The following is a 57671-nucleotide window of genomic DNA, read 5'->3' on the forward strand; positions in this document are numbered from 1 at the left end:
TTACACCTTTCGCGAGAAGAAACCCTCACTTAATATCAGGCTCCCTCAAGCTCTTCCAGTCGTGATTTGATGATTCTTATGTCGAACTCACGTTATTTAAGTAAATTTCTAAATAAGTACCAGCTCCACATTACCTCTTTGCTGAATTACCCAGATTAAAGTTAAAGGGTGCTTCTAAAAATTCAGAGTTCTCAACAAGACAAGGCGAGAACAAAAAATGTTGACGCCGCCTATCACTGATAGGTAAGGAAACATTTTTTTGTGAACAATGAAATACTGTGACGAGACGGGGTAAGCAGGCAACCCGCGAAGAGGATGCTCGCAAATATCAATTTTTAGAGGTGCTCTTAATAAGGATTGATTGTTTTTTATAGTATAGCAACGTATCTGAATTACTATTATGTCAGATACCGTTAAATGCCACAGATATCGTAGTACCATAAACCATAACGCTCAATCAAAAGATAAGTCATGATCATTCACCCTTCAGCCTTTGTTGCGCCATTTGTAAATAGTAAAATGCAGGGTAATCAAATCATGCGCGGCAAGGATAACTTATTTAGGTCAATTCATTAGGTCCTTTTGGATGCCGCTCGGCAATATGGTTTAAGCAGAAATCAAACTAAACGCATTCTCAATAATATGAAGCGTCCAGGCAATCACAAGTTTTATCAAGATAAGTTAAGGTATTGCCATAAAATATTTTGTTTCCCCATATACTATGACAGCGTCGATATATCAAACGGACTTATATTGTATACACCAGACGTCAAACCTTAGTCCGAGTGGAATGCGCTAGAACATGGCATGAATACTAATCGCTTAAAAATAAAGCCAGCAATACCAAGCAAAAAGATATGTTTAAGCACCTACTATGAATTTATAAAATGCTTATGGAATAATTTTTCAAAACAACACTAAAGTTCCACCAATTACTACCGTTAAGATAATTGTCGCTTAATAACGACAATTACAACTCTTTGATAAGTAAAATAAGTAAAATAATGAAATTCCCACGGAATACCCCCTTATTCAGTGGGAATTTCTTATTGGTATTAAATTAGAGTACAAATAAGAATAACCAATCCGTTCTTTGAAATTTTCATGTTAATACCACGCCTTGCCGTAATTTTGCACAAGCAATCTAGAAAAACAGTTTTTTATGCCTAATTTACATGCTATGCCATTGAAATGGACGATTTAATCCTCTATGACTCTCACTCAGAATAACGATCGTCTCATTTTCTTAATAATTACGGAAGCTAGGATATGAGCATTTTCAATCTTATGTTTTTATTCTGTTCAGAGTGTTCAGCTTGTATTCATGATCTCCAGGATAAAGTTAACACTAACAGAAGAAATTGTGATCAACAGAAAAAATCAGGGAGGTATAGCATGAGAACAAGAACAAAAATGAACACGCCAGTAGGATTATTATCTGTAATATTATTGAGTACTGCGTTACTAGCGCCCACGATGGTTGAAGCCAGACGAGGCCATCATCATCATCACCATCATACCCAACATCATCACCATAAACATCATCACCATCATCATAAACATCAGCATCATTACAACACACAAAATATTTATTACAGTCAACCTTACTACCGAACCGCACCTGTATATGGCGTAACACCAGGCAGGTATTTTCTGGGTGTAAATACAGGTAATGTTGGCTTTGTGTTGTCGGGCTATTAAGACGAATATTTCTCCAGGCTGGCGTCTACATGAAGAATACATGAATCATTAGCGGTACTTTTCTAGGTTTCAAAGGCTAGCTTCTACTTTAATATGGGAAGTTTTATAAATTAAAAGTTTTTCAAGATATATAAAGATGTAAAAGAGTGTGAAATTTTGCTCATCAACGATTAAGTAAGTAGCATGAATTTTGTAATGATTAACAAAAACAAGCTGGAGCATAATTTTTATGACAATTTTAACAAGCAACATCTCGATGACATTATCAAGCTTATTATTTGCAAAAAAACCTCAATGGGTTGACGATTGGGATGATTGCGATGAGTGGGATGAGTACTGACCAGGCTGTTAAAAATAAATCAAGCATTCTGGCACCAGTAGGCTTGCTTTGCTTTCTGGAGAACCAGAGCTGTTCTCTTAGAAAAATTAACGGATAGGTACAGGACAATGTTTCCTTTAAAGAAATTCTAAAAATTTAATCGGTGCTCCCTACCTTTCTTTCCCTAAATATCCTCAGAAAAGGAATAAAATACTCTTTACTTATTGATACCTAGCAAGAAAAATTGATGACCCATTTAAAGCCCGAAAAATAAAAATCATTATGTTAGAATGTTTTTGTGATATTTTGCGGTTATGATTCCGACATCAGCTTAACATTCAAAGAGATTAGAAATATTCCATAATTCCTGAATACTCAAGGATCGATTGGTTATCTTATATCCATGATAATACATAAGCTAATAATATCAGTCTGCAAATGGTTGGTATATTTATCAGTATTTGCTAATATCAAAATTCAGATATCAATAAATTACTAAGTACCAGTAATATTTGGTGCTTATTTATTTTAAACCAGCAAATATTTACTAACTTGCGTCTAATTTGAGAACGCTATTTTAATGAGAAGAGCATTTACCATGAAAAAATTACTTTTTGCCATTTTAGTTTCTATGATATTTGCAAATAACCTTTATGCAAAAAAAAGCAAGGGGAGCGTATCAAAAGGATCATTTAGTTCCAAGCAAAGTAGTTCTCAACCTGCTACCACCCAACAAAAGAGCGCTACCACATCAAATCCCTCGACATCAACCCAAGCACAAACACCTAATACGCCAGCTCAGAATCCATCATCAGCGACCAGCTCAAGTGCATCAACAGCTGCACCAACACCTAGCGCACCAGCTCAAAATCCATCAATGCTTCAATCAGTCATGCCAGCTTTAGTAGGTGGCGCAGTAGGAAGTTATGTCGGCAGCAAATTAGCCGATGGCGGAGAAAATGAAAAATCAGAAGAAAAAGAAGCAAAGAACGAAGGCGAGCTTTTAAAGCCATAAGCATATCATTCCATCTCTTATTTAAATCCGAAGAAACCACCAAGAGGATAGGTTTTCTTAGTGGTTTCCAATGTGAATTCATAATACCTAGCACTCGACATCTTTTCAACTGTTACCCTTACTCACGCAAATAACTGCTGAAGTAATGGATTTGCTTGCAAAAATGCTGATCAAAAGCAAGCCAAGCGACATCCTCATTCTAAATCAAAAATGACGCGAAGGTGAGCCGCAGACAGTATCTATAATACGGCAAGTGAAGCCGACAAAGTCAGTTTTGATTTAGAAATGGAATCCCGGACAGCATCAATCTCCTCAACGCTTAATAGCCGATGAGTTTTTGGAAGAAAAAGCAGCCTTAAGTCGCTGGCTGACTTTACCGTTTTCCTGTTCTGCGCGCAGCCAGGTATTCACCTTTGCGATCAACTTTGGATCGCGTGCTAGTAAAAGCGCCTTATCATTCTGGGCAAAGACTTCAGCGGTCGCCCGGCACAGCCTGGAATCGCGCTGTGTCTGCAAATCCACCTCCACATCATCGGTTACCATCACATCTGCACGGCCGGTAGCGATTTCTTCAAATATCGTCCGATTATCAGTGTGTAGAATGGGCTGCACATTGTGTAAGCGTTCTCGAATAAAGCGCTCGTTTGTCCCACCGGGATTCACGATCACACGCACACCCGCTTGGTTGATCTCATTTAGTGAATCAAATCGTGCCTCAGTTCCACATCGTACAATCGGCGTCTTGCCACCTCGATAATACGGAACGGAGAACGCCCCGATTGCAGCCCGTTCAGCGGTAATGCTAATCCCGCCAATCGCCAGATCGAAGCGGTTGCCGTGATAATCAGTCATTAACGTAGGCCAGGTCGTTCGAACGAACTGAGGCTCGGCATCGAGGAAGGCCGCAAGCGAGATGACCGCAGCGATATCAGCGCCGGTGAGCATGCCCTTCGACTCCAGTGTGAAAGGCGCATAATCGCCTGTCGTGCCAATGCGCAATATCCTGCTCGCTGCAATTCGCTGCAGTGTCGGAGCTGGCGTCAGTCGCATTCGCACGAGCGCATCGAACAGCGCGCTGATATCCTGTTCTTCCACCCCCCGCCGTGCAATGCTGTACGCTGATCCAGCGTAATAACCATGGAAATCCTGGCGCTCAAACTCGGGCATCGCAAGATAAATAGCCTGCATCAGCTGAACGCCGAGTTTATCCAATTGCGGACGCAGCTCGGCGCTCAGATCACGTGGCGCTGCTGGCACAACTTCCGCAGCGGTCCACTGGTCGATGAATCGCTGTTGCATTTCGCGCGCTAGTCGCATCTGCAACGCAAACAGCTCACGTACTGGTTCGGCAGAAATGCTGAATGTCTGTGCTTGTGCCACCATCGCATCGAGCACAGAGCGTTCCCTAACATCATCAAGAACTGGGCGATGATGCACATACTTCCATGCAGCAACCGCTTGCATCAATTCAAGACGTTTATCGATCAGAGCAAAAATTTGCCGAACCTGATCTTCCTGATCAAGAAAGCTGACTTGGGCAACTGCGGTATTTGTAAACAACACAAGCAAGGCACATAGGATGCAGGAGAGTTTTTGAACTGCAATGCACCAGCTGGCGAGGGCACCTTGATACATGCCTCTGAGTATAGGTGATAGGAATCCCTTTTCCATCCAACGGTATGTATTAAAAGTCATCTATATTGTCTTTAGAGTCAAGCAACCACGTCGCAGCAGGAGATTTAATTTCAGATCAAAAATATCCAACAGCGCTTACTCGTCCAGCACAGGCTATGCCACAAGCCATTTTCAAACTCACCTCGGCAACTTCTGCTGATGTTCAATGACGGCGATTTTCTCGTCGGTACGCGCAAATGCATCGATAACCGCCAAGGTTTTCTCAGTCAGGTTAGTGACCGCCATAGCAAAGTTCTTTTGAAACTCGCTCGGTGCGTCGGGGTGAGTGTCGATCAAATCAGTGATCGACTTGATGGCAAACATCGGCGTGCCGGTGATATAACCTACCCAGGCGACAGCAGTAGCTTCCATTTCCTTCACAATCGCGCCATGAGACACGATCGCAGCCAGATCCTGTTCAGTAAAATCAAGCGAGTTGCCGCTGGAAATATTGCCGAGTGGCAGGCTAAGCTCACGTGCCAAATGGCTAACATCCAGCGACGGATAAGCGCCTTTCCCGAACTTGTCCCAGCCTGGAAGCGGAATACGATGATCATGAAAGTAAAAAGTTGAGTCGCTTAAATAAACCCTTCCAATGGAGGCCCCATGTTTAGCAAAACTACCGGCAGTGCCCGCACTCACTAATACAGTGGGCTGAAATTCTGTCACGGTTGCAAATGCAGCAACCGCTGCCGGCTCCGTGCCGATGCTATCCACTTGATAGCGAGGATCCTTTCCTGGAATGGTAATAGTCAGCTCAAGAGGTTCTGCCAGGTGCTCTCGATAGCTGCCTCGATAAAACTTCAGCGGCAGACGTTCATAAAACGGGCGTGGAACAAAAGGTTTCAATTCCAGGGCATCGATCAAGCCCTGTGCCTCGGATTCCATCGCCATAATAAAGGAAAGCTTAGGCATACACGCAATTAATATTCGAAATTTGATATAAAGAAAGGAGGAAAATGTGTACGACGCGAGGCAGCGAACATCTGAAGGGAGGGTAAAAATTATTAATTATTCTACTCAAAAATATACGCAAAGACTGATGTTTAGTCAAACTCACTGCCAAATGAAAAGGCATCAATTATTTGGTAGATACTATGTATTTTCCAGTCTTCCACATCAACAGTAACGCTATAAAACAAGGGATGAAGTTCAATTTCTGTGGTGTTTTTAAATTTTTCGTATAAATTTTGATCTTTGTTTTTTAATTTTATGCAGTAAATGCTTGAACTTGTATTGGATCTGCCTGTTCGTAACAAGAATATACTCTTTAAAGACCAAGTCAATGATCTTAGTTTTTTGAAATGATAATTTCTTCGATCGGCCTCTTCGGCGTTTTTTTAAATAACAAGCAATTGCCGCAAATGAATTATGCGTAATTTTGAACTGCATCAACTGCGGGTGATTTCTATAGCCTTTGGCTTTCCAAGCAAAACATTTTAAGCCTGCAGACCTTCTCTCCAAAGCGCTAGCAGGCCTTTTGCATCCAGATATTTGGGATGGATTGACCAAAGCCGCATACAAAAACGCCCTTACTCTGCTAAATTTTGCTCAGTAAATATGAGCGCATTGGTATCAAAGCCGAGTTCTTTTGATTTTTTGACAAATCGTTCTTTCACGTCTTCACTGACTGTTGGCGTTCTCGATAGAAGCCACAGATAAGACGTGTTATAGCCTGATACAAAGGCGTATTGATAATTTTCATGATCCAGATCAAATATAATGTAAGACCCATAAAACGGACCAAAGAATGAAACTTTCAGACGCCCCTCATCACGGCTTCCAACAAAATAGGCTTTTCCTTCCGCCACTTTCCACTTGTTTTCTTCAGCCAAAAATCCGCGGTTGATAACGTTGATACCGTCTTCACTGCGTAATACATATTCAGCTGTTACGTTACTCAAACCCCGTTCAAAGGAATGATCCAGCCGGGCAATTTCATACCACTTGCCAAGATATCTGCTTACATTAAAATCCTTAACAGGCACAACACCTTCCGGCATGCCTGTGCAGCTGATTAACGAGAAAAAGAAAAGAACCAATAATATACGCATGCGTTTCACTTTATTAGAATTGATAATCGTAATATCCAACGATTCGAAGTATATGCCTTGTAATACTAAATACTGAATGACCATTGTTGGTCATCACTCAGGAAAAAATGTTTTGAGTCAGTAAAAGGTATCAGTCATTGTATCTTGGAAGATGAACGAATTGACCGACTAACAGTACTGTAATGAACATTAAAATACGCGGCAATTTTAAGCATTATGTAATGTCACGTTTTGTCTATTGCATTCATTGCCTCTCCTCTATCAGTAATGCCGGCAACAATTTCATCCGTTGGTTTCTTGGGTGATTTCTTCGAGCACTTGGTAATATGAATACACCTATGATGAATACACCTATGGCTAGGTATCATAAATGTACTTCATTCACTTCTTGCACTATACAACGACTGACACTGAGGCATTCTGAAATATCCATAAGCATTGTGTTACAAATACTATAGGTTGAAATGCTTAAAAATCCTTTAATAGCTCAAGGCGAATGATCTCGTTCATGGGCAGGATATCCGTGGCGAGTCAGGCGTAAATTGTTCTTGATACCAATAAATTTATAATTGGAATGAATGTTTGAATTGATGGAGTTGATTATGCCCATTCAAAAAAATACCAGCGTCACACTGGGCAAGCATTTTGAGAAGTTGCTGGCGCACCAGATAGAAACCGGACACTATGGGTCGGTGAGCGAAGCGATACGCGCCGGGCTTCGTTTGCTTAAAGAGCGTGAGGCGAAGCTGGAAGTGCTGCGCCGTGCTCTGACCGAAGGCGAACAAAGCGGCTCGTCTGATTATTCCTTGCAAAATGTTCTGGATGAGCTGGAAAGTAAAGATTAGATGGGATCATTCATGCTCACGCAGAAAGCCAGAGACGATCTGCTTGCTATTGGCCGTTACACGCGCAGGCAATGGGGGAAAGCGCAGCAAATTGGCTATCTGACGCAGCTTGACGGCGCATTCCACGATCTAGCGGATAAGCCCGACCTTGGTCTCGCGTGCGATGACATCCGGGAAGGCTATTTCAAATACGGTGTCGGCAAGCATGTGATTTTTCACCGTAGCACCGGAAAAAGCCGGATCGAAATTGTCCGCATTCTGCATGGCCGCAGGGATATCGAACAGCATTTATGATGTTGTTTTTCACTGGCGCGTCTGATTCCAGACCTGCAACCGCCAATTAAACAAGATGGAACTATGCCCAGCGTTCTTCTACCAAGCTGAAAGAATCATATACATTGAACGGTATAACCGAGAGGACTAACAATGGCGATTACATTCAGAGGCATTGAGCTTGAAGAGGAAGGAAAATTCATTCACCTTACCATTACCGGCAAGTGAGAAAAGGAAGACTATGACATTTTCGTACCGGAAATTGACCATAAGATTAAGCTATATGGCAAGGTTAATATGCTTGTGGAGTTGGTCCATTTTCATGGATCGACGGCAGGGGCCGCCTGGGAAGATACAAAGTTTGCTGTACGGCAGTTCAATGATATCGAACGTTTGGCTATTGTTGGCGATAAAGCCTGGGAAAAAGCATAGCCTATTTCTGCAAAGTCTTTATTTTAGCCAAAGTCTGCTACTTTGATTTAAGTGAACGCGATAAAGCGGAAGCCTGGACTAGGTGCGTTGAATAATATTTAGTGCATTAATAATAATTGAGTAAACAGGGTTGCCTGGCACATTATTGACAGTCGCTGAAAGACGACGGGTTCCGGCAGCGCGGCACAAAGGCATCAAATTTTGCAATGCAAAAATGCAAAAAGAGAGTATTGCATTGCAAGACTTGGCACCTTTGTTTTACATCAACATAGTGCGGGAGCAGCGAGTCAAGAATCGCAAGCAATTGGCAAAAGCCGTGCAGGCAATACCACCAGGATCCATTTAGTGGTCGATGGTTATGGCTGGCCAGTTGAGTTTGAAATCACCGGTGGAGAAGTCAATGACTGTTCTGCCGCACCTGATTTGATTGCCAGGTTGCCTGACGCAAAAGCAATAGTTGCGGACAAGAGCTATGACAGCGAATGGCTACGGGAACAGATAGCGAAGAAGGAAACTCGGGCTGTGATACCGGGAAAGCGCAATTCGTTGAAGGGCAATGCAGATATGGATTGGGGTTTATATAGATACCGGCATTTGGTTGAGAATGCTTTTGCCCGGCTAAAGCAGTATCGGGCAATAGCAACACGATACGATAAACTGAAGCGAAATTACGAGAGTATGGTAGCTATAGCATGTGTATATCTATGGTTACCTATGTAAAATGTCAATAGACCCTAGCTGTTTTGAGGCTTTTATTTCTTTTTCTACGATGTCTTTTAATATTTCCCACTCATAATCATTGGGTTCGTAATCTTTCCAAGAAAGCATAAAGTCAAAATGAGCGCCATGCCTGAATAATCGACCTGGTAAAGGATAATCCCCTCTATTACCTAGAAATATGCCATACCTCAAATAAGGATGAACATATTTATGGGTTGCTACTTTTTAACTGTATGTTATCGAATCATGAGTAGTGGCACTCTCAAGCTTTGTTTCAATGACCACTCTAGGCTTCCAAATCTTATTATTGTTCTTTTCATAAATCAGAATGTCAGTTTCATATGCCATTTCGTGGTAACAAGTCTCATTTTCACCATATTCTACAATTTCATTTGCATATATAAGGTTCTTCCCTGCCTCAACGTTAAATCCTGACAGTTCTCTACCGAGCTTCTCGGCCATCAACTTTGCCCATTCTGTTTCTTTCATGATTTTGTAGCTCTAACGCTAAGCGCAGCCGAGGCAGATCACATAGCGGCCTGCCTCGGCTGGATCTACGAATTATATTTTCGTCTAACCTATAATAGGTACTAAAGTGATATTTGCAGCTTCTAGCCTCGCAAGAGTTTCCCCAGACTCAAAGCACCAACCTGGGGGCATTGTTGATTTATAACCCAAAACAAAGTCAATTTGCTTTGCTTGTTCTTTTGTTATTCTTGCGATCTTCCAATGTTTCTGAAGTAATTTAGCAATTTCCGTATTGCTCAGTACGTTTCCTTCAATGAGCCTACATGTTTCGCTTATTAGAACAGCACATGGAACAACATGCTCTGGATGAAAACCAGATTCAATTGTCACCTCGACAGATTGACCTATTCCAACAAAATCAATTTCCCAATGGAGCATGTGCTGAAATATTCTTGAGTTAAAGCCGCCGACACCTGCTTCCATAAGATTTCTAAAATGTTGCACTAAAAGTACGCATGTTCGGTAAATAAGCTCTTCCTTTGAATTGTGCGACATTACTCTTTCTCAAATATAATGCAGAAGTAACCGGCAACTAAAAAGGTGTCAAGTCTTGCAATGCAACACTCCCTTTTTGCATTTGTTGCAATGCGAGATTTAATACCTTTGTATGTACTAGCAAGCATTAGCCATCATTAACGACAAGGCCCGAACACCTCGATGATGGGTTTATCCTGATTCCTTCACGGCCTTTACAGGATCCGCATCCGCGTTTGTACGCGGCTTGCCCCCTGCAGATCAGAGCTTGCAAATACTGTTTTTTCATTCTCGCTCAAGCTTACCTTATATTTGATGATGGGTATGGTTCGGCCACTTTAAGCAAAACTCATCCCACACACTAATAACTGACTCGATCACTTTCCTTTAGGCTGACTGGCTACTTGGCGCCATTAAGATTAACCATAAAATTACAAGGCTGAGCTATTTATCGCTTTCTTGCTGGATAACAGCTAGATGGAAATAATTTTTTGATGAAACCTGATTGTCTTACGGTACTAACAAATAGATTGAATATTTTTTTCTAAAGAATGGCGCGCCCGGCAGGATTCGAACCCACGACCACTTGGTTCGAAGCCAAGTACTCTATCCAACTGAGCTACGGGCGCTATTTGTTTCCTCAATTTTATGTGGGTATTATAGCAAGTATCTTGCCTGGCAAAAATTAAAGTTTTTCTGAGACTGAAAGATTATCGAGCAGCAGCTGTCTAGTATCAATACTTCCATTTCTAAATCAAGACTGACTTTGTCGGCTTCACCTTGCCGTATTATTTACCCTGTCTGCGGTTTGCCTTCGCGCCATGTTTGATGTGAAATGGAATAGCTGGCGACATAGGCTGCATTCCAGATGCTGTACTGCTGTACTGCCATCCCTGCCTTGAACGTGGCGGCTGATTGCACTCATCTTGAGCAATTGGACAATTCATAAACATTCAGCGTGACAAAGAGCATCCTTCAACACTGAATTTCCAGGAAAATAACTTTTGTGGCTAAGCCTGCGCTCAGCCATGATCCGAAAGTGTGCTCAATTCATTCATTGACTCGCTTTAATTGCATTATAAGCCGTGAAAAGATTACGGTAATCGGGAATATGATTGGAAAACAACATTCCAAGACCTTCCACATCATTGCGCCAGTCACGATGCAGTTCACACGCCACCGCAAACCAACTCATCAGTTGTGCGCCCGCTGCGGCCATGCGGCTCCACGCCGCCTCGCGTGTCACTTTATTAAAAGTACCTGAGGCATCCGTCACCACAAATACCTCAAACCCCTCTTTCAAAGCAGAAAGAACAGGAAATGCTACACAGACCTCGGTAACAACGCCTGCGATAATCAACTGTTTTCTGCCGGTTTGCTTGACCGCTTTAACAAAATCTTCATTATCCCATGCATTAATTTGTCCTGGACGTGCGATGTAGGGCGCATCAGGAAAAGTTTGTTTTAATTCCGGCACCAGCGGGCCATTCGGGCTCTCCTCAAAACTGGTGGTTAAAATAGTCGGTAATTTAAAATACTTGGCTAAATCTGCTAAAGCCAGCACATTATTCTTAAACGTATCCGGTTCAAAATCACGTACCAGCGACAGCAAGCCGGCCTGATGATCCACCAAAGTAACGAGCGCATTGTTTTTATCGAGGCGATAATCAGTTTTACTCATTTGATTCCTCCTTATGCTGAATAAAAGAAGACCGTATCAACCCTAAGAATCCGTTAATTTATCCAGTTACCAAAGACAACGGTTACCATAAAACGCTCTGTATTCATCATTAACCGAGAGTAACCTAATGTGATAATTGTCCAAAATGTCCGCTATTAAAATCGGCAATTGCCTGATCGATTTCAGCCTGGCTATTCATGACGAAAGGGCCTTGCCCAACAACCGGTTCATCAATCGGTTCGCCACTCAGCAGAAGCGCCACCACATTCTCCTGGGCGTTGATCGACAGCGTTTCACTACTGCGATCAAGCAATATCATTTGTGCTGCTTTCACTGGTGTTTCTCCATTGACCATTACGGATCCATGCAAAACGATAAGGGTTGCATTCCAGCCTTCAGGTAATGATAACTCGGCTGACTTATTGTGGTGCAAGCGTAAATCCCAAACATTCATGGGGGTAAACGTGCGCGCAGGTCCTGCATGACCTTGGTAGTTGCCGGCAATCACGCGCACGATACCTGCTTCATCAGGCAGCATGACCACTGGGATGTCTGTTTTGGGGAGCGTCTGATAGTGTGGTGCCGTCATTTTCTCCCTGGCAGGCAGATTGACCCAGAGCTGCACTATCTCCAGCCGACCACCCTCACGCGTAAACGATTCGGAGTGAAATTCTTCATGCAAGATACCCGAGCCCGCAGTCATCCATTGCACGTCACCGGGACCAATCGTCCCACCCTGACCGGTTGAGTCGCGATGCGCTACTTCACCATGGTAAACAATAGTAACTGTTTCAAAACCACGGTGTGGGTGTTGCCCTACCCCACGTGGCCGCTCAGCTGGTGCAAAATCGATTGGACCGGCATAATCCAGCAGCAGAAACGGACTCAGCAATTTTCCATGGTTACGATAAGAAAACAGCGATCGCACTGGGAAACCGTCGCCTACCCAATGGAGAGGCGGCGCATCATAAATACCTAAAATCGTTTTCATCATCATCTCCTTACATGATTTATCCGATATTTGGATAAGACCCACCCAGTGTACAGCCAGTATAGTCATCTGAATAGCCTGCATTATCAGCTATAGCCAAATCAGTTAATAATGATTTAAAGAATATTCTCATTGTCTTACCGAACACAAATGGAAGCAGACCAAAGCACTGTGTAAACAACAAAACAAAAAAACCATCGATATATTCTTTAAATTCTAAGCCTTATGAATCATTATTAAATGGTTAGGCTATATCATCGTTTTCTATCGCTTTATATCGTTCAATTTAGAGAAAATAAGCAATCAATGCCTGAGCCCCATCAAATAACTTGGTTTCCTTTCATCAATCATGATGGGTTTTAGGAATTGCTTGTAAATGATTGCCTACAGACGGCGTAACCGCATGCGTCACGCGCGGTGGCGTTACACCACGATGCAAAGCAGCAATTTTGTCTTGCAGGATTTTATCAGCAGCAGAGACACGGGCATGCTGGCGCAGATGCGCCAGCCAGGATTCGACCATGAATATCTCGATAAACCGCCCATGATCCTCGACATCCTCAAAAAATCCCCACTGAATAGCACCATCACGACGGCGAATAACTCCCAGCTCCTGCATCAGCGAATAAAACGCACCGCGATCCGCATCGGCAATACGGTACTCCAACGTCACAAGAACAGGTCCATGGCTATGTGAAATAAACGCGCTCACGGCGGGTTCGCTCCAATGGCCAGACGGAGTATAGTCGTGATGTTCACCCAGATTAAGTTTAAAGCGCGCTGTAACAGGAATCAGCAAAAGTGCCAGCAATCCTGACGCAGCTAACGCCAGCGGCAAGCCAATAACTCCAGCCACTTGCCCCCACCCAAGTGATCCCACCGTCATCGCGCCAAAAAGCACCATCTGAAAAATGGCGAGACCGCGGGCGCGCACCCAATCCGGTAACGCTACCTGTGTGGAAAAATTGAGCGATGCGACCGCGCTAAGCCATGATATACCGCCGATCAATCCGGCAGCGATACCCATGCCGGTGTGTTCACCATAGGCAAACATCAGCGAGCACAGTGCGGCTCCTGCCGTTGCCAGCATCAGAATCTTGTCCGCGCTCATATGTTGTTTCATCACCGGCAGCAGAAGCGCCCCTGCCACAGCACCGACCCCCAGTGCGGCCAGCAAAATACCATAAAGGCTGGGATCGCCTTGTAATATTTCCTTGGCCACTAAGGGCAGCAATGCCCAGTAAGCAGAAGCACAGATGAAAAAGGCAAATGCACGAAACAGGGTATGACGCAACGGCGTGCTGTGCAGCGCAAAGCGCACCCCTGCGCGCATGGCACCCGGCAGGCGCTCTCGCGGCAGCGTATCAGCTTGCGTCGTGGCAGTACGCCACCATACCAATGCAGCCACTACGGCGAGATAAGAAACGGCATTCAGCAGCACTGTCGCTACCGCCCCTGCCACTGCCAGAATAAAACCACCCAATGCAGGGCCGATAGCACGGGCGATATTGATGCTCACCCCGTTCAAAATGATGGCAAATCCCAGTATATTGCGTGGCACGAGACGCGGGATAATTGCCTGCCACGCGGGCGCAGCAAAAGCCGTTCCCACACCGGTCAGGAAAGTGAAGAGCAATAAAACCCAGGCATTAATCCCGTCTTGCGATAGTAGCCCAGCAAACAGAAAAAGCACCGCCGCCAACAGCATCTGTGTCCATAACAACAGCCTGCGGCGGTCAAACAGATCCCCTAGCGCCCCTGCGGGAAGCGCAAACAGGAAGATCGGCAACGCTGTCGCCGCCTGCACCATCGACACCATCAAAGGCGATGGTGATAGTTCTGTCATTACCCAACCGGAAGTGACATTGAACATCCAAGTGCCGATATTCGAGATCAGCGTCGCTATCCACAGCACCGTAAAAACACGATATTTAAATGGAGAAAAAGCCGACCCACTCATTCCACCTGGCATGCTCAATAAGCAAAGCAGCCGCAGCCAAGAGCCCACGGATGATTAAAGCCGGGTCTCTCCTGTTGCCCCTGCTGCCCGCTAAGACCCAGCCAGCAGGATAACTTGCCGTCATGTCCCTGCACGTGATTATGATGGCATGCTACCGCCATGGAGGCACTGGCGACGGGAAGTGCAGAGCCAGTAGCATCAGCCTGCTGATAACCACCAAAATGACGCACTGGCGACCAGTCTGGGCTGATCGGCGGTAAAGGCATGTCATGCGACTTGAATTCCGCATCGGCATAAACAATTTTACCGGCCACCACGGTCATGACAGCCGTGATGTCCTTGATCGCTTCCTCCGGTACCGTCATAAAGTCATGAGACAGCACTGCGAGATCGGCGTATCTGCCAGGCATCAAAGCACCCTTGACTTTTTCCTCATTGGATTTATAGGCACTGCCCAGCGTCCAAAGACGCAGTGCTTCTTCGCGTTCCAATCGGTTGGCATCGCCATAAAGTGGCAGACCACCCACCGTCTTGCCAGCCACCAACCAGTAAAGTGATATCCAGGGGTTATAGCTGGCCACACGCGTCGCATCGGTGCCACCACCGACCGGGATACCCATCGCGAGCATTTTGCGGATGGGTGGGCTGTGTTCTGCGGTATGCTTGCCGTAACGGTCAATAAAATATTCACCCTGAAAAGCCATGCGGTGCTGTACAGCAACCCCGCCATTCAAACGTTGAATACGTTCCAGATTTTTTTCACTAACAGTTTCGGCATGATCGAAGAACCAGCGTACCTCACCAAATGGGGTAGCGCGGTTGATCATTTCGAAAACATCCAGAGCGCGGCCGATGGTTTCGTCATAGGTCGCATGCAGACGAAACGGCCAGCGATTTTCTACCAGGAAACGCACGACCTCGCCCAGTTCTTTTTCCATATTGGCTGCCATCTCGGGGCGCGGTTGCAAGAAATCTTCAAAGTCAGCAGCTGAAAACACCAGCATTTCACCCGCGCCATTATGACGCAGATACTCATCGCCGCTGTAAGGTTTGACCATGCCCACCCATTTCTTGAAGTCAGCCAGTTCGCCGCCCTTATTCTGGGTGAATAAATTATAGGCAATCCGAACCGTCATCTGGCCATCTTCATGCAGTTTCTCAATGACTTTGTAATCTTCCGGGTAGTTCTGATAGCCACCACCCGCATCAATGCAGCTCGTCACCCCCAGGCGGTTCAATTCACGCATGAAATGGCGTGTTGAATTGACTTGGTCGCTCATTGACAGCTTGGGTCCCTTGGCCAGGGTCGCATACAGAATTAGTGCATTCGGCTCGGCGATCAACATACCAGTCGGATTGCCTTTCGCGTCGCGCTCCATCCGACCGCCGGTAAAGTCCGGCGTATCCTTCGTGATCCCTGCTGCTCGTAGCGCCGCCCTGTTGAGTAGCGCACGATCATACAGATGCAGGATAAAAACGGGTGTATCAGGTGCAACCGCATTAATTTCTGCCAGTGTCGGCATACGGCGCTCTTTGAACTGGAATTCGCTCCATCCACCGACTACACGCACCCACTGCGGCGCGGGCGTACGATCAGCCTGGGCTTTCAGCATGGCCAGGGCATCCGCCAGGCTGCGTACTCCATCCCAGCGCAGCTCCATATTGTAATTCAGCCCACCGCGGATCAGGTGCAGGTGGGAATCATTGAGGCCGGGAATAATGCGCTTGCGTCCCAGGTTGATCATTTTCGTATCTGGCTTTGCCAGCGCACGGATTTCCTTATCCGAGCCAATAGCGGTCACAAATCCGTCTGTCAGCGCAATCGCCGCCACCTCGGGATTACGCTCATCCAGCGTGGTAATTTTACCGTTGTAGAAAATCACATCAGGTACATTATTTACCATGGCACGACCCTCCTTTGGAAACAGATTGAGATAGCGTTCGGCTAATAACCCTGTACCCAGCAGCACACTGCGCTGCATGAAAGTCCGGCGTTTCAGGTTCTCGATAACAGAATTTCTTTTCATAAGCTCTTCCTCCTAAAACCAAGAGACAGATGCAGATAAATGATATCAGCGATGGTCTGGACGCCAGGATAACTGAATAAGATTATCCCCGAACTTACAGCTCGTTGCGCCAGGTCTGATCGTCGTTATCAAACAAGCGGTTGGCTTCTGTCGGCCCCCAGCTTCCAGCCGGATAAGTTGGAATAAATTCACGCTCGACCAGCCAATGTTTTAAAATCGGGTCGACAATCCGCCACGCCCATTCCACCTCGTCAAAACGGATAAATAACGAGCGATCACCCTCGATCACGTCGAGTAAGAGTGTTTCATAAGCATCGAGTGCCTGTTCGTCAGTTTTAAGGAAACTCGCGTTCATCTGCATCACGCGAGTGTCCATGTCAAGGCCGGGCTGCTTGACATGAATTTCCAAGCGCATCGATTGTTCGGGCTGGATCGACAGCAACACCCAGTTCGGCGCGATGAATTCCAGCGGCGTCTCGCGGAAAAGCTGTTGTGGTGGATGCTTGAAGCGGATTGCGATCAGTGAAGTCTGCTTCGTCAGTCGTTTGCCGGTACGCAGATAGAACGGCACGCCACGCCAACGCCAGTTATCGATATAAAACTTTGCAGCAACAAAAGTCTCAGTGAGGGAGTTGATCTCGACATTTTCCTCCTGCTGGTAACCTGCCACTGCCTGTCCATCGATGTTGCCAAAGGTATATTGTGCGCGCACGGCGTGCGCATGGACTGCGCGCTTGGCAATCGGTCGGATCGAGCGCAATACCTTGACCTTTTCGTCGCGCAGTGCATCTGCCTCAAGCGCGACCGGGGGCTCCATCGCTACCACAGTCATCAGTTGCATGAGATGATTCTGCAGCATATCGCGCAAAGCACCGGCACGATCGTAGTAGCCGGCGCGCTTTTCGATGCCGATCGACTCCGCTACCGTAATCTGCACATGATCGATGAAATTACGATTCCACAGTGGTTCAATCAGTGTGTTGGCAAAGCGAAACACAAGCAGGTTCTGCACTGTTTCCTTGCCGAGAAAATGGTCGATGCGATAGACCTGCTCCTCATCTAAATACTGATGCAATAGACGATTCAGCACCTCCGCTGATTCGAGATCTTCGCCGAAGGGTTTCTCGATCACCACCCGGTTCATACCACGCGGCTGGTTGAGCCCAACTGCTTCAAGATTCTTGATTACCACCGCGAAATCAGCAGGTCTGATTGCGAGGTAAAACACGGTACGCGAACAAGCGGGTTCCGGCGGCAAATTGGCTGCTAGCGCGCGGTATGATTCCGCATCATTGATATCGCCCCGGTGGTAGCAAAAGCGGGCGAGGAAGCGCTCAAATACCGGGCCTTCCAGCTTGGCTTTGACTTTGTTAGCCAGTACGCTGCTCAGGTATTCACGCCAGCTGTCAAGTGTCCAGTCGCGACGGGAAAAAGCAACGATAGTGAGCCCTTCCTCCAGCCGTGAGGCTAATTCCAGATGAAACAGTGCAGGCAAAAGCTTGTTTGATGCGAGATCACCTGTTGCACCGAAAATCACAAATGAACACGGCAAATTCTCTGATTGACGCACCTTTGAGCTATTCATCTCCCTTCTCCTTGATCGTATGACCGCCGAAGCCATGCCGCATTTTAGCGAGCAGCGTTATAGTGTAGTCGTTCTTATCCCATTTCCAAATCAAACATGACGCGAAGGCGAGCCGCAGACAGTAAGAAGAATACGGCGAGGTGAAACCGACAAAGCTAGTTTTGATTTAGAAATGGAATTACCTTGCGTAGCGAAACGGATCGCAACGCTTACTCATAACTCTATTTTATATCCCAGCACTACAGAAACATCCAGCACTTATTCTCTAGCTTAATCTGCTTCACGCTCTAAATTACAACAATGCGGTGCTGTTTGTTCTTGTTCTATCTTGCTGAGAATAGTGCCCGTCACCGGATTAGGACGAAAAGCCGTGCAGCCTTTCAGACCAAGCTCATAGGCCTGTTGATAAAGATTACGAAATGCTACAAAATCATAATCTGTCGGCACATTGATCGTTTTGGAAATGGCCTGGTCCACATAGGGCTGAATAGCTGCCTGCATTTGCAGGTGATCAGTGGGTGAAAGCTGGTAGGCATTGATAAATGCCGGAGGTAAGGATTTACTTACTTCCCTGCTGCGCCAAAAAGCCACGGCATAATCGACCACCTGATATTCTGAATAGTTCCCATCCAGCCCCAATACGCGTCGCGTGTAGTCACTATCAAAAACAGGCTCCAGACCACTGGAAATATTATTGGCAAGAAGACTGATCGTGCCGGTCGGCGCAATCGCTGTCAGGTGGCTGTTACGTATGCCATATCGCGCAATATCCTGCCGAACAGTTTCGGGTAACGAGCGTACAAAAGTACCGGCAAGATATTTTTCCTGGTCGAAGGAGGGAAACGGCCCTTTCTCCCGAGCGATATCAATCGACGCTTGGTAGGCAGTATGACAAATTGTCTGCATGACTGATTGCGCCATCTGCAGGGACGCTTTGCTGCCATAAGGTATATTCAGCATTATGAGCACATCGGCCAGACCAGTAATCCCTAACCCGACCCGTCGCGAAGAATGCACTTGCATAGCCTGACTGGGTAATGGGAAATTCGAAACATCTATGACATTATCCAGCAAGCGCACTGCAATTCTTATCGCTGCGCTAATCCCTTTCATATCCAGATGCGCTTGCTCTGAAAAGGGCGCACAAATGAATTGCGTGAGATTAACAGAACCAAGATTGCACGCACCACACGGAGGCAACGGCACTTCACCGCAAGGGTTGGTTGCATGAATCCTCTCACAATAATAGAGATTATTAAGTTGGTTGATACGATCAATAAACAATACCCCTGGTTCAGCATAATCAAAGGTAGCACGCATGATCTTTTCCCATAGCTCACGTGCACGAACACGCTTGTATACCTTGCACGGAACAGGTTGTCCGCAACCCGACCAATCTCGCATCACCACTTCACCATTCATTACCTGCTCACCCACTGGAAAAACCAGCAACCAGTTTTCATCCTTATTGACTGCGGTCATAAGCTCATCGCTGACCAATACCGAAATATTGAAGTGCCTTAACTGAGTTCGATCCTGTTTAGCAGCTATGAATTCCTCGATATCAGGATGGTCGCAGCGTAATGCCCCCATCATGGCGCCGCGCCGTGCCCCGGTTGAAAGAATAGTGGCACACATACTGTCCCAGATATGCATGAAAGAAACGGGGCCAGATGCAATGGAGCCAACGCCATACGCCCGCGTGCCCCGCGGGCGTAGTGTGGAAAAATCATAACCGACGCCGCCCCCTTGCTGCATCGTTAACGCACCCTCCTTGAGCGCATCGAAGATTCCTTCCATTGCATCGGGAATGGTACCCATCACAAAACAGTTAAAGAGTGTGACCTTGTGTGCAGTCCCTACACCCGCCTGGATACGACCTCCTGGTAAGAATTTAAAATTGTGTAGAATGTCGTAAAAGCGCGCTTGCCAATGCTCCCGATTATTTTCTCCTGCAGCCAAGGTAGAGGCAATGCGCCGCCAGCTATCGCTAATCGTGGCATCATAAACCACCCCATCTTTACGATAGCGGTATTTAGTTTCCCAAACATGCTGGGCAATCGGTGTGGTGAAATAGAGATCGTTCATGGTTTTGGGTTAACATCTACTTGGTTTATCAGATAGGTAAAGAGATGAACAGCACGATCAAAATCAATGCGTACAGCATAAAATAATTTAATTCGCATTGACACACACTCGCACATACAAAAATGCCACTACCGAACCATAAAACCTTAACTATAATTTGACAACATTACTGAAATTTGGTTGAATCAATATTGCTCTAGGCTATGATAATGTTCACGGGCTCAGGCAAGGTCACAAAAATGGCCAGGATGGTGAAGCAACCGGGCTGCTAAAAAAACTCAATGCAGCAGATCCCGCTTTAAAGTTGAATATTGAGAAAAAAATGCAGAAAAATCCACGCTCGATTTGATCTAAAAGAAATCGACCAACTGCAATAAGAGGCGTGAGTCCGACATAACTATTAGGCTCACTCAGGCTCTTCCCGCCGTGGTGTGACAATGCTTACGTTGAACTCACATTAATGAATAACTGATTTTCATGAAATCGCTGCAGGCACTTAAGCCAGGATAAAATTATTGATTTGGCTACAAATGAGTCACCATTTCTGCATCAAGCTGTTTTGCCAAATTCTGCAAGGCGGTCGAAATCGTGACCGGATAGACGGAAACTGTCTCTAAGGTTGTCATAACTTTTGGTAAATGAGTGTAGCCTGCCAATGTGTGCTGACGTATGTCATATAACGGTATTTTCGGTTGAATGCGCTGTCCTGCCAACATAACCGGCTCAAGCAATGGTTGACCTTCATAAGGATCATTTTCTGCTAGCGCCACAATGTCATGACTCATTTCATCCTCAGCAGTGTAATAACGGTACACCTGCTTTCTTCCCGGCCAGGTTGCCTTACCTTCTGAGCGTTTACGGCGTGGCTTGCCGGCATATTCCTGCAACTTATAAACACAATCAAAGGCAGGCGCATCGATGGAAATAGCCAGTGCGGTGCCAATGCCAAAACCATCTATCGGTGCCTTGGCTGACAGCAAGGTTTGAAGTTTGTATTCGTCCAGGTTACCGCTGGCAAATATGGTCGTGCTTTGCAGACCTCCCTGATCAAGAATCTGGCGTACATTGAAGGCATGAGCCGCTAAATCGCCGCTATCCAGCCGAACACCCTGGATATTGATACGATCTGCAGCAAGTATCGGCGCTAAGATGACTACTTTTCTGGCCGCGGCTTCGGTATCATAGGTATCAATCAGCAACACAACGTTATCCGGGCTGGAGTAAGCAAAGTGCGCAAAAGCTGTCAACTCATCTGCATGCGCCTGAATATAGGAATGCGCCATCGTGCCAAATAAAGGAATGCCGTACAATGCTCCAGCCAGCACAGTTGCTGTGCCGGAAAATCCTGCCAGATAACTTGCGCGCGCTGCCAGTAAAGCAGCTTCGGCGCCATGCGCCCGACGCATACCAAAATCGACCAATAACTTATCCGGTGCGAGCAGCACTGAGCGTGCAGCCTTCGAGGCGATCAATGTTTCGAAATGAAAAAGATTGATAAGGCGCGATTCGATCAATTGTGCTTGGGGCAGCGGCGCAGTGACGCGCAAGACAGGTTCGTTAGGAAAAAACAAGGTCCCTTCAGGCATAGCATGCACATCTCCGCTGAAATGGAACTGTTCAAAATAATCGATGAGCGAGGGGTGGAAGCGTGCAGCAAGCCATTCGAGCTCCTCAGATGAAAATTTTAAATTCTCAAGAAAATTCAGCACCTGTTCTAACCCAGCCGCAACCATGAAATTTCGACCAGGCGACAGCTTACGGATAAACAATTCAAAGACAGCCGTTTCTTGCATGTCTTGCTCAAGATAACTTTGCAACATCGTAAACTGATATAGATCAGAAAGCAGCGGGCTGGAAAGTGGATTCATGCTCATGCAGTAACAGCCTCAAATTGGGTAAGCGTTGCGCCGAGATGCTCCATTTCTTCGCATGCACGTAAGCCATCATCTGGTTGCAGATTGATGGCCCCAATCGCGTCCTCAAGAATAAATGTAGCGTAACGATGTTGTAAGGCATCCTTCACAGTATTGAACACGCAGTATTCAGTCGCAACACCCCCGATAAACAGGCGGCGAATACCTAATTTCTGCAGTAGCGCATGGAGCTGAGTATCGGTAAAAGCTGAGTAAGCCTCTCTCTCTACCGTTGTCGCTTTGGAAATAACCTGAGTATTGATAGGAAATTCTATCTCCGGGTGAAATGCTGCCCCTGCTGTCGTGGCGATGCAGTGCGGCGGCCATCGACCGCCTTGTTGCCGGAAAGAACAGTGATCAGGAGGATGCCAATCGCGAGTGGCAAAAATCAGCAGGCCATCCTCATGAAAAAGCTTGAGATAGCGATTGATCACAGGAATAAGGGTATCAGCCATCGGCACAGCGAGGCTGCCGCCAGGCAGAAAATCATTCTGCATATCAATGATCACGAGCGCATCTCCGCTATTTAGTTTCACTTCCATGTGAATGACCTCGTATCAATAAAACGGGTATAGCTGCCGTACGCACTACGCCTTCAGCCACACTTCCCAATAGCAGGCGGCTGAAGCCAGTTCGACCATGGGTGCCGATCACAATCAAATCGGCTTGCCAGCGTTCAGCCTCTGCCACAATAACATTGGCAATGCGTTGGCCTTTTGCCTCGAGTAATTTTATTCCAGTGGCCAATCCTCCTTGCTGCACTAACGCTTGTGCATCAATCAGTGTTTTTTCACTACTTTCTCTGACAGTTTCTTGCAGTTCGGCGTAATTGATATAATTTTCATCTACCCAATAAAGAATATCTTCAAACACATGCACAAGCTCCAGCTGCGCATGATGCTGCTGTGCTAGTTTAATCGCTTCCTGCAGCGCACAATTTGATGTAGTACTACCGTCAACCGGAACCAGGATTCTTCGATACATGGCATCTCCCGTGTAAAATCATCCTTTTATACATGCCAGAGGTTTAAGAAAGGCAACTCTCCGAGCAAGCCTGGCCTGCTCTGTCGTTTCCGCGACCAAATCAATATCTTTATAGGCACCCGGTGCTTCCTCAGCTACTCCGCGCATTGAGCGGGAACGGATCAAGATACCCTGCTGGGCTAGCTCGCCGATTACCTGTTTTCCATGCCAACGGGCTAACGCCTGATGACGACTCAATGCTCGACCTGCCCCATGACTGGCTGAGGCGAATGCGGGATTATCCCGATTACCCGCAAGGATGTAAGAGCCTGTCCCCATACTCCCACCGACAATCACCGGCTGACCTACTGCACGGTAACGTTCAGGCAAGGAGGCATGCCCTGCACCAAATGCACGGGTAGCCCCTTTGCGGTGCACATGCAGCACTCGAGATTTGCCCTCGACGTCATGTTTTTCTAGCTTGCATGTATTGTGCGAAACATCAAACAGCGTCTCCAGCTCACTATTTGGGAAAACTTCCATAAATGTTTCACGGGTCAGATGAGTCAAAATTTGTCGATTAGCTAAGGCGCAATTGATACCCGCATTCATTGCGCCAATATATTGCTGTCCTTCTGGAGATTTAATCGGGGCACAAGCCAGTTCACGGTCGGGTAAATGAATGCCGCAGCGCGCTGCCGCCTTGGCCATTGAGACAAGATACTCTGTACCAATTTGATGTCCCAGGCCACGCGAACCACAGTGTATCGAAATGATAATTTGCCCTTCCTGCAACCCGAAAGCCTGCGCCGTCACAGTGTCAAAAATACGATCAACTACTTGGACTTCGAGATAATGATTGCCTGAGCCAAGGGTGCCCATTTCACCGCGTTGACGCTTCTTGGCTAATTCGGAAACGTTTGCTGGAACCGCGCCTGCCATACAGCCTAGCTCTTCGATAAACTCCAAATCTGCCTCGCTGCCATAACCTTGCTGGACTGCCCAGCGTGCTCCACCGAGCAGTACTTGATCAAGCTGTTTCGTATCCAGCTTTAGAAAACCCTCCTCACCTACACCAGCCGGAATGACCCTGAATAACCTTTCAGCAAGGGTCGAAAGGTGTGGTTTCACATCCTGCAAATTCAAGTTGCTACGCAAGCAGCGAATGCCACAGGAGATATCAAAGCCAACGCCACCAGCAGAAATAACACCCCCTTGCTCAGCATCAAATGCTGCAACTCCACCAATCGGAAACCCATAACCCCAATGCGCATCTGGCATCGTCATGGCAGCACCGACCAAACCGGGTAGTGATGCGACATGAGTGATTTGCTCGAGCACTTTATCGTCCATGCTCTCCAGTAAAGCCCTCCCACCATATAGCAATACTTCCTTCCGACTCTCGCCTGATTTGAGCGGGAATGTCCATAGATAAGGCTGAATTTGATGTAATTGCTGTAAATCCATCTGATACCCTCTCTTTCTTATTCCATTTCCAAATCAAAAAATAAAGCGAAGGTGAGCCGCAGACAGTATCAATCATAAAGAGTATCAATCATAAAGCAAGGTAAAGCCGACCAAGTCAGTTTTGATTTAGAAATGGAATTATACGTCCACTATACAACGCGCTTCCCATATTGTGCCGATTTGCTTTACTGACAGCATCGTTAAAGTTGCGCCTTTAACCTCGATACCGTGTTCTAAATCCGCATGCCATTTTCCACCTAGCGCTTCAGCCTGCCATAGATTGCCCTGCCGGTGAATGCGAAAACGGCAAAAAACCATGCCTAGCTCACGTGCTTTTCCCAGCAGCAAATTTAACCAGGTTACCAGTGCAAATTCGAGATCTTCTTCTGCAAACTCAAAAGCGACAGAAATATCAGGCTGGACCGCTTCAAGATTGGTTACAATAGCAAATACTGCCTCAGCAGCTGACTCAAATGCTTGTTCGACCGTTGATCCACGTCCAATAATGCCGACATCGGCATCATGTTCAAAATAGTGTGACATCATTTTTGTGTTTTTGAACCAGACGCATTCATTCATCTAAATAATGCAGCCTGAAAAAGATACGTCATAAATTAATAATCGTGTCTAATTCCATTTCTAAATCAAAACTGACTTGGCTGGCTTCACCTTGCCGTATGATTGATACTGCCTGCGGCTCGCCTTTGCTACATTTTTGATTTAGAAATGGAATGTCAAAAAATATTTTAATACGAGCTATATAACCGAATTGTGTGGAAGAATATAGCCAACCTGGTGGATAAAATACAATATTTACAATATTTTGATGCACGTCAAGTCGCATCAATAAATTACTAAAAATAAATGGGAATAAAAAATCCCACAAGATTCGAGAACAGAGCCTTAACATTAGATAATCTAGCTAGACGTATAGTTGCATAAGCAATGACAATCCGTTCCGATTTCAGTTAGAATCGGTATCGAATCACTGTTATTTCATCTTGTAGAACTATATCAGGCATTTTTATGATTCTTATTCTGAAACCAGGCACTCTTCCCGAGAGCCATGAATATAAGCAGTTATTTGCACACTTGGCTAATCTTGCTGGCATCACCGTTCGCGTACATACGGAAGTCGGCATTGAGCAAACGTTAACTGAAGTCTATTTGATCGGTAATACGAAAGCATTATCGGTTGAAGACATGCAGAGCCTGTCGTGTGTTGACCGAGTCGTACGTATCTCAGAGGAATATCGGGTTCTCGGTCGACATCAAAATGATGATCGCCCGACTTATTTTGACTACAACGGTGTACGTTTTGGTCAAGATACATTAAATATCTTTGCTGGGTTATGCGCTGTCGATACGCTAGAGCATGTGGAATTAATGCTAAAAGCATTGCGTGATCATGGTCAGGTTTGTACACGCATGGGCGCCTATAAGCCTCGCACGAGCCCATATTCATTCCAAGGGCATGGTAAAGCCTGCTTGCCCTATGTATTCGATCTTGCTGGTAAGTATGAGATCAAAGTGATTGCGATGGAAGTAACTCACGAGTCCCATGTGGAAGAGATTCGGGAAGCGCTCTACCAAACCGGCACTTCAACGGGTGTGATGCTGCAGATTGGCACGCGTAATACCCAGAATTTTGAGTTATTGAAGATCGTTGGCCGCCAGCAGGATTTCCCCGTACTCATTAAGCGTGGTTTTGGCATTACCCTGGATGAATCTCTTAATGCAGCAGAATATCTGGCCTCTGAAGGCAATCGAAAAGTAATTTTTGGCTTGCGTGGAATGAAAACCAATATGGCGGATCCTCATCGCAATTTTGTAGATTTTGCACATGTGCCTGTGGTCAAGCGTCTGACACGTATGCCGGTTTGTATTGATCCTTCACACTCGATTGGTACTCGATCAAGCTCACCGGATGGCATCCCTGATATCATGCATGCCACTGCCCAGGGAATTATCGCAGGTGCCAATATGGTGCTGGTTGATTTTCATCCTGTACCTAGTAAGGCGCTGGTTGATGGCCCTCAAGCATTATTACTCAAAGAATTACCCCTCTTTCTAGAAGATGTTCGTATCGCGCGCGAGGCTTATGAAAAGCGGGCAGATCTAGCCAAGCGATATCAGGAAGCCAGCTAGGGTGGTTGTGTGCATATCAATAACTCATTTGAACGCTCATAATTAAGCGTGCATGTATTTATGACTGAAACGCGTACGCAATGATTGCCGAATTATTTTACATAAATATCTTATAATCTCACCCTAAAGTATGTCAGGCCAAATTATTATAGATAGACGAAGGTATATTATCGGTGATACCAAGTATCGTCTTCATGGAGAATAACCAATGATCAAAGTTTTGCTTGCAAACCCAAGAGGCTTTTGTGCGGGTGTCGATCGTGCCATCGAAATTGTTGAGCGGGCATTAGCCATGCATGGCGCCCCCATTTATGTGCGACATGAAGTAGTGCACAATCGTTTTGTCGTGGAGGATCTGGAAAAAAAGGGAGCTGTATTTGTTGAGAACCTGGAAGAGGTTCCGCAAGAAAGTATTCTGATTTTCAGCGCCCATGGTGTTTCGCATGCGGTGCGACGAGAAGCCGCAGCACGCAAACTCAAGATATTCGATGCAACCTGCCCACTGGTAACGAAAGTGCATGTCGAAGTCGCAAAAATGCGCAAAGAAGGAAAAGAGATCATCATGATTGGCCATCAGGGCCATCCTGAAGTTGAAGGAACGATGGGTCAAGTAGAAGGACATGATAGCGGTATGTATTTGGTAGAAACAGAAGAAGATGCTGCGAATTTACAAGTTAAGAATGAGCATAATCTGACTTATGTCACCCAAACGACCTTATCTGTCGATGATGCTGCACGCGTAATCGATGCATTAAAACGGCGTTTTCCCAAAATCATAGGTCCAAAAAAGGACGATATCTGTTACGCCACACAAAACCGTCAGGATGCGGTTAAAAAGATGGTTAAACACTGCGATTTGGTCATAGTGGTGGGTTCTCCCAATAGCTCAAATTCCAATCGCTTATGTGAAGTAGCCCGTAATGCCAATGTTGAAGCTTATATGGTTGACCGTGCTGAACAATTACGGGAACAGTGGTTAACTGGAAAAAGTTGCATTGGGATCACTGCCGGTGCCTCAGCGCCAGAAATATTAGTACAGCAGGTTTTAGACAGACTTAAGCAGATTGGCGCTGCACAAACCGGGCACGATGTCGTCATTGAGGAATTAAGTGGAGTTGTTGAGTCTGTCGTATTTCCCCTTCCTAAAGCAGAAGCGATTTCCATGGATAAATATGTGCGCGAAGCAAACTAATCGACTCCCCATCCTTTCTGATAAGGACTGATATCAAAAGGTTGTGCTCTGCCCATAATTTCATTTAATAACATTTTGGCGCTACCTGGCGCCATGGTTACTCCATAGCGAAACTGCCCGCTATTGATGAATAGATTATTCAATAATGGATGACGTCCGATTGCGGGAATATTATGCGGCGACCCTGGTCTGAGACCCGCCCAATGCTTTGTCAGGGGTCTCCCCTTTAACTGGGGCAACAATTTTTGTGCGCGTCCAGATAAATGCTCGTGTGCGGCCAGTGTCGTTTGCTTGTTAAAGCCAACATCTTCCAGGGTGCTACCGACCAGTAAATGTCCATCGCGTCGCGGAATCAAATACACATCTCCCTGCAGCAAAATCGACCTGAGCGGTGGTTCTTCAAACTTGTATAACAACATTTGCCCACGGATCGGCTTTATTTCGAGGCTGAGCGCATGCTTCCCTAACACTTGTTTGCTCCATGCCCCTGCAGTGATGACAAAGTCAGCAGCACAATATTTGCCACAAGAGGTCCTAAGCGAGTGGACCCGATGATGCTGCGCTATGATTTCTTGTACTTCACAATGCTCAATGATGCGTCCACCGAGTTGTCCTACTTGGTAATATAACGCTCTTAATAAGCGAGGGTTACGCACTTGCGCGATATGGGGCAGAAACAGTGAATGCTCCATGGTTAAATGAAGAGGGTCGATTTGCTCGCTCAATGGAACAGATTGGGTGAGCGCATCCGCTTCCGCCTTTACCCGATGTGATCTCTCCCATCTTTGTGCAGCCTCGATATGATAGGGTGGCAGTACCAGCATCCCACTTACCACATATTCAGCATCAATACCGGTTGATGCGTACAGCTCTGCTACCCATGCTGAAAACATGGCCGCACTATATTCCGTTAGCTGTGTCACGCTATCGGGATAGTCCCAGGGGCAGAGCGCCGACAAAATACCGCCCCCTGCCCAAGATGATTCCTGCCCGACCTGAGCACGCTCTAGGATAGTGACCGTTGCACCTTCTTTCAGCAACTGAACTGCAGTAGCAAGCCCCATCACGCCAGCACCAATAACAATAAAATCTGGAGTCACTTCATTCATATCTTACTCGTGGCATCGCATGCAATCTATTCCATTTTTAAATCTAATTCCAAATCAAAACTGACGAGAAGGTAAGCCAGGAACAGTATCAATAATACGGCAAAGAGAGTTGACAAAACCAATTTTGATTTAGAAATCGAATAGCCCATGCTTATCTATACTAGACACGGCTCGTCTCGGACTGACCGCTAAAATTACTCTCACACGCTTAATGGCCCATCAATGCAGGCTAAAGTTGATTAAAAATCATCCGTTACTTCTAGAGGAGAAAATAGGGAATAAAAATTTTATATGCCTGTTAATAGCGGTTTTACAATGTTAGAGCTTATGATTGCGCTGAGCATTGGCGCTATTTTAGCTACCATTGCAGTGCCGAGTTACCAATCGATGATGGTGCAATCACGCCTTGCTACACAGACGAATGAGTTTCTCACAGCACTTCATTTCAGCCGTTCTGAAGCAGTGAAACGCGGTATGCGAATAACCATGTGTAAAAGCAGCAGTGGCACAACCTGTACAGCTGGTAGTAACTGGCAAGATGGCTGGATAGTATACAGCGATAGCGGGACAGCAGGGACAATGGATGGCAACGATCAAATTTTAAGAGTTTTTCCTGCATTGAAAGGTAGCACAATGGATGGTGGCACAAAGTTTGCGGACTGGATTGCTTACTTACCTAATGGAAGTAGTCGAGGTGCGGGTGGCTTAGTAGGCACAGGCACTTTCACACTATGCAATAGCACAAAAGGACGCAAGATTACTATAAACGGTACAGGTCGACCCTATACTGAGACGATGTCATCATGTTAATCCTCAAAAGAAATTTTCAATTGCCACATCAGAAGGGTGTCACCATGATTGAAGTGTTAGTGGCAATCATTGTGCTATCCATTGGTTTGCTTGGCTTGGCAGGTCTGCAATCTGCCGGGCTTACTTATAACCAGAGTGCAAGTTTCCGCTCTACTGCCACGATGATGACTTACAGTATTCTCGACAGCATGCGCGCTAACCGTACTGGAGCAATGAACGGTAGTTATAACATTGCCATAGGTGCCTCCAACCCTTCCGGTAGCACCATCCCAGAGCAGGATCTGAACAATTGGTTAAATGAATTGGCTTTGCGCTTACCGGCTGGCGCAGGAGCCATCAATGTGGCCGGTAACGTGGTTACCGTCATCGTCCAATGGGATGACAGCCGTGGTACTTTAGCTGCTCAGCAATTTATTCTGACTACCCAGCTATAGCATGAAGAGAATAGCTATAACACAGCATGGCTTCACGTTGATTGAGGTAATGGTTGCCATGACCATCGGGCTTTTGCTGATGGGTGGCGTCATCACTATTCTAACCTCCAGTCATCAGACCTATCGAGTCAACGATGCTCTGGCCAGAATACAGGAAAATGCGCGCTATGCCTTCCACATACTTTCAAAAGATATCCGTATGGCTGGCTATTCGGGTTGCGCAGGGAATGGTGTACCGACAGTGAATACCCTGAATAACTCGGCAGATTTTTTATGGCGAATCGGGCAAGCTGTGGAAGGGTTCGAGGCAACCAGTACAACGGAATGGACTCCTATCCTGCCTCTTTCAGGGACTATTCCCAGTCCGCTAGGAGGACGCGATATTATCGTAGTGCGCGGAGTCGAGGGCAATGGTACCAAGGTCATCCAACACCCCGGCGGCAATCCTCCTGGCTCTGCCGACCTTAAAATAATGGCAGGAAGCGGCGTTAAAGAAGGTGATATTGTGTTAGTCACCGATTGCCTGGCGGCCGCCATTTTTCAAATTACCCATATCAATACTTCGTCCAATCAGGACAATATTGTTCATAACACGGGCAATACCGGTACACCGGGAAATTATACACAACGATTAGGTAAGGAATTTACTGGCGGCGAACTCATCAAGATCTCTACCCGCTCCTATTTTATTCGCACGGCTGATAATATATGGCCGGCACTCTATCGCAAGGTTGGAGCAAGTGATGCCGAAGAACTGGTAAGAGGCATAGAAAACATGCAGATAGAATATGGCGAAGATCTCGATGAAAACTGGACAGTGGATAGCTATCGCACTGCCGATGCGGTGACCAATTGGGGTAAAATCGTCAGCGTCCGAATTAGTTTATTGATGCAATCGATAGAAGATAACATCACCAGCCAACCCCAACCCTACACTTTTAACGGCACCACAACGACCCCCACAGATCGGCGGCTACGCCAGGCTTTTTCCAGCGTGATAACATTGCGCAACCGGGTATCTTAATAAGTTCCATTAAAAATGATGAGACATGATTTATCAGGAAGCTAAGCTTGGATCAAGACAACAGGGGGTCGTTCTCGCGACCGGATTAATCTTTCTCGTCATGATGACGCTGCTGGGGGTAACAGCTATGCAAACTACTCTATTAGAAGAAAAAATGGCAGGTAATTTGCGCGACGAGATACTGGCTTTCCAAGCGGCTGAAGCAGCGCTCAGAGAGGGAGAAATGTTTCTGCAGCAGATTACCTTACCCGAATTTGACGGTTCAAATGGGCTGTATGATTATGCTCAGGTTGAAACTCAAGCACCAGACCCTATGACCTGGTCTGGATGGGCTACCTCTGGCAGAACAATGGCTACCACAATGTCAGGTGTAGCAAGCCAACCACGCTATATCATTGAACAGCTCATCACTGTTCCTGCAGAAAAAGGGGGCAGCGTGCAGCAATCAGCCACAACGATGACATCCAATATGTACAGGGTCACTGCCAGAGGGGTAGGCGGCACTGAGTCAGCAGTAGTGATATTACAAAGCGATTACCGAAGATGAAGGGAGATAACATTGAAAAAACCGGGTATGGCCAGGATATGGATAATCGCTGCTCTCATCACTAGCATTCCCACTCACACGCAAGCAACGCTTGCCCTATCAGATGTTCCTCTCTATCTGACTACCGCCGTTGATCCTAATGTGATGTTCACTCTGGATGACTCAGGTTCCATGCAGTTTGAAATCTTGCCGGAGGATTGGATTTTTCATGAGGTTTACTACGTGTTTCCTCGGGCGAACAATGTTTATGGTGGGGGCGACTACGAAAACCGGGTCATCGATTTCGACCCGGATAACCCTTACACCGCAGCTTTACGTTCCAGCTACGTTAACAACATTTATTACAACCCTACTGTAAGATACCAGCCCTGGAGCAATGCGGATGGCTCTCTGATGAACAATGCTTCACCTACCTGTGCATCTCATAACCCCATGAATGCAAGTGCTGGCTGCCGGAATCTTACTGTCGATACCACCCAAAAAGCTTTTTGGTTAAATCACGATGGTGGTTTATCGAATGCTGAATCAAGAACATTCTATCCTGCTGTTTATTTCACTTACCACGGCGGTGAGATTTTGTCCATAAGCAGTTATTCCAGGATTGAGATTAAACCCACGATCTCTTCCTATATTGGCGGAGCAGATCGGACTGATTGTGCTGCAGTCCCTGTTTGCACTTATAATGAAGAAATTCAGAATTTTGCCAACTGGTACACTTATTATCGTTCACGTATCTTGTTATCCCGTGCCGGCGTAGGTAGGGCGTTTGCTGCTCCAGGAAGTAGCGTACGAGTCGGATTTGGCGCCATTAACCAGGGAAATACTAACATCGATGGTGTTGCAACCGCTACCATTATCAGTGGGGTGAGGCAATTTAGCGGGACAAATAGAACAGTTTTTTTTGATAAGCTTTATAATCATCCTATCCCGGCAGCAGGCACCCCCCTTCGCATGGCAATAGACAACGTAGGTCGCTATTTTATGCGTACCGATGATCAAGGTCCTTGGGGCCAAACGCCGGGTTCAACGGGGGGTACTCAATATGCATGTCGACAAAACTATCATATACTGGTGACAGATGGTTATTGGAGTGATGCTTACTCTGGAGTAGGAAATTCAGATAATACAGCGGGGAATACCATTAGCAACCACCTCCCTTATGCCATTCCTGCTGCTTATAAATATACGCCCACACTTCCTTATTCTGACAACTACAGCAATACACTTGCCGATGTAGCAATGCAATATTGGAAGAGTGATTTGCGCACCGATCTTGACAACAAAGTACCCACAAATCCGGAAAATCCCGCTTTCTGGCAACATATGGTGAATTTCACGGTGGGTCTAGGTGTGCAGGGCACACTATCCTCATTACCGGCTGGATCAGAATCATGGCCAGATCCAACGTCCAGTAATGCTGCCAAAATTGATGATTTATGGCATGCCGCCGTGAACAGCAGAGGTAAGTTCTTCAGTGTACAAGACTCGACCACTATTGCCAGCAATTTGAGCAACCTCTTCAGCACTATTACCTCAAGGGTAAGCTCCTCAGCGTCGATGACCTCGAATACCAGCAGAATGAGTACCGGCACTCATATTTATCAGGCAAAGTTTAATAGCAATGACTGGAGTGGGCAGTTGTTTGCATACCAATTGAGCTCGGATGGATCGTTGGGTACGATGCTATGGGAAGCCTCCTCCGTGCTGCCATCACATGACAGTCGTGCCATTTTTACCCATAATGGAACGAGCGGACTTGCGTTTACTTCCGCAAATTTTTCAATTTTATCGAGCGCACAAAAAACTGCCCTCAACACCAATATGGGAGGTATTAACGATGGGCTGGGTACCAATAGAATTTCCTGGCTGCGAGGTGACAAAACCACTGAATTGTCACAAGGCGGTAAATTTCGTAATCGCAACAATGGCTTGCTGGGTGACATTGTCAATTCAGATCTTTTATTCGTCCAGGCGCTAGATTTTGGCTATGATGCACTACCTAGCGGGACAGCAGGACAAAACTCTTATTCTAGTTATGCTCAATCCAATGCGAGCAGAACACCGGTTATTTATACCGGAGCAAACGATGGTATGCTTCATGCTTTTAATGCTGAAACAGGTATTGAACTATTCGGTTATATCCCTGGTGCTGCTTATCCAAAACTAAGCTGGCTGACTTCACCCGATTACACGCATCGTTATTTTGTAGATGGGAATGCTTATGCCGGTGATGCCTATATCGGTGCGACTCCCAGCTGGAGAACTATTTTGCTGGGTTCGTTGGGCAGTGGCGGGAAAGGTATTTTTGCGCTTGATATCACCGATCCAACTAATTTTTCTGCCTCAAGTGTCCTGTGGGAATTTTCTGATGCTGACTTGGGTTTTGTACCGGGTCAGGCAAAAATTGCGCTATTGAACAACAATGTCTGGACTGCCATTGTCAGCAACGGGTACAACAGTAGCAATGATCGTGCCTACCTTTACCTCATTGATCTGCAAACAGGTACGCTGATAAAGAAAATCGCAACCAATAGCAGTACCAGCAATGGCCTTTCCAGCCCGGCCTTGGTCGATACGAATGGCGACAGAATCATCGATATCGTTTATGCAGGCGATCTGCAAGGCAATATCTGGAAATTTGATTTATCACACAGCAATCCAAATCAATGGGATGTTGCTTACAAGGCAGACCCACTCTTTACAGCCAGGAATGCCAGCAATCAGATACAGCCCATTACTTCCCCCCTGGAAATCGGGCTTCATCCAAGTGGTGGGTATCTCGTTTATTTTGGCACGGGTCAGTATATTACATCAGGGGATAATGCCGACACTCACATACAATCTCTTTATGCCATCAGGGATAATGGCAGCAGAACATCGGCGTTGGGCCGAAGCACGCTTCAACAGCAGACAATTCTGACTGAAACAGTGCTGCCTCCTTTTGAACGAACGGTATCAAACAATCCAGTAAACTGGTCGATTAAACAAGGATGGTATCTCGATCTTCTGCCACCGGCAGGCGGGCATCCCCAAGGGGAACGCTCCGTCGTTATGCCCCAGCTCAGTTTTGGACGGATTGTCTTTACTACGCTCGTTCCTTCCACTGATCCCTGTGTTTCTGGCGGCCAAAACTGGCTAATGCTGTTAAACTCGGAAACAGGGGGAATGCTGACAACCTTGCAATTTGATACTGATAATAATGGCATGCTCAATAATGAAGATCGGCTAATCGCGGCTATTGGCTCCGACGGAGTACGCAGCGAATCAGTCACTATCAGTGCAGGTAATCTCACCCACCTGATTGCTGGTTCAACCTCTGGTTTAATTGAAGCCAATACGATTAAAGGAAGCTCACTTAATCCACGCCGCTCCTGGAGGCAAATACAATAACAATAGAAGAATTTAAACAATTAAAGAGGCACTCCTGTTTATTCTTAGAATCTAATATTATTTAATTCCATTTCCAAATCAAAACTGACGCGAAGGCAAGCCGCAGAAGTATCAATCATACGGCAAGGTGAAGCCGATCAAGTCAGTTTTGATTTAGAAACGGAATAACATCTGAGTAGGATACAGGAATGGGACAAATGACTAATACAATCCAGCCGAGAAAAAGATTATTGGGTTTTACCCTGATCGAAATAATGATCGTTATAGCAGTGATTGGTATTCTGGCGGCAATTGCACTGCCATCCTATCAAGAGCATGTTCGTCGTACCAATCGTGCAGAAGCCAAAGGTATCCTGCTGGAGATGGCACAGTTACTGGAACGTAATTTTACTGAGGCGAATCGGTATGACCTGAAAAGCAACGCAACTAATTTTAATTTACCCGTTACCCAGTCTCCCAAGACTGGTACCGCAAAATATACCATCCGCTTTTCACCAGATACCTTGACACAAAATAGCTATACACTGGAAGCCGTGCCAATAGGTTCGATGACCAATGATGCCTGTGCCACGCTGACATTAACGCATACGGGCATCAAAGGCGTCAGCGGTAACCCATCATTAACCGCATCAGATTGTTGGCAACGTTAATTGTGCTCAGCATCCTCTCTAAAAAACTCAAACAAAGTCCTCCTTTGTAGAAGTGCCTTGAATACAGAAATTAATTTTCAGCGCTGCCCAAGCATCAATTTCTGCATTGAGTAAAGTTTCAGTTAACGGATTGCGCTCTAACCATGCTTGCGAAATAAATAGCTTACAGGTTCCACTGCTTGCTTGTATTCTCATGGGAGGTAATTCAATATTCATGCGGCTGCGGTAAAAAATGGTCGCTAAGCGCAGCGCTATCGATTGAGCCAGACTAATAAAATTGCTCAGAAATTCACTGACTTTGGTCAGAGATCCCTGATGGGCGAGCACAAGCTGACTGAGCTGCATCTGCTCCATTTTGGAGAAACCTGGTATATCTGCATTCACGAGGATATAGGCAGAATGTTTATGATAGCCAGAATGAGCGACCGAAATGCCGACCTCATGCAGGCGTGCTGCCCAGGACAATAAATGCAAGGCATCTTCTACTGTTTCCTCATCAGGATAATTAGCCAGGAGTTGCTTCCCCAGCGCTAAAGACAGCGATTCTATGCGTGCGGCCTGGACAGAATCAATACGGTAACGTTGCATAAATTGCCGCACGGATACTTCTCGCATATCTTCATTATGAACGCGGCCAAGCATATCGTAGAGCACGCCCTGCCGCAGTGCGCCTGTCGCAAGCAGCATACGGGGAATGCCCAGTTCCTTGAAGGCAGCAAACATGATGGCAAAGCCACCTGCAATCACAGGTGCACGATCGGGATGTAAACCGGCAATGGCAATCTTTCTGATATCACCCACTTTTAGGAGGTATTCACGAAATGCTTCCAGACCTGCCAGTGTAATCCCTTCCCTTTTATCACCATTAAAGTTATTCAATCTAAGAATACGGTCTAATGCACGCGCTGTTCCAGAAGAACCGTACACTTCTTGCCATTGATCAGCTGAGAATTCTGTTGTAATACTCTGTATCTCAGTTTGCGCTGCAAGCTCAGCTCTTTTCATGATACCCTTGCTAATCTTCCCATCTGGGAAAAAGCGCAAACTATGACTGACACAGCCCATATAAAGGCTTTCCAGTTTATTGGGTTCCAGGCGCGTGCCAATAATAAATTCGGTGGAGCCACCGCCGATATCGATGATCAGCCGGTTATTATCGGAAGCTGGCAGGCTGTGTGCGACCCCCAGATAAATAAGACGTGCTTCTTCATGACCGCCAATGATCTCGATGGGAAATCCCAATACAGCCTCTGCTCTTACCAGGAATTCGGCAGCATTTTTGGCAACACGAAGTGAGTTTGTACCCACCACACGCACAGCATGGGTTGGAAAACCTCTTAAACGCTCACTAAAGCGTTTTAAGCAATCCAAGGCACGCAGCTGACATGCTTCATCCAGCTTTCTGTCATGCGCCAGTCCGGCAGCCAGCCGAACCATTTCCTTTAAGCTATCTAATGGATAAAGCTGTTTGCCCACCACACGCGCCACTTGAAGGTGGAAGCTATTGGAACCAAGATCAACTGCAGCCAGCGTTGGATATTCGCGCATAACCCTCTGCCTAAATGTTAGGCATGGCTAAATTACACACATGATTTACCCTCTTACTTCGCGTTCAATTTCCTCAACAGTAACATGGCGAACATCCTTGCCTTTGACCATATAAACCACATACTCAGACATGTTTTTTGCATGATCACCAATACGTTCGATCGCTTTTGCCACAAAAAGAATTTCCAGTGAGGTAGAAATTTTACGCGGATCTTCCATCATAAATGTGATGAGCTGCCGAAGAATAGCACGAAATTCTTCATCAACCAGCTCGTCCTGGCGTACTATGCGTGCAGCAGCGTTCAGGTCCAAGCGGGCAAAAGCATCCAACGCTTGGTGCAACATACCCGAAGCAATTTGAGCAACGTGTTTAACTTCCACAAAACGTGGCGCATGTAAGCGATCAGTTGAATAAATGAGACGCGCCATGCGAGCGATTTTTGCAGCTTCATCACCGATTCGTTCCAAGTCAGTGATGGTCTTGATTACCGTCATAATCATACGTAAATCACTCGCTGTAGGTTGTCTAAGGGCAATAATCTGACTACATATCTCATCAATGGATACTTCCATGGCATTGACACGGTGGTCATTGTCAATGACCTGGTCAATGACAGTTTCATTGCCTTCTGTTAAGGCATCTATTGCCCGCTCAATTTGTTCTTCAACAAATCCACCCATTTGTAACACACGGGTTCGCACTTCTTCCAGATCTGCATCAAACCTTTTTGAAATGTGTTCTTTAATAGCCATATTGCACCCTCAGCCAAGTCAGATGAAACTATTATTTATGTCATCAATGATAATTTTTATTATAGGTCTCAACTAGCCAACAGTCATTGTTTCAACACCAGCATCTGTGCCTAGCAACAAAATATCGGCACCTTTTCTGGCAAACAATCCGTTAGTGACCACTCCTGTTATTTGGTTAAGCGTCGTTTCCAGCTCAACCGGGTTCAGAATTTGTAGACCATGTATATCCAGAATAACGTTACCATTATCGGTAGTAAACCCCTGACGCAGCGCTGGATGACCACCCAGCAAGGTAATTTCACGAGCCACATAACTGCGTGCCATTGGAATAACTTCTACTGGAAGTGGAAAACTACCCAAGAGATTGACTAATTTACTCTGGTCAGTGATGCATATGAATTTTCTGGCTACCGCTGCAACAATTTTTTCTCTGGTCAAAGCGCCGCCACCACCTTTGATCATATGCAAATGCTTGGTAATTTCGTCTGCACCATCGACATAAACAGGCAAATCTGTAACTGTGTTAAGATCTAATACATCTATTCCATGCTTGTGCAAGCGTTGCGCAGTTGCCTCGGAGCTGGCAACTGCACCCTCAATCTTATGTTTGATTTTAGCAAGCTCATCGATAAAATAATTTGCAGTAGAACCGGTTCCAACCCCGATTACAGCCCCAATCGGGATATATTGAATGGCGGCTTGTGCAGCCGCACACTTTTGCTCATCTTGTGTCATGGTGCTCCTATGTCGATATCAAGTAATAGTCAACCATCAGAATAGTATTAACTGAATATTTAGACAATAACTACATTGTTTCCTGAGTAGCACTTAACAGTTCTGGCTATAACTCCTATTTCTCAATAGAAGATTGCACGATTTCAACCTAGAACCAGAAATTTTTGCCTTTTCGATTTCAGTAAAATTAGTATGTGATACCCCCGCAAGAGTATCATAACTTTAAGGCAAAATAATGGCTATGAATACTCATTTTATTTTATATGAATGTAATCAAGTTGCTTCCGGATGTGCTCATCAATCAGATCGCTGCAGGAGAAGTCATCGAGCGGCCCGCCTCGGTACTGAAAGAAATACTGGAAAACAGTATAGATGCTGGTGCAACAGAAATTACTGTCCAAATTATGCAAGGCGGCCTTAACCTGATCCGCGTAGCTGATAATGGAAAAGGAATTTCCGGAATGGACCTGCCTCTTGCGTTAGCACGCCATGCCACCAGCAAAATCAGCGCCCAGGAAGACTTACACAAAATAGCCAGTCTAGGTTTTCGTGGCGAAGCACTCGCAAGTATCGGAGCCGTCTCTCGATTATTGTTAATGAGTTATCAATCAGGCGACAAACATGCCTGGCATATTCAGGCTGAAGGAGGGCAAGTTACCCGTCCAGAACCGACAGCGCGTGACATTGGCACTACTCTGGAAGTGCGTGATCTTTTTTTTAATTTGCCAGCACGTCGTAAATTTCTGAAAACAGAAGCGACTGAATTTGCACATTGTGAAGAAGTATTCCGGCGTATCGCTCTTTCCCATGCCCATATTGCATTCAATTTGCAACACAACAATAAGACACGACATCACTTATATGCGGTCGATATCCTTCAGCGTATTACAGCTGTTTTAGGAAAAGAATTTAGGCAAAGTGCCGTACTGGTTTCTGAGCAGGCAAATGATATCAGCTTGCAAGGCATGGTCGCATTGCCAACTTATTCTCGTTCAGCTCGTGACTTGCAATATTTTTATGTCAACGGCCGCTACGTGAGAGACAAGCTGATTTCCCATGCTTTACGTGAAGCCTATCGCGATGTGCTCCATCTGGATCGGCACCCCGCTTTTGTGCTTTATCTTCAAATCAATCCTCAAAATGTAGATGTTAACGTGCATCCAACCAAAGCAGAAGTGCGTTTCCGTGATGCGCGCGCTATCCATCAATTTGTTTTCCACAGTATCAACAAAGTATTGGCCTCACCTCACCATCAAGCGGATTCTCAAATATCCCCTGCTATCGTTACCCAGGTACCCGAAAAGCCTGAACGTCTTCCAGTAACCTATTCACGACAAATAAATTTACCGCTTACAAGCGTTGCACAACCCTTAGCTTTTTATCCAACCTTATATGGTGACAAACCGGATTTGCTGAAAATAGATCCTGGTAATCCACCTATTCAGCCCACGCAGCCAATTCCACCGTTAGGCTTTGCATTAGGACAATTGCTCGGGGTTTATATTCTGGCACAAAATGAGCAAGGTCTCATCATTGTAGATATGCATGCTGCTCACGAGCGCGTGGTTTATGAAAAACTCAAATCAGCGCTTGATCAACGATCATTATCCATGCAACCGCTGCTAATTCCAGTTACCTTTCAGGCTGATCGATTAGATGTCGCTACAGTTGAAGACAACTATACTGTTTTAAATGAGCTAGGTTTTGAAATAGCTATTCTTTCTCCCACCTCGTTAATTATACGAGCAGTATCAGCAGTGCTGAAAGATGCCGATATAGTCAAGCTTACACGCGATGTGTTAGCTGAAATTCGTGAGTTTGGAGGTAGTCAGATATTAACCAGTAAACGTAACGAACTCTTGGCTACCATGGCTTGCCATGGCTCTGTCCGTGCCAATCGACAATTAACAATCCCTGAAATGAATGCACTACTGCGCGAAATGGAAGCAACCGAACGCTCAGATCAATGCAATCATGGCAGACCCACCTGGTTCGCACTTAGTCTGGCAGAGCTTGACAAGATGTTCATGCGAGGGAATTAACTGCAATAGCCAAGCAAACAACAACTGTATTCTATAGCTTCAGTTTCGCACAAAACCTGAAACTATAGAACACTCATGAATCTTTAGTAATTTGATTTCTCTTCTGTGGATCTGGCTTTACCTTCACCTTCCTGAGCATCTGCTGGTATTTGATGGAAAGGCTGAATAGTTTTCCCATAGGCCGAAGGATCAGGTGTCTCTGGTGCTGATGGCTTGCCGCAACCAACTAACATTAGTACCGTTATCATTGCAGCTACGTATTGAATTCTCATGTAAAATTCCTTTAACATAAGCAAATAATTAAAATTGTTTTTTTAAACTACGATTAGGATCGTACCCGCTATAGCTATGCAAAACATTGATCTTGATCAAACATTAAAAACAAAGGACACTTGCATACCTTTCCCGTTAACTAAATAAATAGTTAAAGCAGTGATATGTGAATGACAGTTAGGGTAGAGGAGGATGTAATGGAAACAGACAAAAATGCCCGGCCAATAAGCAGCAATGGTATTAAAGAATGAGCAATTACGCGGATTGAAGCCTTAATGACAATAAGTCATTACTCTCTACCTGTTCGGTGTGATAGACAAGCATACGAGGATCAAAGGCTGTCTCTGTAGTGGCTTCTCACGTTCGGCTCTGGAATTTTTTAAAAGCTAGCTCTTGATTGACATTATATGGAAGCAGATCCTGCCGTAAAAGCGACAGTTTTTCTCAGCTAGCAATAATTGCAAACGGCTCATCATGTCTGTGTAGCCGGATCAATTAGGGCGACGATTCTTTAGTTTAGCTTTGGCAATCACTTTCAGCCGAACTGACCACGATGAATTTTGCATAGCTGGCGGGTAGTAATGTGTCCCAGGCATAAATTGTCTTTCTTCAAACTAAGATCAGCTTCAGGTTCAAACAAGTTTGAATTCTGGCACAGTGGAATAGTTCGGCTGACATAATGCTGCCTGAACCGCGTCATCAACTGTTTCTAAATAAATATACTGCATAGCTGATTTCGCTGTTTCTGGCACATCATGCAAATCTTTCTGATTACGTACCGGCAGCAGTACCGTTTGCAAACCTGCTCTTTGTGCAGCCAGCACCTTCTCCTTAATGCCTCCAACGGGCAACACCAGCCCACGCAAGCTAATTTCACCTGTCATCGCCACTTCATGATGTACCGGTCGATTGGTAAACAATGAGGCAAGCGCAATAAACATGGCTACTCCCGCACTCGGCCCATCCTTTGGAATAGCTCCTGCCGGAACGTGTAGGTGTACATCGATCCCTTCAAACATGGATACGGGAATATCCAGTTCATTAGCGCGCGCTTTTACGAGCGTTAGTGCTGCTTGGGCACTTTCCTTCATGACATCACCCAGCTGCCCTGTCAGAATTAGCCGCCCGCTGCCACTTACTCGGGTAGCTTCAATAAACAGGATATCACCCCCTACTGGTGTCCATGCCAGCCCAGTAGACACGCCCGGTAAACTGGTACGTGCCGCAGTTTCATGTTCATATTTAGCCGGCCCGAGTATGGTATCCAAATCAGATGCATCGACACGCACTTGAAGTTGCGCATCTTCTGCAATACGTAAAGCAGTATAACGCATGATTCGCCCAATCTCACGTTCGAGCTGGCGTACCCCCGCTTCGCGCGTATAGTTGGCAATGAGACTATCCAACGCTGCAACTGTCAGCTCACATTGATCTGGGTGCAAACCATTGGCTTCTTGCTGGCGGTGTAGCAAATAACGTAATGCGATTTGAAGCTTTTCCTCCCGCGTGTAACCGGGCAGATCAATAATCTCCATGCGGTCACGTACCGGTGGAGAAACCTGATCGATAACATTGGCAGTAGCAATAAAAATCACGCGACTTAAATCAAATGGAACGCCAAGATAATTATCCCGGAAAGTTGAGTTTTGCTCTGGATCCAGGATCTCAAGCAGTGCTGCCGCTGGATCTCCATGTATGCTCACAGTCATCTTATCGATTTCGTCGAGCATCATGACACAATTGCGCGCCCCTGCCTTACGTATGCCCTGCACGATATTACCTGGCATTGCCCCCACATAAGTACGCCGGTGACCACGCATTTCTGCTTCATCATGAATACCTCCGAGTGACACTCGAACGAACGATCGCTGTAGAGCACGGGCAATACTTTGACCGAGCGAGGTTTTTCCCACCCCAGGTGGGCCTACAAAGCAAAGAATCGGCGCTCGGCCGTGCGGCTTTAGTTTCTGAACGGCCAGAAACTCGATTATACGTTGCTTGACGCGCTCCAACCCAAAATGATCAGCTTCTAAAATTTCACGAGCAAGATTGAGATCAATCGGCGCTTCTTCCGGTAATCGCCAAGGTAACTCAGTCATCCATTCCAAATAAGTATGGAGCATGGAGTATTCGCTTGAGGCAGTTGGCATACGCTGCAACCGGTTAAGCTCTTTGCGAGTCTGCACTTCGATCTCAGGAGGCATCCCCGCTTTTGTGATCGCTTCATCGAGTTGGGCAATTTCCTGGCCATGATCCCCATCCTCACCCAATTCTTTCTGAATCGCTTTTAATTGTTCCCGCAATAAAAACTTGCGTTCGCGATCTTCCATTTGCTCCTTGGTACGCTCGCTAATTTCTCTCGATAACCTTAATACCTCAATCCGGTGTGCCAAAAGTTTAAGAACTTTTTGTAACCGTTCTTCGATATCAATCGTTTCAAGCAGCATTTGCTTTTCACTAATTTCTGTATCAAGCAAACTGGCTATAATGTCGGCAAGTTGTGCAGGCGCACGAGTTGTCTGCAGAGCATGCCCAAGCTCTGCAGGGATTCCTGGTAATAACGACAAAATTTCGGTTGCGCGCTCGCGCAGTTGCACAGCGAGTGCTTCAGTTTGAGTAGAGGGTTGAGAAATTTCTTCGATACGGCTAATCCGAGCAGCTAGAAAAGGGTAATCCTCAATTAATTCCTTGATTTGGAAACGCTCCATTCCCTGACACACAATATGCTGCGTACCATCAGTCGCAGAGATATGGCGTACAATCTTGGCAATAGTACCAACCAGACATAGATCATTTAACTCAGGATTATCCACTGAAGCATCTCGTTGTAATACGATACCGATCGGAGAATTTGTTTGCAATGCATACTCGATTGTGGCGATTGACTTGTCGCGCCCGACAGCAATCGGCATGAGAACATGTGGAAATAGCACCACGTTGCGCATGGGGATCAGCGCAATAACGTTATCGGGTAATTCGGACTTTAATTCGGCTGACTGCTCCATGATCGGTTTCTCCATGAATGAGTGGTTTTAATCTGGATAAAAAACATCCATTTGCACCATTCTTTCCGCATCTAAATAAAATGTACTGAACGCCCTCTATGTTATCAATTACACCTAGAACATATTGACAACCATTGAGCCAGCCAAATTCCCGTAATAAGTAAAAATGACCGTTTAACGGTCTCATTTTTTATTTTGATTTGGCAATGGAATGATAAGGAGGACGAACAATAAGAAACAGAATTCATAGCCATCTGCGCACATTCTTCGCATAAGCAATATATTCAGCCCCAAACTTAGCAATCAACGCCTGCTCTTCCGGAATGATCTGAAAACGATTCATATACCAAACAAAAACAGGTAATCCTGCAAAAGAAACTATATTCGACAGTAACAAAGCCCATGATAAAAGTAGCAGTAAAAAACCAGCATACATTGGATTTCGGCTTATTTTATAGAGGCCTCTAGTCACGAGAGACGATGTATTACTCGGCTGCATAGGATTAACGGTTGTTCCTGCTACTCTGAACGCTATAGCACCTGCCAGAATTAACGCAATGCTGGTAAAGCCAGCAATAGCGGCCAGGATGACTTGCCCAGGAATTACTAGTACTAACTGAGGAACAAGAGTGGCAACGAACCACATAATGCCCCCAATAAGTGCCATTATGATGATGGGTGGAATTTTGAGTTCTAACACTTTCATAGACTTTGATCAGGTATTATTTCAAAACAGAACAATATCGAATCAAAAATAAACGAAGCAATATTAAACACAGATCGTTCTATCTTTAAACGTTATCCATCCTATATGATTCTTAATATTCTTGTTTTAAATTATAAAGTTCAACCTCAAGCGCTTCGATATTTTCTTCGTAAAGAGCAATTTCTTCAATGATTTGGTGCAACCGTCCCTGATTACTCAGTTGACTCACATTTTTATCAGAAGAATCTTGATGAGCGGTCTCAGTCATAGATGCTTGTTTTACGCCTTGATTGCTCTTTTTATCGGTAGTTTCATTGGGCTCGGGCAAAGATGCACCTTTTTTTATAGCTAAATCTACTGGACTATGACGACTTGCTGGCAATACTATTATTTCGGGCAAGTCAATCTCGTTAGCCCCTCTCATTTTAGTATTAGAATAGAGGGTTTGACCGTCTTGATTTACATGCTTGTATATTCCTGACTGAGCCATACACAGCAAGCTATAAGTAGAAAGCAATACCAATAAAAAATTTGCAATTTTCATGAAAACAACATCTACGTTCTATCAACAGTTAGCGATTTCCTAGCTCAGCTCGTAGTGCCATGATATTTCTTTCATGCAAGCTAATTTGATTACGTAGCTTCTTTATATTTTCATTTTCTGAAACATGGGTATCAGGCAACAATTGGGCATCATGAGGCTCAGCTGACCTCAAATTTTTTATAGCTTCATTTAAAGCTTGCTGTATCTCTACCAAATGTTTTGTTTCTGAAGCCAATTCACTCTCAAGAATTTGACGGCGATTAACATCTCGCTTTTTCTGCTGACTATCCGTTACTTTTGGAAACGCTCGTATAGTCAAAGGCGCCCTTGTCATGGCTTTGGCGACGATTCTGGTTTCTGATGAGTTAGTCTGGAATTTCTGTCCGCCTCTAACTGGTGTATTGGTATAGGTTATATGACCATTTTCATCTACAAGTTTATAAATACCTGCTACTGCATGAGTCGTAATAGTGAATAAAACTGCCGACAATGAAGCAATGACAAAATTTTTTTGCCGCATAGCCATCTCCTGACTGAAAAAATTAAAATTAATTAAATTTTCAACCAAATGATGCTTAGGCAATAAATGAATAAACGCCTCAAATTCGACTTTTATTTACAAACTGTAATACATTGAGAACTCAACAGGATGCGTATTAATCCGATAAAGCATCACTTCTTCCATCTTTAATGTAATGTATGCATCAATCATATCATTGGAGAATACACCACCTCGAGTAAGAAATTCACGGTCCTTATCCAGATTCTCCAGCGCTTCCTCTAAGGAATTACAAGTCCCCGGAACTTTAGAGGCTTCTTCGGGAGGAAGATCGTAAAGATTTTTATCCATGGGGTCGCCAGGATGAATTTTATTCTGAATACCATCAAGCCCAGCCATCAACAATGCAGTAAATGCTAAATAGGGATTGGCGATTGGATCAGGAAAACGGATTTCAATACGTCGCTGCTTAGGATTGCTGGCATGAGGAATACGCACAGCGGCAGAACGATTACTAGCAGAATAGGCAATGTTGACAGGTGCTTCAAAACCAGCAACGAGCCTTTTGTACGAATTGGTGCCAGGATTGGTAATCGCATTCAGCGCCTTTGCATGCTTGATAACACCCCCAATATAATATAGCGCTGTTTCAGACATTCCAGCATAACCATTTCCAGAGAACAAGTTCTTCCCATCTTTCCAGATTGATTGATGAACATGCATACCCGAACCATTATCACCCACGATAGGTTTTGGCATAAATGTAGCCGTTTTACCATAGGAATGGGCAACATTGTGCACAACGTATTTGAGCATCTGGTTCCAGTCTGCACGCTTGACTAAACTGTTAAATCGAGTACCAATTTCACATTGGCCCGCATTAGCAACTTCATGATGATGAACCTCAACACTAATGCCCATCTCTTCCAGTACAAGACACATCGCAGAACGAATATCATGGAGCGAATCAACTGGCGGTACAGGAAAATATCCGCCTTTGACAGTAGGCCGATGTCCAATATTGCCATTTTCATATTTCTTCTTCGAACTCCAGGCAGCTTCCTCTGATTCGATTTCTAGAAAACACCCTGCCATACTAGTATGCCAACGTACAGAATCAAAAATAAAAAACTCGAGCTCCGGACCAAAATAAGCAATATCACCGATCCCTGTAGATTTAAGGTAGACTTCCCCACGCTTTGCTAATGAACGGGGATCACGGATATAACCTTGCCCGTCAGAAGGATCAACCACATCACAGGCAAGAAACAAAGTCGCTTCATCCATAAACGGATCCATCGTAGCTGTGTCAGGGTCAGGCATGAGTAACATATCCGAAGCATGAATTCCCTTCCAACCCCCAATAGAAGAGCCATCAAATGCATGCCCATCCTCAAATTTGTCTGCAGTAAAAGCATGAGCGGGAACGGTTACATGATGTTCCTTACCGTTAGTATCAGTGAACCGCAGATCAACAAATTTAACTTCATGGTCTTGAATTTTCTTTAAAACATCAGCTACTGCCATTTTAATCTCCAGAGAGGCATTATGGTTTTGTAAAAGCTATAAAAAATCGCATAAATAAGTATATGCAGCGTGAAATAGGAAATAAAAATACTATTCTTTTGATACGTAACAAATAACAGATCCCTATAGTCATTAAGTTTACTGCTTAAAATCATACTCAGAAATATTATTCTGGGATATTTATATCACGCAGGAGATTAGCAATGAAAAAATCCAGCACAGACTTTTAATCAGCAAGCTACAAGCATTCGTTCTGCCATTCAAATTATTTATTAATTATATAATAATCGTATAGATTTGCCTTCTTTACCAATTGCTATTCAAATATAGCTGCCCTATCCTTATGTATGCTCACCAGGGTATTTATTTATACGATCAGCATAGAATTAAGGCCAGAACTTAATTATTTCCAGTTGGGAAGCGGTATGGATATTCACCATCCCATCAGGCCATGCGCAAGAAAATCAGCAGTTTTCTGGATTGGGAAAGTGCAAATAGAATTACTTATGGTACTTTTGTTGTTTGGTGCTGGCTTAAGCTTTGCGGCTGCAACGAAAAAAACAGGTGTGAAGAGATGGTTAAGGGGTAGTTTATTCAAATAATCTGGAGTTGGTATTTTCATGCCAGCATTAGGTACATTTGCATTCTTTGACAAAATTTACGCACAATACTGCTACTATTGTGATTTTATTGCCTGGATTTGGCGCACTAGCGACTACCTATATATAACATTACCGCGTCGAACGCAATCATATATGCCTTTAATTTCATAGTCATTTCCTAAATAATAGATGCCGGTTTAAAGCTCAATCTGATTGGAATTGCCCTTTTGACGAGCTTACCTTACTTATCTTATTGTGCGGGTAATTTTCAAATAATCATCCATCAATTGATGGATATAACAAAATAATGATGCCACAAAGCGATGTCGAAAAATTCCGCATTGATAAATGGCTGTATGCTGCACGTTTTTTTAAGACACGCTCTTTAGCAGCAGAAGCAATAGAACGCGGGAAAGTATACATTAATGGTGCGCGGGTCAAACCAGCCAAGACAGTAGCAATAGGCGATATGCTCACTATTCGGATTGCGCATTATCAATACGAAATCAAAGTGCTAGCATTATCCAATAAACGGGGGCCGGCATCAGAGGCGCAACAACTCTATCAGGAAACAGAGGCAAGCCGTAAAGCACGCGAAGTGCTGGCTGAGCAAACTAAAATCGAGCCACAGCAATTTTATACCAAAGGCAGGCCCACTAAACGTGATCGGCGTGAAATAGACCGTTTCAAAAACCGGCAATAGTATTCACGCATGAATCGCTTGGTAATTCAATTTTGTTTAAGTTAGCGGGATTTTTCAAAGGAATTCCATTGCTAAATCAAAGCTGGCTTTGTCGGCTTCACCTTGCCGTATTATTGATATTGTCTGCGGCGCACCTTCACGTCATATTTGATATGGAAATGGAATAACTTTCGGTTTTACACAGAAGATTAACGAATTTTCCAACCTTGCACCGACAGCTACAGCGTACTCCATAATATGTACAAACATTATTCAATGACTTGATCTTAGTCATGCACGACTTTTTGTTTCGAGTTGCGATCACCGGAATGTTCATTCCGCATCGATTGGATCAGGGTGCTTCTTGGTACAATAAACCATGAAATAAAGTTGTTTTTAAATATTTTTTTAAAAACAATTTTATAAAACAATTTCTCTGTTGTACAAAAGCAACATAATGTTGCTTAAACTCGAAAATTTAATTGTTTTTAGTTGCGCCCCTAATTTATGTTGGGCACAATTTGCCTAACCTTTCCAGTTCGGAAGGTCTGGATAATGAGAAGTTAAATAAAAACAAAGTTTAATAGATTTTAAGCATGACAACCCCCGTATTTTTAATTTTTAAGGAGAGTTTCACATGAAAAAGAAACTAATTGCGCTGGGAGTAGCTGGTGCGCTTGCAGCTCCACTGATTGCCTCAGCACAAGGCACTCATGTCACCATTTTTGGTCGAATTCAAGCTGAATATGCTACAGTTGATATTGATGGTCGTGGCGCTCAAACAGGCATACTTGACGACGCAGCTCAATCACGCTGGGGTCTGCAAGTTGCAGAAGATCTTGGCATGGGTTTCAGAGCTATGGGGCGTGCTGAATTCGGATTTAATCCAGGTGCTGGCACTACACAAACTTCACGGGAACAATGGGTCGGTCTTGGCAGCAATCAATGGGGTGAAGTGAAATTTGGTCGAGTTCAATCTCCCTTCAAGGATTTTGCAGGCGGCCATACGATTGATCCTTTTGCCTATACCAGCCTCCATGCTAATGGTAGTGGTGGTCTGATGGTGGCATCAGAAAATGGTTTAGGATCAGGTGACAACAGCTTTGCCAACAGTTCAGCACGCTACGATTCACCTGTAGTTGAAGGGTTCCAAATGTCAGCTTTATTGATGGCAGGCGATGCTAAGAAACTTGATCCAACTAGAAACCCATCGGGATTTGGTGGTAATACTAGTAACAGTGGCGGTGAAGACGGTGAGTGGGATTTTCAGGTTGCGGGTAAATATAGCGGCCAGTTTGATGCGCTTGGTGTCAACATTTTTGGCGGTTATTCACGTGACAACGTCAGCGATCAAATGAAAGGAACATTCGGAGTAAAGGATGACGAGGAAATCTGGCGCGGCGGTGCGCTGCTATCCTTTGCTGACCTGCGCGTACGCGGACAATATGAATGGGTCAACAACGCCAATCCTTTTGGTGGCGCTGCCAGTTGTACTCAAGCAGCTGCTTTTGGAACTTTTAATCCAGCTCTTCCTTCACAAAGCACAGATGGCGGACGCGGTCAATGTAATTCGGCTATGAATGCCAATGGCGATGGCTATCTCTGGTTCGCAGGTATCGATTACACAATCGGCAATACCATGCTTATCGCACAAGGCGGTATGGGCCATGCCAATAATACCGGATTGCTTCAATCAAAAGATGTGGAAAACATTACTGCGGGTGTTATTCATAACCTGAGCAGACGCTCCAGTCTGTTTGGTGGTTATCAGCGTGTCTGGGTAAAAGACAAGAATCTTGCTGCAATTGGACAAGATGCAGACCGCAATGTGTACACAGTAGGTTTACGCCACGACTTCTAAACGAGTCGATAGCAAAACAAAAAGGGCACTAACTGTGCCCTTTTTTTATTCGGAGAAGGCAATTACGGCAAAAATATATTTATCGGCAATCCTCTATCCCATTTCCAGATCAAACATGACGCGAAAGCGAGCCGCAGACAATATCAATATACGACCAGGTGAAGCCGACAAGATCTCAGTTTTGATTTAGCAATGGAATCAGAATCAGGAATTCATCACATATATTTTGCAATCAGCGACGGGTCTTACCCAGTATGGAGCCAAGTATGCCGCGCATGATCTGTCGACCGATCTCAGTGCCTACGGTTCGAGCAGCGCTTCTCGCCATTGATTCTATGATTCCCTGAGGTTGGCGTCCAGAACGTTTGCTGACCTCTTTCTTGCCGAGTATGTCACGCCAGTCAAATCCAGGATCGCCTTCTGGCTGCATTTCCTTGCCAGTTTTCTTTTCGGCTTGATCTTTCAGAATTTCATAGGCTGACTCACGATCAATAATTTCCTCATAGTATCCAAAAATGCCTGACTTACGAATTATCTTTTGCCGCTCCAGATCCGTCACAGGGCCGATACGACTCATGGGTGGAAAAATTTTGCCTATTTCAACTGGCTGAGGGCGCCCTTTCCCATCCAGAAAAGAAATCAAGGCCTCACCTACGGCGAGCTCTGTAATCGCTGACTCAACATTGATGTGCGGGTTAGGGCGAAATGTTTGTGCAGCCGATTTGACTGCTTTTTGATCTTTAGGAGTAAATGCCCGCAATGCATGCTGAACACGATTCCCAAGCTGTCCAAGTATGACGTCAGGAATATCCAGTGGATTCTGACTGACAAAATAAATACCCACTGCTTTCGAGCGAATTAACCGCACCACCTGCTCGATTTTATTTAACAACACCTTAGGCGCATCGTTAAACAATAAATGAGCTTCATCGAAAAAAAATACCAACTTGGGTTTATCGAGATCACCCACCTCAGGAAGGTTCTCATATAACTCTGAAAGCAGCCAGAGCAATAAAGTGGCATAAAGACGTGGCGTATTATGCAGAGTCTCGGCTGACAAAATACTGATCGTTCCTCTTCCATCTGCATTCGTTTGCAAGAGATCTGCAAAATTCAGCATCGGCTCTCCAAAGAGATGCTCGCCTCCTTCATGCTCCAATTGCAATAATCCTCGCTGGATCGCACCCACAGATGCGGCTGAGATATTGCCATATTGAGCTGCTAGCTTTTGAGCATTCTGCGAAGCATACTGCAACATAGCACGCAAATCCTTCAGATCGAGCAATAACCAACCCTGATCATCCGCAACTTTAAAGACCGCGGTTAATACCCCAGTTTGGGTATCATTGAGGTTAAGTATGCGCGCAAGTAGCACAGGTCCCACATCTGAAATCGTAGCGCGCAAGGGATGCCCTTTCTGACCAAAAACATCCCAATAAATCACTGGATTGTCAGTATATTCGATGGATGCTAAACCGAGCTCCTTAGCTCGCGCTTCTACTTTTATGTTACCTCCGCCAGGCTGACTCAGTCCTGATAGATCTCCTTTGATATCCGCCATGAACACAGGAATACCTACGCGGGAGAATTGTTCTGCCAGAACCTGTAAAGTCACCGTCTTACCTGTGCCAGTCGCCCCAGCAATAAGACCATGCCGATTAGCCATTGGAAGCAAAAGCTCCAGTGTTGACCTTCTCGACTGCGCTATGATTAATCTATCGCTCATATTTTAAAATTAAGTATGAATTAAAAATCAATTTTCTCTTCTCTGAATAATTTGCGAATCTATACCAGACTCAATCTTATCAGCTCTGATATTTCCAGCCCCCTAACCTAACTTTACTCCAGTAGAAATAGTTATTATGCCTGTAATGTAAAACTTACCATCAAATTACACTACAATATTTATTCAACTCCTTTTGATAATCATAGCAAATTTAAATTATCATGCCTTTTGACCCGGTTATTCTTTGGACTGATGCGCTAGTTTACTTGCTTGTAGCTACTGTGCTCGCTATTGGGTGGCACATGCAGCGCCACACTCACTTGTTAATGCCATGGCGACGGGTAACCCATAGTGCAAGTGGTATGGCTGCTCTGACCGTTCTGTTTTTTTTCATCCTGATCGGGCTACTCGATACCATCCATTTTCGCCCTGCTTTAGATAAAGTCAGCGATAATTCGGGTGAAAAGGTCTATAGTGTTGAAGTATTGAGTCTTTTTGATATCATTGTGACGCCGTTACGTATTCGTGTAGAAAAAACTTATTCGGCGCCTCTTTCAGCCCACTTGTATACCAAAGAAACCGTGGAATTACCTGATGGCAGTCAAGCACGGGAGTTCACCCGGCTGACGTTCGGTGGTGCTCACCTAGAGGATCCGGAAGTTCAAAGAATAAGTGATATCACTGAGCGATCAATCAGAGGTGCGGCATGGGGATTATTGACCTGGAGTTTAATCGTAATTAGCTTGGGTATGTTATTGGCCAAGCGGGGTAAGATAAATTTTCTACCAATGCAGTCCAAAATTTGGAGTGGCGCGACCGAAACACCCTGGCACGTCATCATGATTACGCTCGGGTTGATACTCATTTTGCTAGGTATAGTTGTTACTCTATCCACCCATTACCATGTGCTGGGTACCGATAAGGTAGGACAGGATGTGCTATATCAATCGCTCAAGAGCATCCGCACTGGGCTCGTAATTGGCACATTGACCACACTCATCATGCTCCCTTTCGCACTGTTACTCGGGATCGCTGCCGGTTACTTCCGCGGTTGGGTAGATGATATTATCCAGTATACCTACACGACATTAAGCTCGATTCCCAGCGTTCTACTCATTGCTGCCGCAGTTTTGATGATGCAGGTATACATCGAAACTCACCCGGAAATGTTTGAGACTATTTTAGCGCGCGCTGATCTACGCTTATTATTTCTTTGTATCATACTTGGCATCACCAGTTGGACAGGCTTATGCCGACTATTGCGTGGAGAGACCCTGAAATTGCGTGAAATGGAATACATTCAGGCCGCACATGCATTTGCTATTTCACATTGGCGGATTATCAGCCGGCATATTCTCCCCAACGTCATGCATATCGTCTTGATCGCTATTGTGATGGATTTCAGTAGCCTAGTGTTGGCAGAAGCTGTACTTTCATATGTAGGCGTCGGTGTGGACCCTTCCATGATCAGTTTTGGCACCATGATTAATGCAGCCAGGCTAGAAATGGCGCGGGAGCCAATGGTATGGTGGACACTGCTCGCAGCATTTGGATTCATGTTTGTACTTGTGCTAAGTATCAACCTTTTTGCCGATGCAGTTCAGAATGCATTTAACCCACGCATTAAAACATTATCAGAAAGAGCCAGCAGGTCATCTCATCGATCAGGTAAAATGTTGCCATCCAATCTGCCTCCATCACGACCAGCTTCTGCTGCCCCCCCTCCCGAAGCAAAAAACAACAAAGTACACTCATGATGCCACTGCTGGAAATTGCGAAACTCAAAACCGTTCTAAATACTGGTTCAGCATCCATTCATGCGGTAGATGGGCTGGAATTAAAAATTTTCAAAGGCGAAACATTTGCTTTACTGGGAGAATCCGGTTGCGGGAAATCCATGACGGCTCTTTCCATCATGCGGCTGTTACCGGAAATAGCAGAAATTATTGAAGGCCACATCAAGCTCGACGGCAATGATTTACTGCTTTTACCAGAAACTGACATGCGGAAAGTGCGGGGTAAGCGCATCAGCATGATTTTCCAGGAACCCATGCTCAGCCTGAATCCAGTCATGACTATTGCCTCACAAATTAAAGAAGTATTGAAACAACATTTTATTTTGCATCATACTCACCTGCACAAACGTATCCTGGAGCTATTGCAGCAAGTTGGCATCCCCGATGCCCCGCGCCGCATGGCTGAATTCCCGTTTCAGTTTTCTGGTGGAATGAAGCAGCGCGTGATGATCGCCATGGCACTCGCTGGTGAACCTGAGCTACTTATCGCAGATGAACCTACTACCGCATTGGATGTCACGATTCAAGCCCAGGTACTTGATCTCATGCGCGATCTCCAGCAACGTACCCATATGGCGATCCTGCTGATAACCCATGACTTAGGTGTTGTTGCTGAAATAGCGCATCGTATCGCCGTCATGTATGCGGGAGAAATTATCGAGACTGCAACCTGTAAAGATTTTTTTCAGCAGCCTGCCCATCCTTATTCACAAAAATTATTTGCCGCTTTACCAGAAAGAGCCAAACGTAATCAGGGTCTTGCTGTGATAAACGGAAATGTTCCTCTCCTGTCACAAGTATTTCAAGGTTGTCGTTTTGCAGAACGCTGTGATCATGCTTGGGAACTATGCCGCCAGACAGTACCCGAATGGATCGAAATAACACCTGGCCATCGGGTTAAGTGTCACCTCTTCAGTAAAGAAAACAGATCTGAATACCAAGTGAATAGGGCGCAAAAACAAACAACTTCATCCGTTGAGGCTTATCAGCCAACACCTCATCAGGACTCAGCGTTATTGAACGTGACTAATCTCAAAATTCATTTCCCTATCTACCAAGGCTTATTCAAACATACTGTTGGATATGTTAAAGCTGTCGATGGTATTTCGCTTACGATCACTCCAGGAAAAACGCTTGCGTTAGTAGGTGAATCAGGCTGTGGCAAAACTACAGTAGGCAAAGGTATTTGCCTACTTATCCCAGTTACAGAAGGAAGTGTGCAGTTTAATGGATCTGAGCTTACTGGATTAACACGTCATCAGCTGCGTAAGAAGCGAGCTGATTTTCAGATTATTTTTCAGGATCCCTACTCATCCCTTAATCCCAGAATGCGCATTATTGATATTCTTGAAGAAGGAATGAATGCATTGCTTCCTGATGATCCTCACCGAATAAAACCTGAGCAACCGTTATCCTCATATCAAAAAGAAAATAGGATAGACGAACTCCTCCAGCGCGTAGGTTTGCCACCTGAAGCGAAATGGCGCTATCCACATGAATTTTCTGGCGGTCAGCGACAGCGGATAGCCATTGCTCGTGCTTTGGCGGTTAATCCTAAGCTATTGATTTGTGATGAACCAACGAGTGCTCTGGATGTTTCCGTACAAGCACAAATCCTAAATTTGCTCAGAACTTTACAACAGAACTTAGGTCTTGCTTATTTATTTATTACGCACAATATATCGGTAGTAGAATACCTGGCTGATGAAGTAGCTGTCATGTATCTGGGGAGAATTGTTGAAAAAGGCTATGTGGATGAGATACTGAACACCCCTAAGCATCCTTACACACAAGCACTTCTTTCGTCAGTGCCAGCGATCGAAGCAACCTCCAATCGCCCAAATAGGACTCACCTGAAAGGGGAATTACCTTCTCCTGCCAATCCACCATCAGGTTGCTACTTTCACCCTCGGTGTCCTTATGTCATGCCAATTTGCCGGAACATCTATCCACAAAAAAGTACATTTAGCCCGACACATAGTGCACATTGCTACCTTTATTCACAGAATCAGAATTCAGCTTAACCAAATAATAAAGTATTTAAGGATTTTCAATAATGATTGCTCAAGAAGTAAAACGACGCCGCACATTCGCTATTATTTCTCACCCGGATGCAGGCAAAACAACATTAACTGAGAAATTGCTTATGTTTGCGGGAGCAATCCATATCGCGGGTAGCGTCAAGGCTCGTAAAGCAAGCCGTTATGCAACTTCTGACTGGATGGAGATCGAAAAACAACGGGGTATTTCGGTCGCAAGCTCGGTAATGCAAATGGAATATCGGGATCATGTCATCAATTTGCTTGATACCCCAGGGCACCAAGATTTCTCCGAAGACACCTATCGTGTGCTTACCGCGGTAGATGCTGCTTTGATGGTCATTGATGCTGCTAATGGTGTGGAAGCACAAACCCTGCGCCTACTGGAGGTATGTCGTGCGCGCAATACACCCATCCTCACTTTCATTAATAAAATGGATCGTGAAGTTCGTAATCCACTTGACCTGATTGATGAAATCGAGCGCACGCTCGGCATGGCAACGATCCCCTTTACCTGGCCAATAGGGATGGGCAAGCAATTTCATGGCGTATTTGACCTTCAACATCACTGCGTGCGCGTATTCCACCCAGGCGCTGACCGTGTTGAAAATGAAAATGAAAGGGTCATCAGTAATCTAGAGAATAAAGCGTTGATTGAACGTTTTGGTGAAAACTTCATTGAAGCGCGCCAGGAAATGGATTTAGTTCGTGGTGTATCGCCGGAATTCGATCATACTGCCTTTCTTGCTGGGAAGCAAACGCCAGTATTTTTTGGTTCAGCAATCAATAATTTCGGTGTACGCGAAATTCTTGATGCACTCATTGAACTCGCCCCTCCTCCTAAATCACGCCAATCCATTCAGCGTGAAGTTCCGCCGGTGGAACCTAAATTCTCAGGTGTCGTTTTCAAAATCCAGGCCAACATGAATCCTGCGCATCGCGATCGTATTGCATTTGTCCGTATCTGCTCGGGTGAATTCAAACGCGGCATGAATCTCAAAATTGTCCGGAGTGGCAAAGAAGTACGTACTAATACAGTCGTTTCATTCTTGTCGCAACGACGGGAACTGCTTGAAATTGCGTATGCTGGTGATATTATCGGCATTCCTAATCATGGCACATTGCAACTAGGCGACACCCTTACTGAAGGGGAAACACTGCATTTCACCGGACTTCCTTTTTTTGCACCCGAAATATTCCAGACAGTCGAAATTGCTGATCCAATGCGAAGCAAACAGCTCAAACTAGGCCTAACACAATTAGGTGAAGAAGGCGCGATCCAGGTTTTTCGCCCCCACATAGGCAGTAGCCTATTACTA

At 45.2% G+C, this 57671-nt stretch carries 48 protein-coding genes, 1 tRNA gene and 2 pseudogenes (1 of these 51 running past the window's edge); 21 read left to right on the forward strand and 30 right to left on the reverse strand.

Annotation, left to right across the window (positions count from 1 at the left end):
- The first annotated feature begins 1395 nt into the window (after nucleotides 1-1395).
- Both BM283_RS08105 and BM283_RS08115 read left to right on the forward strand, forming a co-directional pair.
- Nucleotides 1396-1701, forward strand: a complete 306-nt coding sequence (locus BM283_RS08105) for a hypothetical protein (RefSeq protein WP_139225222.1) — start codon at nucleotides 1396-1398, stop codon at nucleotides 1699-1701.
- 917 nt (nucleotides 1702-2618) lie between these two features.
- A complete protein-coding gene (locus tag BM283_RS08115; RefSeq protein ID WP_090691879.1) occupies nucleotides 2619-3035 on the forward strand; it encodes a hypothetical protein in 417 nt (138 codons plus the stop codon).
- Between the two features lie 312 nt (nucleotides 3036-3347).
- On the opposite strand, the gene aroQ is transcribed toward BM283_RS08115, so the two are convergent.
- From aroQ to BM283_RS08135, 4 genes are all read right to left on the reverse strand, one after another.
- Nucleotides 3348-4730 (reverse strand): gamma subclass chorismate mutase AroQ, encoded by a 1383-nt coding sequence (gene aroQ / locus BM283_RS08120; RefSeq protein WP_090691881.1) that lies wholly within the window; start codon nucleotides 4728-4730, stop codon nucleotides 3348-3350.
- Nucleotides 4731-4847: 117 nt separating this feature from the next.
- A complete protein-coding gene (locus BM283_RS08125) occupies nucleotides 4848-5624 on the reverse strand; it encodes a phosphorylase family protein (protein WP_090691883.1) in 777 nt (258 codons plus the stop codon).
- A gap of 524 nt (nucleotides 5625-6148) precedes the next feature.
- The gene (locus BM283_RS20535; RefSeq protein WP_368086417.1) at nucleotides 6149-6229 is read right to left on the reverse strand and encodes a pyrimidine dimer DNA glycosylase/endonuclease V; all 81 of its coding nucleotides are present in this window, start codon (nucleotides 6227-6229) and stop codon (nucleotides 6149-6151) included.
- Between the two features lie 12 nt (nucleotides 6230-6241).
- Nucleotides 6242-6763: a lipocalin family protein gene (locus BM283_RS08135; protein ID WP_090691978.1), complete on the reverse strand. Its 522-nt coding sequence runs from the start codon at nucleotides 6761-6763 to the stop codon at nucleotides 6242-6244.
- Nucleotides 6764-7341: 578 nt separating this feature from the next.
- Here BM283_RS08135 and BM283_RS08140 point away from each other — a divergent pair.
- From BM283_RS08140 to BM283_RS08155, 4 genes and pseudogenes are all read left to right on the forward strand, one after another.
- Nucleotides 7342-7608 (forward strand): type II toxin-antitoxin system ParD family antitoxin, encoded by a 267-nt coding sequence (locus BM283_RS08140; protein WP_254776282.1) that lies wholly within the window; start codon nucleotides 7342-7344, stop codon nucleotides 7606-7608.
- The gene (locus BM283_RS08145; RefSeq protein WP_090691884.1) at nucleotides 7609-7902 is read left to right on the forward strand and encodes a type II toxin-antitoxin system RelE/ParE family toxin; all 294 of its coding nucleotides are present in this window, start codon (nucleotides 7609-7611) and stop codon (nucleotides 7900-7902) included.
- Between the two features lie 222 nt (nucleotides 7903-8124).
- Nucleotides 8125-8313 (forward strand): annotated as a pseudogene (locus tag BM283_RS19395) (STAS/SEC14 domain-containing protein); the annotation flags it as partial.
- A 246-nt stretch (nucleotides 8314-8559) separates the two neighbouring features.
- Nucleotides 8560-9033, forward strand: a pseudogene (locus BM283_RS08155) (IS5 family transposase); the annotation flags it as partial.
- 225 nt (nucleotides 9034-9258) lie between these two features.
- Here the strand turns inward: BM283_RS08155 and BM283_RS19400 are convergent.
- From BM283_RS19400 to BM283_RS08230, 15 genes are all read right to left on the reverse strand, one after another.
- On the reverse strand, nucleotides 9259-9522 hold the full coding sequence (locus BM283_RS19400; RefSeq protein WP_090691886.1) for a hypothetical protein: 264 nt from the start codon (nucleotides 9520-9522) through the stop codon (nucleotides 9259-9261).
- A gap of 84 nt (nucleotides 9523-9606) precedes the next feature.
- Nucleotides 9607-9984, reverse strand: a complete 378-nt coding sequence (locus BM283_RS08165; RefSeq protein ID WP_139225223.1) for a hypothetical protein — start codon at nucleotides 9982-9984, stop codon at nucleotides 9607-9609.
- Nucleotides 9985-10587: 603 nt separating this feature from the next.
- Nucleotides 10588-10664 (reverse strand) — tRNA-Arg (locus BM283_RS08170).
- Nucleotides 10665-11089: 425 nt separating this feature from the next.
- On the reverse strand, nucleotides 11090-11716 hold the full coding sequence (gene ycaC, locus BM283_RS08175; protein ID WP_090691892.1) for an isochorismate family cysteine hydrolase YcaC: 627 nt from the start codon (nucleotides 11714-11716) through the stop codon (nucleotides 11090-11092).
- A gap of 124 nt (nucleotides 11717-11840) precedes the next feature.
- Complete coding sequence (locus BM283_RS08180; RefSeq protein ID WP_090691893.1) at nucleotides 11841-12707, reverse strand: pirin family protein; 867 nt, start codon at nucleotides 12705-12707, stop codon at nucleotides 11841-11843.
- A gap of 343 nt (nucleotides 12708-13050) precedes the next feature.
- Nucleotides 13051-14667 (reverse strand): MFS transporter, encoded by a 1617-nt coding sequence (locus BM283_RS08185; RefSeq protein ID WP_254776283.1) that lies wholly within the window; start codon nucleotides 14665-14667, stop codon nucleotides 13051-13053.
- Between the two features lie 14 nt (nucleotides 14668-14681).
- A complete protein-coding gene (locus BM283_RS08190) occupies nucleotides 14682-16694 on the reverse strand; it encodes an amidohydrolase (RefSeq protein WP_090691895.1) in 2013 nt (670 codons plus the stop codon).
- Nucleotides 16695-16788: 94 nt separating this feature from the next.
- Nucleotides 16789-18279, reverse strand: a complete 1491-nt coding sequence (zwf, locus tag BM283_RS08195; protein ID WP_090691896.1) for a glucose-6-phosphate dehydrogenase — start codon at nucleotides 18277-18279, stop codon at nucleotides 16789-16791.
- 270 nt (nucleotides 18280-18549) lie between these two features.
- Nucleotides 18550-20367 (reverse strand): adenosylcobalamin-dependent ribonucleoside-diphosphate reductase, encoded by a 1818-nt coding sequence (locus BM283_RS08200; protein ID WP_090691898.1) that lies wholly within the window; start codon nucleotides 20365-20367, stop codon nucleotides 18550-18552.
- Between the two features lie 524 nt (nucleotides 20368-20891).
- The gene (locus tag BM283_RS08205) at nucleotides 20892-22241 is read right to left on the reverse strand and encodes a nicotinate phosphoribosyltransferase (protein ID WP_254776284.1); all 1350 of its coding nucleotides are present in this window, start codon (nucleotides 22239-22241) and stop codon (nucleotides 20892-20894) included.
- Nucleotides 22238-22822: an isochorismatase family protein gene (locus tag BM283_RS08210; RefSeq protein WP_090691900.1), complete on the reverse strand. Its 585-nt coding sequence runs from the start codon at nucleotides 22820-22822 to the stop codon at nucleotides 22238-22240. Before BM283_RS08210 ends, BM283_RS08205 begins: the two co-directional genes overlap by 4 nt.
- A complete protein-coding gene (locus tag BM283_RS08215) occupies nucleotides 22803-23264 on the reverse strand; it encodes a universal stress protein (protein ID WP_090691901.1) in 462 nt (153 codons plus the stop codon). Before BM283_RS08215 ends, BM283_RS08210 begins: the two co-directional genes overlap by 20 nt.
- Before the next feature lie 18 nt (nucleotides 23265-23282).
- On the reverse strand, nucleotides 23283-24710 hold the full coding sequence (locus tag BM283_RS08220) for an RtcB family protein (protein WP_090691903.1): 1428 nt from the start codon (nucleotides 24708-24710) through the stop codon (nucleotides 23283-23285).
- Nucleotides 24711-24848: 138 nt separating this feature from the next.
- Nucleotides 24849-25289 carry an archease gene (locus BM283_RS08225; protein WP_254776285.1) on the reverse strand — a complete coding sequence of 147 codons (441 nt, stop codon included), beginning with the start codon at nucleotides 25287-25289 and terminating at the stop codon, nucleotides 24849-24851.
- A gap of 28 nt (nucleotides 25290-25317) precedes the next feature.
- The gene (locus BM283_RS08230; RefSeq protein ID WP_090691906.1) at nucleotides 25318-25542 is read right to left on the reverse strand and encodes a hypothetical protein; all 225 of its coding nucleotides are present in this window, start codon (nucleotides 25540-25542) and stop codon (nucleotides 25318-25320) included.
- 194 nt (nucleotides 25543-25736) lie between these two features.
- Here BM283_RS08230 and BM283_RS08235 point away from each other — a divergent pair, with 194 nt between their 5' ends.
- Nucleotides 25737-26858: a 3-deoxy-7-phosphoheptulonate synthase gene (locus BM283_RS08235; protein ID WP_090691908.1), complete on the forward strand. Its 1122-nt coding sequence runs from the start codon at nucleotides 25737-25739 to the stop codon at nucleotides 26856-26858.
- 208 nt (nucleotides 26859-27066) lie between these two features.
- Nucleotides 27067-28050: a 4-hydroxy-3-methylbut-2-enyl diphosphate reductase gene (gene ispH, locus BM283_RS08240; RefSeq protein ID WP_090691911.1), complete on the forward strand. Its 984-nt coding sequence runs from the start codon at nucleotides 27067-27069 to the stop codon at nucleotides 28048-28050.
- Here the strand turns inward: ispH and thiO are convergent.
- Nucleotides 28047-29159 (reverse strand): glycine oxidase ThiO, encoded by a 1113-nt coding sequence (gene thiO, locus BM283_RS08245; RefSeq protein ID WP_090691912.1) that lies wholly within the window; start codon nucleotides 29157-29159, stop codon nucleotides 28047-28049. The two genes, ispH and thiO, sit on opposite strands and share 4 nt — an antisense overlap.
- A 291-nt stretch (nucleotides 29160-29450) precedes the next feature.
- Between thiO and BM283_RS08250 the strand changes: the two genes are divergently transcribed.
- From BM283_RS08250 to BM283_RS08275, 6 genes are all read left to right on the forward strand, one after another.
- The gene (locus BM283_RS08250) at nucleotides 29451-29969 is read left to right on the forward strand and encodes a GspH/FimT family pseudopilin (RefSeq protein WP_090691915.1); all 519 of its coding nucleotides are present in this window, start codon (nucleotides 29451-29453) and stop codon (nucleotides 29967-29969) included.
- A complete protein-coding gene (gene pilV / locus BM283_RS08255; RefSeq protein WP_090691917.1) occupies nucleotides 29963-30403 on the forward strand; it encodes a type IV pilus modification protein PilV in 441 nt (146 codons plus the stop codon). The genes BM283_RS08250 and pilV overlap by 7 nt, the downstream gene beginning before the upstream one ends.
- 1 nt (nucleotide 30404) lies before the next feature.
- Nucleotides 30405-31427: a PilW family protein gene (locus BM283_RS08260; protein WP_090691919.1), complete on the forward strand. Its 1023-nt coding sequence runs from the start codon at nucleotides 30405-30407 to the stop codon at nucleotides 31425-31427.
- Nucleotides 31428-31452: 25 nt separating this feature from the next.
- The gene (locus BM283_RS08265; protein ID WP_090691921.1) at nucleotides 31453-31974 is read left to right on the forward strand and encodes a pilus assembly PilX family protein; all 522 of its coding nucleotides are present in this window, start codon (nucleotides 31453-31455) and stop codon (nucleotides 31972-31974) included.
- Nucleotides 31975-31986: 12 nt separating this feature from the next.
- Nucleotides 31987-35364: a pilus assembly protein gene (locus tag BM283_RS08270; RefSeq protein ID WP_254776286.1), complete on the forward strand. Its 3378-nt coding sequence runs from the start codon at nucleotides 31987-31989 to the stop codon at nucleotides 35362-35364.
- A gap of 197 nt (nucleotides 35365-35561) precedes the next feature.
- Nucleotides 35562-36014, forward strand: a complete 453-nt coding sequence (locus BM283_RS08275) for a type IV pilin protein (RefSeq protein ID WP_090691990.1) — start codon at nucleotides 35562-35564, stop codon at nucleotides 36012-36014.
- Between the two features lie 27 nt (nucleotides 36015-36041).
- Here BM283_RS08275 and ppx read toward each other — a convergent pair whose 3' ends face one another.
- The 3 genes from ppx to rpiA all read right to left on the reverse strand — a co-directional run bounded on the left by ppx (nucleotide 36042) and on the right by rpiA (nucleotide 39050).
- Nucleotides 36042-37562 carry an exopolyphosphatase gene (ppx, locus tag BM283_RS08280; RefSeq protein ID WP_090691923.1) on the reverse strand — a complete coding sequence of 507 codons (1521 nt, stop codon included), beginning with the start codon at nucleotides 37560-37562 and terminating at the stop codon, nucleotides 36042-36044.
- Nucleotides 37563-37607: 45 nt separating this feature from the next.
- Nucleotides 37608-38315, reverse strand: a complete 708-nt coding sequence (gene phoU / locus BM283_RS08285) for a phosphate signaling complex protein PhoU (protein ID WP_090691925.1) — start codon at nucleotides 38313-38315, stop codon at nucleotides 37608-37610.
- A 72-nt stretch (nucleotides 38316-38387) separates the two neighbouring features.
- Nucleotides 38388-39050: a ribose-5-phosphate isomerase RpiA gene (gene rpiA / locus BM283_RS08290; RefSeq protein WP_090691927.1), complete on the reverse strand. Its 663-nt coding sequence runs from the start codon at nucleotides 39048-39050 to the stop codon at nucleotides 38388-38390.
- Between the two features lie 263 nt (nucleotides 39051-39313).
- Here rpiA and mutL point away from each other — a divergent pair, with 263 nt between their 5' ends.
- Nucleotides 39314-41092, forward strand: coding sequence for a DNA mismatch repair endonuclease MutL (gene mutL, locus BM283_RS08295; protein ID WP_090691930.1), 1779 nt, complete (start codon nucleotides 39314-39316; stop codon nucleotides 41090-41092).
- 83 nt (nucleotides 41093-41175) lie between these two features.
- Here mutL and BM283_RS18040 read toward each other — a convergent pair whose 3' ends face one another.
- From BM283_RS18040 to glnA, 6 genes are all read right to left on the reverse strand, one after another.
- Nucleotides 41176-41364 carry a hypothetical protein gene (locus tag BM283_RS18040; protein ID WP_139225224.1) on the reverse strand — a complete coding sequence of 63 codons (189 nt, stop codon included), beginning with the start codon at nucleotides 41362-41364 and terminating at the stop codon, nucleotides 41176-41178.
- A 633-nt stretch (nucleotides 41365-41997) separates the two neighbouring features.
- Nucleotides 41998-44370 (reverse strand): endopeptidase La, encoded by a 2373-nt coding sequence (gene lon, locus BM283_RS08300; protein WP_090691932.1) that lies wholly within the window; start codon nucleotides 44368-44370, stop codon nucleotides 41998-42000.
- Nucleotides 44371-44614: 244 nt separating this feature from the next.
- On the reverse strand, nucleotides 44615-45076 hold the full coding sequence (locus BM283_RS08305) for a methyltransferase family protein (RefSeq protein WP_090691934.1): 462 nt from the start codon (nucleotides 45074-45076) through the stop codon (nucleotides 44615-44617).
- 112 nt (nucleotides 45077-45188) lie between these two features.
- Nucleotides 45189-45620: a hypothetical protein gene (locus tag BM283_RS08310; RefSeq protein WP_090691937.1), complete on the reverse strand. Its 432-nt coding sequence runs from the start codon at nucleotides 45618-45620 to the stop codon at nucleotides 45189-45191.
- A 28-nt stretch (nucleotides 45621-45648) separates the two neighbouring features.
- The gene (locus BM283_RS08315) at nucleotides 45649-46188 is read right to left on the reverse strand and encodes a DUF4124 domain-containing protein (RefSeq protein ID WP_139225225.1); all 540 of its coding nucleotides are present in this window, start codon (nucleotides 46186-46188) and stop codon (nucleotides 45649-45651) included.
- Nucleotides 46189-46236: 48 nt separating this feature from the next.
- Nucleotides 46237-47646, reverse strand: a complete 1410-nt coding sequence (gene glnA / locus BM283_RS08320) for a type I glutamate--ammonia ligase (protein ID WP_090691941.1) — start codon at nucleotides 47644-47646, stop codon at nucleotides 46237-46239.
- Between the two features lie 425 nt (nucleotides 47647-48071).
- Here glnA and BM283_RS18770 point away from each other — a divergent pair, with 425 nt between their 5' ends.
- The 3 genes from BM283_RS18770 to BM283_RS08335 all read left to right on the forward strand — a co-directional run bounded on the left by BM283_RS18770 (nucleotide 48072) and on the right by BM283_RS08335 (nucleotide 50791).
- Nucleotides 48072-48248, forward strand: a complete 177-nt coding sequence (locus tag BM283_RS18770) for a hypothetical protein (protein ID WP_175492073.1) — start codon at nucleotides 48072-48074, stop codon at nucleotides 48246-48248.
- A 310-nt stretch (nucleotides 48249-48558) separates the two neighbouring features.
- Nucleotides 48559-48951 carry an RNA-binding S4 domain-containing protein gene (locus BM283_RS08330; protein WP_090691992.1) on the forward strand — a complete coding sequence of 131 codons (393 nt, stop codon included), beginning with the start codon at nucleotides 48559-48561 and terminating at the stop codon, nucleotides 48949-48951.
- Nucleotides 48952-49567: 616 nt separating this feature from the next.
- A complete protein-coding gene (locus BM283_RS08335; RefSeq protein WP_090691945.1) occupies nucleotides 49568-50791 on the forward strand; it encodes a porin in 1224 nt (407 codons plus the stop codon).
- A gap of 232 nt (nucleotides 50792-51023) precedes the next feature.
- Here the strand turns inward: BM283_RS08335 and BM283_RS08340 are convergent, their stop codons facing one another.
- Nucleotides 51024-52517 carry a helicase HerA-like domain-containing protein gene (locus tag BM283_RS08340; RefSeq protein WP_090691948.1) on the reverse strand — a complete coding sequence of 498 codons (1494 nt, stop codon included), beginning with the start codon at nucleotides 52515-52517 and terminating at the stop codon, nucleotides 51024-51026.
- A gap of 221 nt (nucleotides 52518-52738) precedes the next feature.
- On the opposite strand from BM283_RS08340, the gene BM283_RS08345 reads away from it, so the two are divergent.
- The 3 genes in view from BM283_RS08345 to BM283_RS08355 are tightly spaced (at most 29 nt apart) and all read left to right on the forward strand, a layout consistent with a single transcriptional unit that may run on beyond the window.
- A complete protein-coding gene (locus BM283_RS08345; protein ID WP_090691950.1) occupies nucleotides 52739-54274 on the forward strand; it encodes an ABC transporter permease in 1536 nt (511 codons plus the stop codon).
- A complete protein-coding gene (locus BM283_RS08350) occupies nucleotides 54271-56337 on the forward strand; it encodes an ABC transporter ATP-binding protein (RefSeq protein ID WP_090691952.1) in 2067 nt (688 codons plus the stop codon). The genes BM283_RS08345 and BM283_RS08350 overlap by 4 nt, the downstream gene beginning before the upstream one ends.
- Before the next feature lie 29 nt (nucleotides 56338-56366).
- A protein-coding gene (locus BM283_RS08355; RefSeq protein WP_090691953.1) for a peptide chain release factor 3 crosses the window boundary here: on the forward strand, nucleotides 56367-57671 show its 5' portion. The gene runs 309 nt beyond the window's last position; the window shows 1305 of its 1614 coding nt (coding positions 1-1305); its start codon is at nucleotides 56367-56369; its stop codon lies beyond the right edge, outside the window.

Origin of the sequence: Nitrosomonas sp. Nm34, from assembly GCF_900113925.1 — a bacterium.
In the GTDB taxonomy this organism is placed as follows: Bacteria; Pseudomonadota; Gammaproteobacteria; order Burkholderiales; family Nitrosomonadaceae; genus Nitrosomonas.

What these genes read in the sequence shown, in the direction of transcription:
- BM283_RS08105 (WP_139225222.1), top strand. Translation starts at nt 1,396, where the DNA reads ATGAGAACAAGAACAAAAATGAACACGCCAGTAGGATTATTATCTGTA.
- BM283_RS08115 (WP_090691879.1), top strand. Translation starts at nt 2,619, where the DNA reads ATGAAAAAATTACTTTTTGCCATTTTAGTTTCTATGATATTTGCAAAT.
- aroQ (WP_090691881.1), bottom strand. Translation starts at nt 4,730, where the DNA reads ATGACTTTTAATACATACCGTTGGATGGAAAAGGGATTCCTATCACCT.
- BM283_RS08125 (WP_090691883.1), bottom strand. Translation starts at nt 5,624, where the DNA reads ATGCCTAAGCTTTCCTTTATTATGGCGATGGAATCCGAGGCACAGGGC.
- BM283_RS20535 (WP_368086417.1), bottom strand. Translation starts at nt 6,229, where the DNA reads ATGCGGCTTTGGTCAATCCATCCCAAATATCTGGATGCAAAAGGCCTG.
- BM283_RS08135 (WP_090691978.1), bottom strand. Translation starts at nt 6,763, where the DNA reads ATGCGTATATTATTGGTTCTTTTCTTTTTCTCGTTAATCAGCTGCACA.
- BM283_RS08140 (WP_254776282.1), top strand. Translation starts at nt 7,342, where the DNA reads ATGTTTGAATTGATGGAGTTGATTATGCCCATTCAAAAAAATACCAGC.
- BM283_RS08145 (WP_090691884.1), top strand. Translation starts at nt 7,609, where the DNA reads ATGGGATCATTCATGCTCACGCAGAAAGCCAGAGACGATCTGCTTGCT.
- BM283_RS19400 (WP_090691886.1), bottom strand. Translation starts at nt 9,522, where the DNA reads ATGAAAGAAACAGAATGGGCAAAGTTGATGGCCGAGAAGCTCGGTAGA.
- BM283_RS08165 (WP_139225223.1), bottom strand. Translation starts at nt 9,984, where the DNA reads ATGGAAGCAGGTGTCGGCGGCTTTAACTCAAGAATATTTCAGCACATG.
- ycaC (WP_090691892.1), bottom strand. Translation starts at nt 11,716, where the DNA reads ATGAGTAAAACTGATTATCGCCTCGATAAAAACAATGCGCTCGTTACT.
- BM283_RS08180 (WP_090691893.1), bottom strand. Translation starts at nt 12,707, where the DNA reads ATGAAAACGATTTTAGGTATTTATGATGCGCCGCCTCTCCATTGGGTA.
- BM283_RS08185 (WP_254776283.1), bottom strand. Translation starts at nt 14,667, where the DNA reads ATGAGTGGGTCGGCTTTTTCTCCATTTAAATATCGTGTTTTTACGGTG.
- BM283_RS08190 (WP_090691895.1), bottom strand. Translation starts at nt 16,694, where the DNA reads ATGAAAAGAAATTCTGTTATCGAGAACCTGAAACGCCGGACTTTCATG.
- zwf (WP_090691896.1), bottom strand. Translation starts at nt 18,279, where the DNA reads ATGAATAGCTCAAAGGTGCGTCAATCAGAGAATTTGCCGTGTTCATTT.
- BM283_RS08200 (WP_090691898.1), bottom strand. Translation starts at nt 20,367, where the DNA reads ATGAACGATCTCTATTTCACCACACCGATTGCCCAGCATGTTTGGGAA.
- BM283_RS08205 (WP_254776284.1), bottom strand. Translation starts at nt 22,241, where the DNA reads ATGAGCATGAATCCACTTTCCAGCCCGCTGCTTTCTGATCTATATCAG.
- BM283_RS08210 (WP_090691900.1), bottom strand. Translation starts at nt 22,822, where the DNA reads ATGGAAGTGAAACTAAATAGCGGAGATGCGCTCGTGATCATTGATATG.
- BM283_RS08215 (WP_090691901.1), bottom strand. Translation starts at nt 23,264, where the DNA reads ATGTATCGAAGAATCCTGGTTCCGGTTGACGGTAGTACTACATCAAAT.
- BM283_RS08220 (WP_090691903.1), bottom strand. Translation starts at nt 24,710, where the DNA reads ATGGATTTACAGCAATTACATCAAATTCAGCCTTATCTATGGACATTC.
- BM283_RS08225 (WP_254776285.1), bottom strand. Translation starts at nt 25,289, where the DNA reads ATGAATGAATGCGTCTGGTTCAAAAACACAAAAATGATGTCACACTAT.
- BM283_RS08235 (WP_090691908.1), top strand. Translation starts at nt 25,737, where the DNA reads ATGATTCTTATTCTGAAACCAGGCACTCTTCCCGAGAGCCATGAATAT.
- ispH (WP_090691911.1), top strand. Translation starts at nt 27,067, where the DNA reads ATGATCAAAGTTTTGCTTGCAAACCCAAGAGGCTTTTGTGCGGGTGTC.
- thiO (WP_090691912.1), bottom strand. Translation starts at nt 29,159, where the DNA reads ATGAATGAAGTGACTCCAGATTTTATTGTTATTGGTGCTGGCGTGATG.
- BM283_RS08250 (WP_090691915.1), top strand. Translation starts at nt 29,451, where the DNA reads ATGCCTGTTAATAGCGGTTTTACAATGTTAGAGCTTATGATTGCGCTG.
- pilV (WP_090691917.1), top strand. Translation starts at nt 29,963, where the DNA reads ATGTTAATCCTCAAAAGAAATTTTCAATTGCCACATCAGAAGGGTGTC.
- BM283_RS08260 (WP_090691919.1), top strand. Translation starts at nt 30,405, where the DNA reads ATGAAGAGAATAGCTATAACACAGCATGGCTTCACGTTGATTGAGGTA.
- BM283_RS08265 (WP_090691921.1), top strand. Translation starts at nt 31,453, where the DNA reads ATGATTTATCAGGAAGCTAAGCTTGGATCAAGACAACAGGGGGTCGTT.
- BM283_RS08275 (WP_090691990.1), top strand. Translation starts at nt 35,562, where the DNA reads ATGACTAATACAATCCAGCCGAGAAAAAGATTATTGGGTTTTACCCTG.
- ppx (WP_090691923.1), bottom strand. Translation starts at nt 37,562, where the DNA reads ATGCGCGAATATCCAACGCTGGCTGCAGTTGATCTTGGTTCCAATAGC.
- phoU (WP_090691925.1), bottom strand. Translation starts at nt 38,315, where the DNA reads ATGGCTATTAAAGAACACATTTCAAAAAGGTTTGATGCAGATCTGGAA.
- rpiA (WP_090691927.1), bottom strand. Translation starts at nt 39,050, where the DNA reads ATGACACAAGATGAGCAAAAGTGTGCGGCTGCACAAGCCGCCATTCAA.
- mutL (WP_090691930.1), top strand. Translation starts at nt 39,314, where the DNA reads ATGAATGTAATCAAGTTGCTTCCGGATGTGCTCATCAATCAGATCGCT.
- BM283_RS18040 (WP_139225224.1), bottom strand. Translation starts at nt 41,364, where the DNA reads ATGAGAATTCAATACGTAGCTGCAATGATAACGGTACTAATGTTAGTT.
- lon (WP_090691932.1), bottom strand. Translation starts at nt 44,370, where the DNA reads ATGGAGCAGTCAGCCGAATTAAAGTCCGAATTACCCGATAACGTTATT.
- BM283_RS08305 (WP_090691934.1), bottom strand. Translation starts at nt 45,076, where the DNA reads ATGAAAGTGTTAGAACTCAAAATTCCACCCATCATCATAATGGCACTT.
- BM283_RS08310 (WP_090691937.1), bottom strand. Translation starts at nt 45,620, where the DNA reads ATGAAAATTGCAAATTTTTTATTGGTATTGCTTTCTACTTATAGCTTG.
- glnA (WP_090691941.1), bottom strand. Translation starts at nt 47,646, where the DNA reads ATGGCAGTAGCTGATGTTTTAAAGAAAATTCAAGACCATGAAGTTAAA.
- BM283_RS18770 (WP_175492073.1), top strand. Translation starts at nt 48,072, where the DNA reads ATGGATATTCACCATCCCATCAGGCCATGCGCAAGAAAATCAGCAGTT.
- BM283_RS08330 (WP_090691992.1), top strand. Translation starts at nt 48,559, where the DNA reads ATGCCACAAAGCGATGTCGAAAAATTCCGCATTGATAAATGGCTGTAT.
- BM283_RS08335 (WP_090691945.1), top strand. Translation starts at nt 49,568, where the DNA reads ATGAAAAAGAAACTAATTGCGCTGGGAGTAGCTGGTGCGCTTGCAGCT.
- BM283_RS08340 (WP_090691948.1), bottom strand. Translation starts at nt 52,517, where the DNA reads ATGAGCGATAGATTAATCATAGCGCAGTCGAGAAGGTCAACACTGGAG.
- BM283_RS08345 (WP_090691950.1), top strand. Translation starts at nt 52,739, where the DNA reads ATGCCTTTTGACCCGGTTATTCTTTGGACTGATGCGCTAGTTTACTTG.
- BM283_RS08350 (WP_090691952.1), top strand. Translation starts at nt 54,271, where the DNA reads ATGATGCCACTGCTGGAAATTGCGAAACTCAAAACCGTTCTAAATACT.